This window comes from Nocardioides houyundeii, assembly GCF_002865585.1.
Taxonomy (GTDB): Bacteria; Actinomycetota; Actinomycetes; order Propionibacteriales; family Nocardioidaceae; genus Nocardioides; species Nocardioides houyundeii.
Window position 1 is genome coordinate 3,561,359 of record NZ_CP025581.1, and the last position, 57,671, is coordinate 3,619,029.

Annotated in this window: 45 protein-coding genes, 1 tRNA gene, 3 pseudogenes and 1 riboswitch (2 of these 50 running past the window's edge); of the genes and pseudogenes, 28 read left to right on the forward strand and 21 right to left on the reverse strand. The window is 72.7% G+C overall.

Annotated features, from left to right (window positions below; translation table 11 throughout):
* The 6 genes and pseudogenes from C0R66_RS17065 to C0R66_RS17090 form a co-directional block, all read left to right on the forward strand.
* Positions 1–6,555, forward strand: the 3' portion of a protein-coding gene (locus C0R66_RS17065) for a type I polyketide synthase (RefSeq protein ID WP_101525706.1). 1,188 nt of this gene lie to the left of the window's left edge; 6,555 of the gene's 7,743 nt are visible here — the last part of the coding sequence; its start codon lies off the left edge, out of view; the stop codon is at positions 6,553–6,555.
* Positions 6,548–9,007 (forward strand): annotated as a pseudogene (locus tag C0R66_RS19725) (beta-ketoacyl synthase N-terminal-like domain-containing protein); the annotation flags it as partial. The gene C0R66_RS17065 and the pseudogene C0R66_RS19725, both read left to right, overlap by 8 nt.
* A 1,007-nt stretch (positions 9,008–10,014) precedes the next feature.
* Positions 10,015–11,115 carry a 4'-phosphopantetheinyl transferase superfamily protein gene (locus tag C0R66_RS17075; protein ID WP_422385602.1) on the forward strand — a complete coding sequence of 367 codons (1,101 nt, stop codon included), beginning with the start codon at positions 10,015–10,017 and terminating at the stop codon, positions 11,113–11,115.
* Positions 11,108–11,404, forward strand: coding sequence for an acyl carrier protein (locus tag C0R66_RS18785; protein ID WP_158648097.1), 297 nt, complete (start codon positions 11,108–11,110; stop codon positions 11,402–11,404). The genes C0R66_RS17075 and C0R66_RS18785 overlap by 8 nt, the downstream gene beginning before the upstream one ends.
* A gap of 4 nt (positions 11,405–11,408) precedes the next feature.
* Positions 11,409–12,212, forward strand: coding sequence for an alpha/beta fold hydrolase (locus tag C0R66_RS17085; RefSeq protein ID WP_101525709.1), 804 nt, complete (start codon positions 11,409–11,411; stop codon positions 12,210–12,212).
* 2 nt (positions 12,213–12,214) lie between these two features.
* Positions 12,215–13,408, forward strand: coding sequence for a glycosyltransferase (locus tag C0R66_RS17090; protein ID WP_101525710.1), 1,194 nt, complete (start codon positions 12,215–12,217; stop codon positions 13,406–13,408).
* Between the two features lie 51 nt (positions 13,409–13,459).
* Here C0R66_RS17090 and C0R66_RS17095 read toward each other — a convergent pair whose 3' ends face one another.
* Positions 13,460–15,583 (reverse strand): elongation factor G-like protein EF-G2, encoded by a 2,124-nt coding sequence (locus C0R66_RS17095; protein ID WP_101525711.1) that lies wholly within the window; start codon positions 15,581–15,583, stop codon positions 13,460–13,462.
* A 79-nt stretch (positions 15,584–15,662) separates the two neighbouring features.
* On the opposite strand from C0R66_RS17095, the gene C0R66_RS17100 reads away from it, so the two are divergent.
* Entirely contained in the window at positions 15,663–16,598 is a 936-nt protein-coding gene (locus C0R66_RS17100; protein WP_101525712.1) for a 1,4-dihydroxy-2-naphthoyl-CoA synthase, read from the forward strand.
* 10 nt (positions 16,599–16,608) lie between these two features.
* On the opposite strand, the gene C0R66_RS17105 is transcribed toward C0R66_RS17100, so the two are convergent.
* Positions 16,609–17,661 carry an NAD(P)-dependent alcohol dehydrogenase gene (locus C0R66_RS17105; protein WP_101525713.1) on the reverse strand — a complete coding sequence of 351 codons (1,053 nt, stop codon included), beginning with the start codon at positions 17,659–17,661 and terminating at the stop codon, positions 16,609–16,611.
* Between the two features lie 93 nt (positions 17,662–17,754).
* On the opposite strand from C0R66_RS17105, the gene C0R66_RS17110 reads away from it, so the two are divergent.
* Both C0R66_RS17110 and C0R66_RS17115 read left to right on the forward strand, forming a co-directional pair.
* Positions 17,755–18,363: a TetR/AcrR family transcriptional regulator gene (locus C0R66_RS17110; protein ID WP_101525714.1), complete on the forward strand. Its 609-nt coding sequence runs from the start codon at positions 17,755–17,757 to the stop codon at positions 18,361–18,363.
* 46 nt (positions 18,364–18,409) lie between these two features.
* Positions 18,410–19,276, forward strand: a complete 867-nt coding sequence (locus tag C0R66_RS17115; RefSeq protein WP_101525715.1) for a M15 family metallopeptidase — start codon at positions 18,410–18,412, stop codon at positions 19,274–19,276.
* A 50-nt stretch (positions 19,277–19,326) separates the two neighbouring features.
* Here C0R66_RS17115 and C0R66_RS17120 read toward each other — a convergent pair whose 3' ends face one another.
* Positions 19,327–20,757 (reverse strand): DUF5979 domain-containing protein, encoded by a 1,431-nt coding sequence (locus C0R66_RS17120; RefSeq protein ID WP_422385618.1) that lies wholly within the window; start codon positions 20,755–20,757, stop codon positions 19,327–19,329.
* 117 nt (positions 20,758–20,874) lie between these two features.
* Positions 20,875–20,994, reverse strand: a pseudogene (locus tag C0R66_RS20340) (SdrD B-like domain-containing protein); the annotation flags it as partial.
* Between the two features lie 2,174 nt (positions 20,995–23,168).
* Here C0R66_RS20340 and C0R66_RS17125 point away from each other — a divergent pair.
* The 9 genes and pseudogenes from C0R66_RS17125 to C0R66_RS17165 all read left to right on the forward strand — a co-directional run bounded on the left by C0R66_RS17125 (position 23,169) and on the right by C0R66_RS17165 (position 32,313).
* Positions 23,169–24,479, forward strand: coding sequence for a right-handed parallel beta-helix repeat-containing protein (locus C0R66_RS17125; protein ID WP_101525717.1), 1,311 nt, complete (start codon positions 23,169–23,171; stop codon positions 24,477–24,479).
* Positions 24,479–25,213, forward strand: a complete 735-nt coding sequence (locus C0R66_RS17130) for a hypothetical protein (RefSeq protein ID WP_101525718.1) — start codon at positions 24,479–24,481, stop codon at positions 25,211–25,213. The genes C0R66_RS17125 and C0R66_RS17130 overlap by 1 nt, the downstream gene beginning before the upstream one ends.
* Positions 25,210–26,343 (forward strand): Dyp-type peroxidase, encoded by a 1,134-nt coding sequence (locus tag C0R66_RS17135; RefSeq protein ID WP_101525719.1) that lies wholly within the window; start codon positions 25,210–25,212, stop codon positions 26,341–26,343. The genes C0R66_RS17130 and C0R66_RS17135 overlap by 4 nt, the downstream gene beginning before the upstream one ends.
* A gap of 756 nt (positions 26,344–27,099) precedes the next feature.
* Positions 27,100–27,225, forward strand: a pseudogene (locus C0R66_RS20345) (histidine kinase dimerization/phosphoacceptor domain-containing protein); the annotation flags it as partial.
* 553 nt (positions 27,226–27,778) lie between these two features.
* On the forward strand, positions 27,779–28,444 hold the full coding sequence (locus tag C0R66_RS17145) for a response regulator (protein ID WP_101525720.1): 666 nt from the start codon (positions 27,779–27,781) through the stop codon (positions 28,442–28,444).
* A gap of 115 nt (positions 28,445–28,559) precedes the next feature.
* Positions 28,560–29,339, forward strand: a complete 780-nt coding sequence (locus C0R66_RS17150; RefSeq protein WP_101525721.1) for an ABC transporter ATP-binding protein — start codon at positions 28,560–28,562, stop codon at positions 29,337–29,339.
* A gap of 5 nt (positions 29,340–29,344) precedes the next feature.
* Complete coding sequence (locus tag C0R66_RS17155) at positions 29,345–31,231, forward strand: FtsX-like permease family protein (protein WP_101525722.1); 1,887 nt, start codon at positions 29,345–29,347, stop codon at positions 31,229–31,231.
* A gap of 28 nt (positions 31,232–31,259) precedes the next feature.
* The gene (locus C0R66_RS17160; RefSeq protein ID WP_101525723.1) at positions 31,260–31,781 is read left to right on the forward strand and encodes a DUF4333 domain-containing protein; all 522 of its coding nucleotides are present in this window, start codon (positions 31,260–31,262) and stop codon (positions 31,779–31,781) included.
* Position 31,782: 1 nt separating this feature from the next.
* Positions 31,783–32,313 carry a hypothetical protein gene (locus C0R66_RS17165; protein WP_101525724.1) on the forward strand — a complete coding sequence of 177 codons (531 nt, stop codon included), beginning with the start codon at positions 31,783–31,785 and terminating at the stop codon, positions 32,311–32,313.
* Positions 32,314–32,326: 13 nt separating this feature from the next.
* On the opposite strand, the gene C0R66_RS17170 is transcribed toward C0R66_RS17165, so the two are convergent.
* Genes C0R66_RS17170 through C0R66_RS17180 form a run of 3 tightly spaced genes read right to left on the reverse strand, consistent with a single transcriptional unit; the run spans position 32,327 to position 34,531 of the window.
* Entirely contained in the window at positions 32,327–32,842 is a 516-nt protein-coding gene (locus C0R66_RS17170; RefSeq protein WP_101525725.1) for a hypothetical protein, read from the reverse strand.
* Positions 32,843–32,876: 34 nt separating this feature from the next.
* On the reverse strand, positions 32,877–34,169 hold the full coding sequence (locus C0R66_RS17175; RefSeq protein WP_101525726.1) for a putative T7SS-secreted protein: 1,293 nt from the start codon (positions 34,167–34,169) through the stop codon (positions 32,877–32,879).
* Positions 34,166–34,531 (reverse strand): hypothetical protein, encoded by a 366-nt coding sequence (locus tag C0R66_RS17180; protein ID WP_101525727.1) that lies wholly within the window; start codon positions 34,529–34,531, stop codon positions 34,166–34,168. The genes C0R66_RS17175 and C0R66_RS17180 overlap by 4 nt, the downstream gene beginning before the upstream one ends.
* 142 nt (positions 34,532–34,673) lie before the next feature.
* On the opposite strand from C0R66_RS17180, the gene C0R66_RS17185 reads away from it, so the two are divergent.
* Positions 34,674–35,366: an NAD-dependent deacylase gene (locus C0R66_RS17185; protein ID WP_101525728.1), complete on the forward strand. Its 693-nt coding sequence runs from the start codon at positions 34,674–34,676 to the stop codon at positions 35,364–35,366.
* A 37-nt stretch (positions 35,367–35,403) separates the two neighbouring features.
* Here the strand turns inward: C0R66_RS17185 and C0R66_RS17190 are convergent, their stop codons facing one another.
* Positions 35,404–37,194 carry a sensor histidine kinase gene (locus C0R66_RS17190; protein ID WP_101525729.1) on the reverse strand — a complete coding sequence of 597 codons (1,791 nt, stop codon included), beginning with the start codon at positions 37,192–37,194 and terminating at the stop codon, positions 35,404–35,406.
* 115 nt (positions 37,195–37,309) lie between these two features.
* Here C0R66_RS17190 and C0R66_RS17195 point away from each other — a divergent pair, with 115 nt between their 5' ends.
* Positions 37,310–38,455: an acyl-CoA dehydrogenase family protein gene (locus tag C0R66_RS17195; protein ID WP_101525730.1), complete on the forward strand. Its 1,146-nt coding sequence runs from the start codon at positions 37,310–37,312 to the stop codon at positions 38,453–38,455.
* Positions 38,456–38,501: 46 nt separating this feature from the next.
* On the opposite strand, the gene C0R66_RS17200 is transcribed toward C0R66_RS17195, so the two are convergent.
* Positions 38,502–40,235, reverse strand: coding sequence for a sensor histidine kinase (locus C0R66_RS17200; protein WP_241901502.1), 1,734 nt, complete (start codon positions 40,233–40,235; stop codon positions 38,502–38,504).
* 226 nt (positions 40,236–40,461) lie between these two features.
* On the opposite strand from C0R66_RS17200, the gene C0R66_RS19740 reads away from it, so the two are divergent.
* Positions 40,462–41,193, forward strand: coding sequence for a VIT1/CCC1 transporter family protein (locus C0R66_RS19740; RefSeq protein ID WP_241901503.1), 732 nt, complete (start codon positions 40,462–40,464; stop codon positions 41,191–41,193).
* A 56-nt stretch (positions 41,194–41,249) separates the two neighbouring features.
* Positions 41,250–41,852, forward strand: a complete 603-nt coding sequence (thpR, locus tag C0R66_RS17210; protein WP_101525733.1) for an RNA 2',3'-cyclic phosphodiesterase — start codon at positions 41,250–41,252, stop codon at positions 41,850–41,852.
* 15 nt (positions 41,853–41,867) lie between these two features.
* Here thpR and pntB read toward each other — a convergent pair whose 3' ends face one another.
* The 6 genes from pntB to C0R66_RS17235 form a co-directional block, all read right to left on the reverse strand.
* A complete protein-coding gene (gene pntB, locus C0R66_RS17215; RefSeq protein ID WP_101525734.1) occupies positions 41,868–43,319 on the reverse strand; it encodes a Re/Si-specific NAD(P)(+) transhydrogenase subunit beta in 1,452 nt (483 codons plus the stop codon).
* Positions 43,320–43,323: 4 nt separating this feature from the next.
* Positions 43,324–44,853: a Re/Si-specific NAD(P)(+) transhydrogenase subunit alpha gene (locus C0R66_RS17220; RefSeq protein WP_101525735.1), complete on the reverse strand. Its 1,530-nt coding sequence runs from the start codon at positions 44,851–44,853 to the stop codon at positions 43,324–43,326.
* Positions 44,854–45,045: 192 nt separating this feature from the next.
* A complete protein-coding gene (locus C0R66_RS17225) occupies positions 45,046–47,358 on the reverse strand; it encodes an MMPL family transporter (RefSeq protein ID WP_101525736.1) in 2,313 nt (770 codons plus the stop codon).
* A 62-nt stretch (positions 47,359–47,420) separates the two neighbouring features.
* On the reverse strand, positions 47,421–47,555 hold the full coding sequence (locus C0R66_RS20025) for a hypothetical protein (protein WP_277869136.1): 135 nt from the start codon (positions 47,553–47,555) through the stop codon (positions 47,421–47,423).
* Positions 47,555–48,031: a TetR/AcrR family transcriptional regulator gene (locus tag C0R66_RS17230; RefSeq protein ID WP_158648100.1), complete on the reverse strand. Its 477-nt coding sequence runs from the start codon at positions 48,029–48,031 to the stop codon at positions 47,555–47,557. Before C0R66_RS17230 ends, C0R66_RS20025 begins: the two co-directional genes overlap by 1 nt.
* An 18-nt stretch (positions 48,032–48,049) precedes the next feature.
* Positions 48,050–49,324 carry an MFS transporter gene (locus tag C0R66_RS17235; RefSeq protein WP_101526342.1) on the reverse strand — a complete coding sequence of 425 codons (1,275 nt, stop codon included), beginning with the start codon at positions 49,322–49,324 and terminating at the stop codon, positions 48,050–48,052.
* 75 nt (positions 49,325–49,399) lie between these two features.
* Between C0R66_RS17235 and C0R66_RS17240 the strand changes: the two genes are divergently transcribed.
* Complete coding sequence (locus C0R66_RS17240) at positions 49,400–50,020, forward strand: helix-turn-helix domain-containing protein (protein WP_101525738.1); 621 nt, start codon at positions 49,400–49,402, stop codon at positions 50,018–50,020.
* Positions 50,021–50,065: 45 nt separating this feature from the next.
* Here the strand turns inward: C0R66_RS17240 and upp are convergent, their stop codons facing one another.
* Positions 50,066–50,707 carry a uracil phosphoribosyltransferase gene (gene upp, locus C0R66_RS17245; RefSeq protein WP_101525739.1) on the reverse strand — a complete coding sequence of 214 codons (642 nt, stop codon included), beginning with the start codon at positions 50,705–50,707 and terminating at the stop codon, positions 50,066–50,068.
* 116 nt (positions 50,708–50,823) lie between these two features.
* On the opposite strand from upp, the gene C0R66_RS17250 reads away from it, so the two are divergent.
* Together C0R66_RS17250 and C0R66_RS17255 are read left to right on the forward strand one after the other, a co-directional pair.
* Entirely contained in the window at positions 50,824–51,315 is a 492-nt protein-coding gene (locus C0R66_RS17250) for a tRNA adenosine deaminase-associated protein (protein ID WP_101525740.1), read from the forward strand.
* A 37-nt stretch (positions 51,316–51,352) separates the two neighbouring features.
* Positions 51,353–51,814 carry a nucleoside deaminase gene (locus C0R66_RS17255; RefSeq protein WP_101526343.1) on the forward strand — a complete coding sequence of 154 codons (462 nt, stop codon included), beginning with the start codon at positions 51,353–51,355 and terminating at the stop codon, positions 51,812–51,814.
* Here the strand turns inward: C0R66_RS17255 and C0R66_RS17260 are convergent.
* Both C0R66_RS17260 and C0R66_RS17265 read right to left on the reverse strand, forming a co-directional pair.
* Entirely contained in the window at positions 51,798–52,730 is a 933-nt protein-coding gene (locus tag C0R66_RS17260) for an SPFH domain-containing protein (RefSeq protein ID WP_101525741.1), read from the reverse strand. The two genes, C0R66_RS17255 and C0R66_RS17260, sit on opposite strands and share 17 nt — an antisense overlap.
* 92 nt (positions 52,731–52,822) lie before the next feature.
* Complete coding sequence (locus tag C0R66_RS17265; RefSeq protein ID WP_101525742.1) at positions 52,823–53,158, reverse strand: hypothetical protein; 336 nt, start codon at positions 53,156–53,158, stop codon at positions 52,823–52,825.
* Positions 53,159–53,225: 67 nt separating this feature from the next.
* Between C0R66_RS17265 and C0R66_RS17270 the strand changes: the two genes are divergently transcribed.
* Positions 53,226–53,315: transfer RNA gene (locus C0R66_RS17270), tRNA-Ser, on the forward strand.
* A gap of 35 nt (positions 53,316–53,350) precedes the next feature.
* Here C0R66_RS17270 and C0R66_RS17275 read toward each other — a convergent pair.
* Together C0R66_RS17275 and C0R66_RS17280 are read right to left on the reverse strand one after the other, a co-directional pair.
* On the reverse strand, positions 53,351–54,553 hold the full coding sequence (locus C0R66_RS17275; RefSeq protein ID WP_101526344.1) for an integrase core domain-containing protein: 1,203 nt from the start codon (positions 54,551–54,553) through the stop codon (positions 53,351–53,353).
* 182 nt (positions 54,554–54,735) lie between these two features.
* Positions 54,736–55,050, reverse strand: coding sequence for a DMT family transporter (locus tag C0R66_RS17280; RefSeq protein WP_101525743.1), 315 nt, complete (start codon positions 55,048–55,050; stop codon positions 54,736–54,738).
* Positions 55,051–55,061: 11 nt separating this feature from the next.
* Positions 55,062–55,125: riboswitch (guanidine-III (ykkC-III) riboswitch) on the reverse strand.
* Positions 55,126–55,192: 67 nt separating this feature from the next.
* On the opposite strand from C0R66_RS17280, the gene C0R66_RS18795 reads away from it, so the two are divergent.
* Both C0R66_RS18795 and C0R66_RS17285 read left to right on the forward strand, forming a co-directional pair.
* Positions 55,193–55,432: a hypothetical protein gene (locus C0R66_RS18795; protein WP_158648101.1), complete on the forward strand. Its 240-nt coding sequence runs from the start codon at positions 55,193–55,195 to the stop codon at positions 55,430–55,432.
* A complete protein-coding gene (locus C0R66_RS17285; RefSeq protein WP_101525744.1) occupies positions 55,429–55,653 on the forward strand; it encodes a hypothetical protein in 225 nt (74 codons plus the stop codon). The genes C0R66_RS18795 and C0R66_RS17285 overlap by 4 nt, the downstream gene beginning before the upstream one ends.
* Here the strand turns inward: C0R66_RS17285 and C0R66_RS17290 are convergent, their stop codons facing one another.
* Positions 55,654–57,671, reverse strand: partial view of a zinc ribbon domain-containing protein gene (locus C0R66_RS17290; protein ID WP_158648102.1) — the 3' portion only. 244 nt of this gene lie beyond the right edge of the window; only the last 2,018 of its 2,262 coding nucleotides appear in the window; the start codon falls outside the window, past its right edge — the gene reads right to left on this strand; the stop codon is at positions 55,654–55,656.

Below are 57,671 nucleotides of genomic sequence, written 5' to 3' on the forward strand. Positions count from 1 at the left end.
ATCGCGGGCGGCCGTCCGTCCCAGGCCGTCTCCCTGGAGGAGGCCGGCATCGCGACCTACCTGCACGTGCCCTCCCCCGGGCTGCTCGACCGCTTCCTCAAGGACGGCGCCCGCTCCTTCATCTTCGAGGGCCGCGAGTGCGGCGGCCACGTCGGTCCCCGCTCCAGCTTCGCCCTCTGGGACGCCCAGATCGAGCGGCTGCTCGAGGTCGAGGACGCGGCGAGCCTCAAGGTCATGCTCGCCGGCGGGATCCACGACGCTCGGTCGGCCGCGATGGCCGCCGCCGCGCTGGCCCCGCTCGCCGCCAAGGGTGCGCAGGTCGGCGTGCTCATGGGCACGGCGTACCTCTTCACCGCCGAGGCGGTCGCGGGCGGGGCCATCCAGCCCGCCTTCCAGGACGTCGCCCTCGAGTGCGACACCACGGTGCTGCTCGAGACCGCGCCCGGGCACGCCACCCGCTGCGTGGAGACCGACTTCGTCCGAGCCTTCGCCTCCCGCAAGGCCGAGCTCGAGGCCGCCGGCGTGGAGCCGGGCGCCCGCTGGGCCGAGCTGGAGCAGCTCAACCTGGGCCGGCTGCGGATCGCCTCCAAGGGGCTGGAGCGCGGCGCGGCCGGGCTGGGTCACGTGGCCGAGGACCGGCAGCGGGCCGAAGGCATGTACATGATCGGCGAGGTCGCCACCCTGCGCTCCGAGGTCACCACCGTCGCCGCCCTGCACGCCGAGGTCAGCGAGGGCAGTGCCGCGTGGGTGCGGGAGCACGCCGCGCCGGTGCTGGAGATCAACGAGCCCCAGGGCCACCCCCTCGACGTCGCGATCATCGGGATGGACTCGTTCTTCCCCGGCGCGGTGGGCGCCGAGGAGTTCTGGGCCCAGATCGTGGCCGCCACCGACCAGGTCACCGAGGTCTCAGCCGAGCGCTGGGACACCAAGCTCTACTACAGCGACGACGCGTTCGCGAAGGACGCCGGAGCCAAGACCCCGTCCAAGTGGGGCGGCTTCCTGCGCCGCATCGGGTTCAACCCGCTGGCCTACGGCATCCCGCCGGCCTCCCTGGCCGCCATCGAGCCGGTCCAGCTGCTCAGCCTCGAGGTCGCCTCGCGGGCGCTGACCGACGCCGGCTACGCCCGACGCCACTTCGACCGCGAGCGCGCCTCGGTGATCTTCGGCGCCGAGTCGGGCAACGAGCTCGGCGGCGCGTACGGCGCCCGGGCGTTCCTGCCGCAGCTCTTCGGCTCCGTGCCGGCCGAGCTCGACGAGTGGCTGCCCACCCTGACCGAGGACTCCTTCCCCGGCGTGCTGGCCAACGTGATCGCCGGCCGCATCGCAAACCGGCTCGACCTCGGCGGGGTCAACTACACCGTCGACGCCGCCTGCGCCAGCTCGCTCGCCGCCCTGGACGCGGCCTGCAAGGAGCTGGTGACCGGCCAGTCCGACCTGGTCCTGGCCGGCGGCGCCGACCTGCACAACGGCCTCAACGACTACCTGATGTTCTCCTCGGTGCACGCCCTGTCCCCGACCGGGCGCTGCCGGACCTTCGACGCCGGCGCCGACGGCATCGCGCTGGGCGAGGGCATCGCCTGCGTGGTGCTCAAGCGCCGCGTCGACGCCGAGCGCGACGGCGACCGGATCTACGCGGTGATCGACGCCGTGGCCGGGTCCAGCGACGGGCGGCACCTCGGCCTGACCGCCCCGCGCAAGGAGGGCCAGCAGCGGGCGGTGGTCCGGGCCCTGGCCCAGGCCGGCACCGACATCGGCGAGGTCGGGCTGGTGGAGGCGCACGGCACCGGCACCGTGGTCGGCGACCGCACCGAGATGGCCACCTTGACCGAGCTGTTCGCCGAGGCCGGAGTGGCACCGGGGTCGGTGGTGCTCGGTTCGGTGAAGTCCCAGATCGGCCACACCAAGTGCGCCGCGGGCCTGGCCGGCCTGATCAAGGTCGCCAAGGCGGTGCACCACGGGGTGCTGCCGCCCACGATCAACCTGGTCGACCCCAACCCCTACTACGACGCCGAGCGCAGCCCGTTCCGCTTCCACGACACCGCTCGTCCGTGGCCGGCGGAGAAGCGCCGCGCCGGGGTGAGCGCGTTCGGCTTCGGCGGGACCAACTTCCACGCCCTGGTCTCCTCCTACGACGGGGGCGACCGGCCGGCGTACGGGCTGACGCAGTGGGGGCACGAGCTGTTCCTGGTGCGCGGCACCAGCGCCGAGGACGCCGCGCGCACCTGCACCGAGCTCGCCGGCACGGTGGCCCAGATCCTGGAGTCGGACCCCGAGGGCCAGCGCCACCCGCTGCGCGACCTGGCGGCGACCGTCTCCCGCTCCGGCCGCGGTCCGGTGCGGGTCGCCCTGGTGGCCTCCTCGCTCGATGACCTCGCCACCGGACTGGGGCGCGTGGCCGGCGGCACCGACGCCCGCCACGGGGTCTTCGTCGCCGACCCCGAGGCCGGGTCGCAGGCGCCCAAGGTCGGGTTCCTCTACCCCGGCCAGGGCAGCCAGCGTCCGGGCATGCTCAACGACCTGTTCGTCACCTTCTCAGGCCTCGACGACCTGCTGCGCCTGGGCGAGCGCTGGACCGACACGATGTTCCCGCCCACCGCGTTCAGCCGCGAGGAGAAGGCCGCCCAGCAGGCGGCGATCACCGCCACCGACGTCGCCCAGCCGACACTGGGCATCGCGTCGCTGGCGATGACCCGGCTGCTGCGCCGCTTCGGGGTGGAGCCCGACGTGGCCGCGGGCCACAGCTACGGCGAGCTGGCCGCGCTGGCCGCCGCCGGGTCCTTCGACGACGCCACGCTGCTCGAGCTCAGCGCCGCCCGCGGCGGTGCGGTGCTCGGAGCCATCGAGCGCTCCGGGGGCGACCCCGGCACCATGGCCGCCATCGCGCTGCCGCTGGCCGAGGTGACCGAGCGGCTCGCCGCCTGGCCCACCCTGGTGGTCGCCAACCACAACGGACCCAAGCAGGTCGTGGTCTCCGGGCCCACCGAGGCCGTCCACGAGGCCGTCGCAGCCCTGGCCGCCGACGGCGTCCGCGCCACGGTCATCCCGGTGGCGTGCGCCTTCCACTCCCCGCTGGTGGCGGCTGCGGGCGAGATCCTCGGCGAGCGCCTGGCCGACCTGCCCGTCGCGGCCCCGCGGTTCCCGGTGTGGTCCAACACCACCGCCGAGCCCTACCCGGCCGACGACCCCGACGCCGTACGGCGGCTGCTCACCGAGCAGGTCACCGCTGGGGTCCGCTTCGTCGACCAGGTCGAGTCGATGTACGCCGCCGGCGTGCGGGTCTTCGTCGAAGCCGGTCCCGGGCGCGTGCTCAGCCAGCAGGTCGCCAAGATCCTGGGCGACCGGCCGCACCACGTGGTGGCCTGCGAGTCCGGCGGAGAGCCCGGCCTGCGCCGCTTCCTGGTCGCCCTGGCCGAGCTCGCCACCCTCGGCGTGCCCGTGGACCCCACCGGCCTGTTCGCCGGTCGGGCCACCCCGCTCGACCTGCACTCCCTGCCCGTCGCCGCGCCGGCGTGGACCGTGGACGGCGCGTTCGTCCGCCGTGCCGACGGCACCCCGCTCCCGAACAGCTACCAGCCGGCGAACACCATGCCGGCCCTCGACCTCGCGCCCCGGGGTCCCGAAGGAGACCCTGTGATCTACGCAGCGAGCAGCCCCGTCGTCCGGCCAGAGGCCGAGCCCGCGACCCCGGTGGCCCCCGAGGTCCGGGCGACCCCGGCGACCCCGGCGGTCCCGGCGGTCCCGGCGGCGAGCCAGGCGGTCCCGGTGTCCGCTCCGGTCCCGGTGTCCGCTCCTGCTCAGCCGACCCCGGTCCCGCAGGCGCCCGTGGCCGCGGCACCTGCTCCCCTCGCGCCGGTCCAGCACAGCGACGGTGCGACCAGCATCGTGCACGAGTACCTGCGCAGCGTGCGCCAGATCGTGGCCGCCGAGCGGGACGTCGTACTGCGCTACCTCGGCTCGACCGTCCCGGTCAGCGGCGCCTTCGACGAGACCGGCTATGCGGCCCCGGTCGCCGCCCCCGCGCTTCAGGTGGCTGCGGAAACCCCGCCTAGGCGGGGAAACATCGGGTTCGAGGGGGTTGCAGAGGCCACTAACCGTAGGGAACCCCGCCTAGGCGGGTATCCCGACACCGCCGCAGGTCCGGCGGCGCCGGCGCCCACGGCGGTCCCGGACCCCGCACCGGTCGCGGCGGCCCCGGCCCCCGCGGCCCCTGCTGCCCCGATCCCGGTCCCGGCTGCCCCCGTTCCGGCACCGGCTGCCCCCGCGCTCTCCGGCGCCGCCCTGATGCGGACGGTGCAGGGGGTTGTCAGCGACCGCACCGGCTACCCCGTGGAGATGCTGGAGCCCGACCTCGACCTCGAGGCAGACCTGAGCATCGACTCCATCAAGCGCATCGAGATCGTCGGCGAGCTCGCCGAGCGGATCGGCCTGGGCGGCCTGGACGAGTCCGGGCTGGACGAGGCGGCTGTCGAGGAGCTCTCCCGGCACAAGACGCTGCGCTCCATCGTGGAGTGGGTCGAGGCCCTGCAGTCCGCCCCCGCAGCCGCCGTACCCGCCGCTCCGGCCCCCACTCCGGCACCCGCCGCGGCACCGGTCGCCGTACCCGCGACGGCTGTCGCAGCGCCCGAGCCCCCGGCCACCCCGAGCCTCAGCGGGGCGGAGCTGCTGCGCGCCGTGCAGAGCGTGGTCAGCGACCGCACCGGCTACCCGATCGAGATGCTGGAGCCCGACCTCGACCTCGAGGCCGACCTGAGCATCGACTCCATCAAGCGCATCGAGATCGTCGGCGAGCTGGCCGAGCGGATCGGCCTGGCTGCCCTGTCCACCGGTGGTGCGGAGGAGCTCGACGAGAGCGTGGTCGAGGAGCTGGCCACCCACAAGACGCTGCGGGCAATCGTGGAGTGGATCGAGGGCGTGACCGCGGCGCCCGTCGCGGCGTCCCCGGCAGCGCCCGCCGCTCCGGCCCCGCCTGCGGCGCCGGCTGCGGTGCCGGCAGCGCCCGCCGCTCCGGCCCCGCCTGCGGCGCCGGCTGCGGTGAGCGAGCCGGAGGTTGACCTCCCGGCCGGCACCCAGCTCTTCGACGTCGCCATCGAGCCCCTCGGGCCGACGGTGGCGCTCGGTGACCTGCGCGGCGCCGAGGTGGCGCTGCTGGAGGGCCACGCCCAGCTCACCGGCCACGTCGAGGCCGCTCTGGCCGAGCGCGGTGCCCGGGTGCTGCGGCTGCCCGCCACGGCCGCGTCCTCGCACGCCGACGCGCTCTCCGGAGTGGACGCCCTGGTCGACCTGACCGCCACCGCCGGGGACCCCTCGGTGGACGCCCGCGGCGTCTTCGCCGCCGTACGACCCGCCCTGCTCGGCAAGGTACGCCGGGTGCTCGCGGTCACCGTGCCGCTGCACGCCGACGGCACCCCGACCGGGGTGCCGGGCCTGATGCGGGCGCTGGCCCGGGAGCGCACCGACGTGCTGCTGCGCTCGGTGGAGATCGAGAGCGCCGACCTGCGGCACGACCTGATCCACAACCTGGCACCGCTCGCGGTCACCCTGGTCGACGAGCTGCTCGACCTGGACGCCCCCGCGGCGGTCTCCTGGGCCGGCGGCCAGCGGACCAGCCGGGTGGTCCGGGCGCCGCGCGAGGTGCCTGCCGGCTACCCGAGCCTGGACCTGACCCCGGAGTCGGTCGTCGTGGTCACCGGAGGCGCCCGCGGCATCACCGCCCGGGTCGCCGAGGGCCTGGCCCGCACCGCCCCCTGCCGGGTGGTGCTGGTGGGGCGCTCGCCGTTCCCGACCGAGGACGAGGACCCGCGCACCGCGGCCGCCCAGGACACCGTGTCCCTGCGCCGGGCGCTGCTGGAGATCGGCGAGCTCCGCACACCCGCCGAGATCGAGGCCGCCTGTGCCCGGATCGAGGCGGCCCGCGAGATGCGCGCCACCATGGCCACGCTCAAGAGCGTGGCCGCGGAGGTCGACTACGTCCCGATGGACGTCCGCTCACCCGCGTTCGGGGCGCTGCTCGACGCGCTGCACGCCCAGTTCGGCCGGATCGACGCCGTCATCCACGGTGCCGGCGTGCTGGACGACCGGCTGGTCGTCGACAAGACCGCCGAGGGCTTCGACCGGGTCTACGGCACCAAGGTCGACGGGGCGCGCGCCATCCTGGAGCGCCAGCACCTGGGGATGCGCTTCGTGGTGCTGTTCGGCTCCGTCAGCGGGGTCTTCGGCAACAAGGGCCAGTGCGACTACGCCTCGGCCAACGACGCCCTGGACACCCTGGCCCGGACCCACGACGGCGTCCACGGCTGCCGCGTGGTGAGCCTGGACTGGGGCCCGTGGGCCGGCGGCGGGATGGTCTCGGCCGAGCTGGAGCGGGAGTACGCCCGACGCGGCATCGGCCTGGTCGACCCGACCGACGGGGTGCGAGCGCTGCTGCACGAGGTGGCAGGAGGCCACGGCGGCTCGCAGGTGGTGGTGATGCGCGGCAACCCCGAGGCGTTCGCCCCGCCGGTGGACCACTCCTCGCTGGGTGAAGAGCTGCTCCAGGACTCGCGCAGCCGTGACTGAGCTGTCCCAACGCCCCGACGGCACCGACGACGGCATCGCCATCGTCGGCGTCGCCGGCATCTTCCCCGGTGCGGCCGAGGCGTCGACGTACTGGTCCAACGTGCTGGGCGGGGTGGACTCGATCACCGACGCGCCGGCCTCGCGGTGGGACCCGGTCTTCTTCGACGCCGACGCCAAGAGCGCGGACCGCTTCTACACCCGGCGCGGCGGCTTCGTCGACGACGTGGCCACCTTCGACCCGTTGGCCTTTGGCATCATGCCGGTGGCGATGGAGGCAGCGGAGCCCGACCAGCTGCTGGCGCTCTCGGCCGCCGCGGCCTGCCTGGCCGACGCCGGAGACGTGCACGAGCGGCTGGACCCCACCCGGGTCGCGGTGCTGCTCGGGCGCGGCGGGTACGTCGGCGACGGTGTCGCCCGCCTGGACCAGCGGGTCCGGACCGCGCAGCAGCTGGTGGAGGTGCTGCGCACCCTGGTGCCCGGCATCGAGGAGGAGCGGCTGGCGCAGGTGAAGGCGGAGTTCCAGGACTCCCTCGGCCCGGAGCGGCCCGAGAGCTCCATCGGGCTGGTGCCCAACCTCGCGGCCTCCCGGATCGCCAACCGCTTCGACTTCCAGGGTCCGGCGTACACCGTGGACGCCGCCTGCGCGAGCTCGCTGATCGCGGTGGACCAGGCCGTGGACCTGCTGCGCTCCGGGCGCTCGGACCTGGTGCTGGCCGGCGGTGTGCACCACTGCCACGACCTGACCCTGTGGAGCGTCTTCTCCCAGCTCCGCGCCCTGTCCCCCAGCGGCGGCATCCGGCCCTTCAGCGGCGCCGCCGACGGCATCCTGATCGGGGAGGGCACCGGGCTGCTGGCGCTGCGCCGACTGGCCGACGCCGAGCGCGACGGCGACCGGGTCTACGCGGTGATCCGCGGCACCGGGGTCTCCAGCGACGGCCGCGCCTCGTCCCTGATGAGCCCCCGCCCCGAGGGCCAGGTGCTCGCCGTCGAGGCGGCGTGGCGCGCCAGCGGGCTCGACCCGGCCGACGTGGGCCTGATCGAGGCCCACGGCACCGCGACCCCGCTGGGCGACCGCACCGAGCTGGAGACCCTGCGCGCCGTCTTCGGCGCCGCCGACTCCCGGCCGCGGGCCGGACTCGGGTCGGTGAAGTCGATGATCGGGCACGCCATGCCCGCGGCCGGTGCCGCCGGACTGATCAAGGCCGCGCTGGCCGTGCACCACGGCGTACTGCCCCCCACGCTGCACGCCCAGGAGCCGCACGAGGCACTGGCGGACACCCGGTTCCGGCTGATCGCGGGGGCCGAGCCCTGGGAGTCCCCCGGCCCCCGGCTGGCCGGGGTCAACGCGTTCGGCTTCGGCGGCATCAACGCCCACGTGGTGCTCGGCGAGACGCCAGGTGCCCGCAGCAGCGGCGAGCCGGCGTACGTCGGGGCGCGGGCTGTGCCGCCGGCGACCGAGGAGGTGCTGCTGCTCGCGGGCCGCGACGCCGCCGACCTGCTCGCCCGGCTCGACGGCTGGACGCCGGGCGACTTCGCGGTGCCCACCGGCGGCCCCGCCCGGCTCGCCATCGTCGCCCCCGACGAGCGGCGCCTCACCCTGGCCCGCAAGGTGCTCGAGCGGGGTACGCCGTTCCGGGGCCGCAACGACGTCTGGTTCGACCCCACCGGCCTGCTGACCGACGGCGGCAAGGTGGGCTTCCTCTTCCCCGGCGTGGAGCCGGAGTTCGACCCCAAGGTCGACGACGTCGTCGCCCAGCTCGGCCTGGAGTGGGAAGGGCTCTCCGGCGGCAGCGGCCTGCAGGAGCAGGGGCGCGGCATCGTCGCCGTCGGTCGCCTGCTCTCCGACGCGCTGGGGATCCTCGGGATCCGCCCCGACCTGATGGCCGGGCACAGCCTGGGCGAGTGGACCGGCCAGATCGTGTCCGGAATGATCCCCGCCGAGCACATCGACGACTTCCTGGGCAACCTGCGTCCCGACTCCATCTCCGTCTCCGACGTGGTCTTCCTGGCCCTGGGCTGCGGCGCCGAGGTCGCCGCCGAGCTGGTGTCCGGGCTGGACGACGCCCACGTCTCCCACGACAACTGCCCGCACCAGTCGGTGGTCTGCGCCCCCGCGGGGGTGATCGAGCAGGTGACCGCCCGGGCCCGGGCCCGCAAGGTGCTCGCCCAGGAGCTGCCCTTCCGCTCCGGCTTCCACTCCCCGCTCTTCGCGCCGCTGATCGACTCGATGCGCGAGCAGTTCGGCAGCCTCCCCCTGGTGCCCGCCCGGGTGCCGCTGTGGTCGGCCACCTCGCTGGCTCCCTACCCCGACGACGCCGCCGCCATCGGCGAGCTTGCGCTGCGCCACCTGGTGGAGCCGGTGCGCTTCCGCCAGCTCGCGCACACGTTGTACGACGCCGGGGTGCGGGCCTTCATCCAGGTCGGCACCGGCAGCCTGACCGGGTTCCTCGACGACTCGCTGCGCGAGCAGGACGTGCTGACGGTCTCGGCCAACAGCGCCAAGCAGAGCGGGGTCGGCCAGCTGCGCCGGGTCGCGGCCGCACTGTGGAGCGCCGGGGCGAGCGTGGACTTCGCGCCGCTGGGTCACGCCCTCGCGAGCCGCCGGGGCTCCGCTGCGCCTGCCACGGCTGGCTCTCCGGCCTCCGCTCCGGCGAGCAAGGGCGCCCGGCCCCTGCCGATGGGCTCCCCGCTGGTGCGGCGGCTGACCCCGCTCGACCTGCCGGCCGCCGGCGCGCCGTCCCCAGCCGTCGTACCGACGGGGGCGGAGCCGCTCCTCACCGAGTTCCAGGCCGCTGTGCGGGAGGCGGCGGCTGCCGCCCAGCAGGTGCTCGAGGCGGCTGCGGAATCCCCGCCTAGGCGGGTATCCCCTCGGTTCGAGGGGGTTGCAAAGGCCACTAACCGTCGGGAACCCCGCCTAGGCGGGGTTTCCGACAACCCGGCCGCGCAGGTCCCGGCCCCCCGCACCGCCCCCGGGGCCACCAGCCGGCAGAGCGTGCTGCGCCTCTCGGTCGCGGACCAGCCGTGGTGGGGCGACCACGCGTTCTACAAGCAGCCGCCGGGCTGGGACTGCCTGGAGGACGAGTTCCCGCTGGTCCCGATGACCGCGATCCTGCAGATGGCCTCCGACGAGGCCGAGGCGCTGGTGCCCGGCACGGTGACGACTGTGATCGAGTCGGTGCGGGCGTTCAAGTGGCTCGCGGTGGAGCCGGCGGTGGAGGTGACCGTGCGCGCCGCGATCGATGCCGCCGCGACCGCCGCCGCTCCCCCCGGTACGACAGTGGTGCGCTGCAGCGTGGACGGCCACGCCCGCGCCGTGGTCCACCTCGCCCCCGGCACCCCGACGCGCCGGCGCCGGCGGCCAGGCCGGTCAACGGGAGCCTGCAGATCCCGGTGCCGGTGGATCGCATCTACGCCGAGGGGCACCTGTTCCACGGACCCGAGTACCAGGGGCTGCGGTCGGTGGACGTCTTCGGCACCGACGGGGTCAGCGGCTGGTTGGAGAGCCAGCGCGCGCCGGGCGCCCTGCTGGACAACGCCGGTCAGCTGTTCGGCTACTGGATGGCGACCGCGGTCGACAAGGACCGCCTGGTGCTGCCCACCTCGATCGACCGGATCTCGTTCTTCTCCCCGCACCCGGTGCCGGGCACCCCGGTGCACTGCGTGGTCAACTGCACCGAGCTGACCGACAAGACGGTCCGGGCCGACCTCGAGCTCACCGTGGACGGCGTGCTGTGGTGCCGCATCGACGGGTGGGAGGACCGCCGCTTCCAGAGCGACGACCGGCTCTTCCTGCTGCTGCGCACGCCGAGCGAGCGGCTGCTGGCCGAGCCCCAGCCGGGCGGCTGGGTGCTGGTGCGCGAGGGCTGGCCGGACTCGGCATCGCGCGACGTGGTGATGCGCCGCTTCCTCGGCGCCGCCGAGCGCGCCGAGTACCAGGGCCGCAACCCCCGCGCCCAGCGCACCTGGCTGCTGGGCCGGATCGCGGTCAAGGACGCCGTACGCCGGTTGCTCACCGACCGTGGCGCGGGGCCGATGTTCCCGGTCGAGGTGGCGGTCGCCAACCTCGAGAGCGGCCAGCCGGTGGTGCGTACGCCGGCCGCGGACGACGTGCGGGTGTCCATCGCCCACAGCCAGGGGCTGGGCGTGGCGATGGCCGACGTGGGACGAGACGTCGGGATCGACGTGGAGCTGGTCGCGCCCCGCTCCTCGATCTTCGAGTCGGCCTCGCTGAGCAGCAGCGAGCACGCGCTGTTCGAGCGGCTGGTCCGCTCCGAGGACCGCGACCGCGAGCTGACCCGCTGGTGGGCCGCCAAGGAGGCCGCCGCGAAGTGCCGCGGCACCGGCCTCCAGGGCCGCCCCCGTGACTTCGAGGTGGTCCAGGTCGTTGGCGAACACCTGCAGGTCGGCGACCAGTGGGTCGCCACCACCTCGCTGCACCATCCACCCCAGATGTCACCCGCGAGCTCCGCCCCGGAGCCGCACGCACCGCAGGAGTACGTCGTTGCCTGGACTGTCGCACAACCTGTCGCACAACCCGACGGAGGACCCCACCATGACTGAGACCGCGCAGATCACGCCCGAGAGCGTGCTCGCCGAGCTGGAGCGGATCCTGACCGTGGTGGTCGGCGACGACCTGCTGCTCGACGGGCCGCTGACCCCGGAGACCTCCTTCGACGCCGACCTGCAGCTGGAGAGCATCGAGTTCGTGGCGCTGGCCGACCAGCTGCTCGCCACCTACGGCGAGAAGGTCGACTTCGTCTCCTGGATGGCCGGCATGCAGCTCGACGAGATCGTGGGCCTGAGCGTCGGTCAGGTCATCGACTTCGTCGTCACCTCGGTCCGGAGCTGACGCCATGCCCCAGGTGGAGGCCAACGGTCTGTCGTTCCACGTGCAGGTGATCCGCCACGACGACGGCACCGAGTCGGGTGCGCACCGGCCCCCGGTGGTGATGCTGCACGGGCTGGTCATCGACAACCTGTCGAGCTGGTTCTACACGATCGCGCACCCCCTGGCGCTGAGCTCCGACGTGCACCTGTTCGACCTGCGCGGCCACGGCCGCAGCGAGATGCCGCCGACCGGCTACTCGGTGGCCTGCAACGTCGACGACCTGGTGGCGCTGCTGGACCTGTGGGGCATCGACGAGCCGGTGCACCTGTTCGGCAACAGCTTCGGCGGGGTGGTCGCGCTGGCCTTCGCGCACCGGCACCCCGAGCGGGTGGCCAGCCTGTTCCTCATCGAGGCGCACTTCGCGGTCGAGGGCTGGGCCGAGCACATGGCCGGCAGCCTGGCGCTGGCCGCGTTCGGCCTCGACGAGGACGCCGTCCAGGAGTGGATGGCGACCAACCCCGACCGCAAGCTCACCCGGGTGGCGCGGCGCAGCGAGAGGTTCCTGATGGAGACCTCGCTGATCGACGACCTCAAGGCCGAGCAGCCGATCGGCTTCCTGCCCCAGATCGGGTGCCCGGTGCATGCGATGTACGGCAGTGAGTCCGACATCCTGCACCTGGCCCGGGAGCTGGAGACCCAGCTGCCGGACTGTCGCCTGGAGATCGTGGAGGGCACCACCCACTCCCTGCTCACCGAGCGCAGCGAGCTGGTCCGCGAGCGCGCCCTGGAGTGGATCGGGGCCTTCACCACAGCGCCGGTAGGGGCCTGAGGGTGACGCGCTTCCTGTTCGTGGTGCCGCCCTTCACCGGGCACGTCAACCCGACCATCCCGGTGGCCACCGCCCTGATGACCCGCGGTCACGACGTGGCCTGGACCGGACTGCCGGGCCTGGTCGACCCGCTGCTGCCGGCCGGCTCGACGTTCTTCCCGGCCACCTCGACCGACGTCGCCGAGTACGTCGCGGGCGCCGGCGAGCGGCGCCCCGACCTGCGGGGCGCGGCGGCGTTCAAGTTCCTCCAGGAGGAGGTGCTGCTGCCACTGGCCGAGGCGATGATCGACGGGGTCGACGCGGCGGTGGACGCGTTCGGCGCCGACGTGCTGGTGGTGGACCAGCAGGCGCTCGCCGGGGCCGTGGTGGCCCGGCGCCGGGGACTGCCGTGGGCCACCTCGGCGACCACGTCCGCCGAGCTGGTCGACCCGCTGTCCGCGCTGCCCCTGGTCGCCGAGCAGATGCACGCCCGGCGGGTGGAGCTGCAGCTGGCGCACGGCGTACCGGAGGAGGTGGCGACCTCCGGCGACCTCCGGGTCTCCGAGCACCTGGTGCTGGCCTACACCACCCAGACGCTGGTCGGTCCGCCGACGATCAGTACGCCGGTCTGCTTCGTCGGCCCCGCCACCCTGGGACGGCCCGAGGCCGACGACTTCCCCTGGGAGCTGCTGCGCCCCGAGCTGCCCACGGTGCTGGTCTCGCTCGGCACCCTGAACGCCGACGCCGGTGGCCGCTTCTGGCGGGTGGCCGCCGAGGCGTGCCGCGACCAGCCGTGGCAGGCGGTCTTCGTGGCACCGGCCGAGCTGGTGCCGGACCCGCCGCCCAACGTGCTGGTGCGGACCCGGGTGCCGCAGCTGTCGTTGCTGCGCCGGGTGGACGCCGTGGTCTCCCACGCCGGGCACAACACGGTCTGCGAGTCCCTGGCCGCGGGTCTGCCGCTGGTGCTGGCGCCGATCCGCGACGACCAGCCGGTGGTGGCCGAGCAGGTGGTGGCCGCCGGTGCGGGGGTGCGGGTGCGGTTCGCCCGGGTGCGCCCCGACGAGCTGAGGTCGGCGATCCAGCTGGTGCTCACCGACCCCGACCTGGGGGCGGCGGCCGGACGCATCGCAGCGTCGTTCGCGGCTGCCGGCGGGGGCCGGGCCGCAGCCGAGGCTCTGGTCGTGCTCGCGTCGCGCCGGGCCGCCGTACGCCCGTGACGGGAAGCCGGAGCACCGATCGGGCCCGGCAGATGGTGCTCTCGGTTCCCGTCAGCGCGGACGGCGGGGCACCTTGGCCGCCAGCTCCTCGGGCATCGGCTCGTAGTGGGCGAACTCCCGGCTGAAGGTGCCGACCCCGTGGGTGGCGGCACGCAGGTCGACGGCGTAGCGGACCAGCTCGGTCTGCGGCACCACGGCGTGCACCAGGGTCCGGGCCGACCCGACCTGGTCGGTGCCGAGCAGGCGGCCCCGGCGGGCGGACAGGTCGCTCATGGTCTCCCCCACCAGGGCGTCCTGGACCAGCACCGAGACCTTGTCGTAGGGCTCGAGCAGCACCACGCCCACGCTCTCCGCGGCCTCCTTCAGCGCCAGGGCGCCGGCAGCCTGGAAGGCCATGTCCGAGCTGTCCACGCTGTGCGCCTTGCCATCGGTCAGGGTGGCCCGCAGGTCGACCAAGGGGTAGCCCAGCCGCACCCCCAGCTCCATCTGGGCCCGCACCCCCTTCTCCACCGAGGCCACGAAGTGGCGCGGCACCGCGCCGCCGACGACCCGGTCGGCGAACTCGAACCCGGCGCCACCGGGCAGCGGCTCGACCTCGACGTCGCAGACGGCGTACTGGCCGTGGCCGCCGGACTGCTTCACGTGCCGGCCGTGCCCCTTGGCCGCCCCGGTCAGCCGCTCGCGCAACGGCACGACCAGGTCGCTGACCGCCACCTCGACCCCGTGTGACCTCAGCCGCTCCAGCGCCAGCTCGGCGTGGGCCTCACCCAGCACCCACAGCACCACCTGGTGGGTCTCGGCGTTGCGCTCCACCCGCAGGCTGGGGTCCTCGGCGGCGAGCCGGGCCAGCGCACCGGACAGCTTCTCCTCGTCCGAGCGGGTGGCGGCCTGGATCGCCACCGGCAGCTGGGGGTCCGGCGCCGTCCAGGGCTTCAGGACCCGGGGCTCCTCGGGGGTGCTCAGGGTGTCCCCGGTCTCCGCGGTGGTCAGCCGGCTCACGCACCCGATGTCGCCGGCCACGAGCTCGGGGGCCGGCACCAGGGCAGCCCCGAAGGGATGGGACAGCGCGCCCGTCCGCTCGTCGGCGTCGTGGTCCTCATGGCCGCTGGCGTCGCCGAAGAAGGAGGAGGCGTGCCCGGAGACGTGCAGGCTCTGGTCGGGACGGAGCGTGCCGGAGAAGACCCGCACCATGCTGAGTCGCCCCACGTAGGGGTCGCTGGTGGTCCCGATCACCTGGGCGACCAGGGGACCGGACGGGTCGGCGGTCAGCGGCGGGGCCGTCTTCCCTGCGGGCGTGAACACCTCCGGAGAGGGGTGCGTGGCGGGTGCCGGGAACCCGGCGACCACGAGGTCCAGCAGCTCGGTGAGTCCGACGCCGGTGGCCGCGCAGACCGGCACCACCGGGTGGAACAGTCCGTGCCGCATCGCCTCGGCGACGTCGGCGACCAGGGCCTCCTCGCCGACCTCGCCCCCCTCGAGGTAGTCGTCCATCAGCTGCTCGTCCTCGGCCTCCTCGACGATCGCCTCGACGAGGCGGGCGTGCGCGGCCCGGGCCTCCTCGAACGAGGCCTCGTGGGCGAGCAGGTGGGTCAGCCCGGTGACCTCGGCGTGCTCGGTGGTCAGCGCGAAGAGCGGCAGCACCCGGTCGCCGAGCTCCTCGCTCACGGCCGCGACCACGAGGTCGAGGTCGGCGCGCGCGTGGTCGAGCTTGGTCACCACGACCGCCGAGGGCACCGCCGCCTCGACACCCTCGCGCATCATCTGACGCGTGGCCTCGTCCAGCGAGCCGTCGGTGGCCGCGTTCGCCGGCACCACCAGGAGCGCCGCGTCGGCGGCCCGGAGGCCGGCCCGCACCTCCCCGGCGAAGTCGGCGTACCCGGGGGTGTCGATGAGGTTGATCTTGGTGCCCCCGTGCACCACCGGTACGACGGACAGCGCGGCCGAGCGCTGGTGCACCCGCTCGAACTCCTCGAAGTCCGACAGGGTGGTGCCGTCCTCCACCCGGCCGGCGCGGGTGACGGCGCCGGTGTGCAGGGCCAGGGCCTCCACCAGGGAGGTCTTTCCGCCGGCGGTCGGTCCCACCAGGACGACGTTGCGGACCCGGTCGGGCTCGGCCACGCAGAGGTCGTGCTGGGTGGCCCGATGAGTGGCTCGCTGGCCGGTCCTGTCCGCCATGGAGCCAGCAAACTCCCCTCGCGGGTGAGGCACAAGACCCCCGGCGTTCGCGGTGCCGAGCACGGGTAGCCTCACGCCCATGAGTGCGATCGATGGCGTCTCCGAGATCTTCGACCCGAGCGACTGGGACCCGGTCCCCGGCTTCGAGGACCTGACCGACCTGACCTACCACCGGGCCAAGGCCCACGGCACGGTCCGGATCGCCTTCGACCGCCCCGACGTGCTCAACGCGTTCCGTCCGCACACGGTCGACGAACTGCTGCGCACCCTGGAGCACGCCCGCACCTCCGGCGACGTGGGCTGCGTGCTGCTGACCGGCAACGGCCCCAGCGACAAGAACGGCAAGTGGGCCTTCTGCACCGGCGGCGACCAGCGGATCCGCGGCAAGGCCGGCTACCAGTACGAGACCGACGGGCACGTCGAGGCCGGCGCCCCGCCCAACCCGATCGACAAGGCCAAGCTGGCCCGCCTGCACATCCTGGAGTGCCAGCGGCTGATCCGCTTCATGCCCAAGATCGTGATCTGCGTGGTCCCGGGCTGGGCCGCCGGCGGCGGGCACTCCCTGCACGTGGTCGCCGACCTCACCCTGGCCAGCGCGGAGCACGCGCGCTTCAAGCAGACCGACGCCGACGTGGGCTCCTTCGACGGCGGCTTCGGGTCGGCGTACCTGGCCCGCCAGGTGGGGCAGAAGTTCGCCCGCGAGATCTTCTTCCTCGCCGACGAGTACGACGCGCAGGAGATGCACCAGATGGGCGCGGTCAACCGGGTCGTGCCGCACGCCGACCTGGAGAAGGTGGCGCTGGAGTGGGGCCGCAAGATCAACGGCAAGTCCCCGACCTCGCAGCGGATGCTGAAGTACTCGTTCAACATGATCGACGACGGCCTCGTCGGGCAGCAGCTCTTCGCGGGAGAGACCACGCGGCTGGCCTACATGACCGACGAGGCGCAGGAGGGTCGCGACCAGTTCCTGGAGAAGCGGGAGCCGGACTGGTCGCCGTTCCCCTGGTACTACTGAGTCCGCGCGTTCACGCGTCTCCTCCGTCCAGGTCGGACATGTCGAGCACGAAACGGTAGCGAACGTCGTTGCGCCGGAGCCGGTCGAGAGCCGTGTTCACCTGCGACGACGGCAGCACCTCGATGTCGGCAGCGACGCCGTTGTCCGCGCAGAACTGGAGCATCTCGGCTGTCGCTCGACGGCCTCCGCTGCCCGCGGAGCTGAGCCTCTTGCGACCGATGAGCAGGTCGGTGGTCTCGAGCGTGACGGGACCGAGGTAGCCGACGACGCTGAGGGTGCCGTCCATCGCCACCAGCTTGAGGTACGGGGCCAGGTCGTGGGCGGCTGAGATGGTGTCGATGACCACGTCGAAGGTGTCGCGTGCCGCAGCCATCTGCTCGCCGTCGGTGGAGTCGATCAGGTCGTCAGCGCCGAGCCGGTGCGCGTCGTCGCGCTTGTCCGGGGTGCGGCTGATGACGGTCGTCGCGGCGCCGAGCGCTACGGCCAGCTTGACGGCGAGGTGGCCCAGGCCGCCGAGCCCAGCGATGGCGACGCGGCTGCCGGGACCGACGCCGAGGGCGCGCAGGGGCTCCCAGACCGTGACACCGGCGCACATCAGCGGGGCGGCCGCAGCCGGGTCGAGGCCAGCGGGGAGGCGGTAGGCGAAGGCTTCCCGCACGACGTACTCGCGGGAGTACCCGCCCAGGGTGATCGACCCGTCCTGCCGGTCGGTACCGCCGTAGGTCAGCGTCGGGAAGGAGTAGCAGAAGTTCTCCTGCCCGGCGGTGCACATGGCGCACTCGCCGCAGGAGTCGACGATGTTGCCCACCGCGACCCGATCGCCGACCGAGAAGGCGGTGACCTCCGGCCCGGTTGCGGTCACCACGCCGGTGAACTCATGCCCGGGCACCAGAGGCGCCTTCGCCTCAGGGTCGTCGAGCTGCAGGGCGTGGAGGTCGCTGTGGCACACCCCGCAGAAGTCGACCTGCACCGCAAGGTCATCGGGGCGGAGCTCCCGTCGCTCCAGCGTCGTTCGTCGCAGCTCCGCCGAGCCGGCCGCGTGCCAACCAAGGGACGTTCTCATACCTACTCCTTAAACAGACTGTTCGGTCTGCTTCATGCTGGCACACCTCTCGCGGCAGAGCAAACCAACCGTTCTGTTTGATAGACTGGTGGCATGCCGGAGCAGCCCCAGACCTCCAGAGGCGCGGCGACCTACCAGCGCATCCTCGAGGCCGCCACGGAAGAGTTCGCGCAGCACGGCATCGCCGGGGCGCGCATCGAACGCATCGTGACGGCAGCGCGCAGCAACAAGGCGCAGCTCTACGCCTACTTCGGGGACAAGGACCGACTGTTCGACGCCATCTTCCTCAGCTCGCTGGAGCGCATCACCAACGTCGTGCCTCTCGACGCCGACGACCTCGCGGAGTGGGCCGTTCGTCTCTACGACGAGTACCTGCGCCGACCCGACCTCATCCGGCTGGCCACGTGGGCGCGGCTCGAGCGACGGCCCACCGGGCACCTCGTCGAGACCCACCAGCAGTACGACGACCGCAAGCTCGCGGCCATCGCGGCCGCCCAAGCCGCCGGACGGGTCCGGGCAGGCGACCCGTTCGACATCATGGCCCTGGTCATCGCGATGTCCATGGCCTGGTCACCGGTCAGCAATGTGTATGCGGCCAGCAACCAGGAACCCGACGACGTGCATGACCAACGCCGTGCCCTGCTCCGCGACTTCGTCCGAAGCGCCACCGGAGCCGGCACGGGTGACGCGCCCCTCCCATGACTGCTGCACCCACCGACCAGTTCACGGACAGGACGGATCCTCGCCCATGACGCTCCGCTTCGCCGTGACCGCCTGCAGGACCACTGTGCTCGTCCTGACCACCGTCCTGGCGACCGTCCTGACGACGGGGTGCAGCCCGTCCACCTCGCCGCCGAGCACCCCGTACAGCGCACCGACCACTGCGGCCGCCCGCCCGAGCACCCCGGGCCGTACGCCCCCGCCGTGGCTGGGCACCCGCGTCCTGCCGACGGACGACCCCGCAGCGATCGCCGCCCTGCGCACCCCCCGGCGGCTGCGCGAGCGCGCCTTCACGCTGCCCGACACCCTGGACCCGCTCCCGGGGCGGGGCTTCCGGGCGGTCGTCGAGTCGCCTGCTCCGAGCCAGGTGATCGGCCGCTCCACCTGGAACCCCGCGTGCCCGGTCGCGGCCGAGGACCTCGCCTGGATCCGGCTGACCTTCCGCGGCTTCGACGGCGCCCGGCACACCGGTGAGCTGCTGGTCAACGCTGCCGTGGCCGACGACCTGGTCAGCGTCTTCCGCGACCTGTGGCGGGCGCGCTTCCCGATGGAGCAGCTGGCGATCACCACCCGCGCGGAGAGGGACGCTGACCCGACCGGGGACGGCAACGGCACGGGGGCGTTCAACTGCCGGCCCGTGACCGGCGGGAGCTCCTACAGCGAGCACGCCTACGGCCTGGCCATCGACCTCAACCCGTTCCAGAACCCGTACGCCAAGGGCGCGGTGGTGCTGCCCGAGCTGGCTCGCAGCTACCTGGACCGCGGCCGGCGCCGACCCGGAGTGATCACCGCCCACGGCCCGGTGGTCCGGGCCTTCGACCGCATCGGCTGGGGCTGGGGCGGGAACTGGCGCACGCTGAAGGACTACCAGCACTTCTCCGCCAACGACCGCTGACCGCGGGGCTGAGCGGTCCTCGACCCAGGTATCTCAGCCGAGGCAGCCGCTCACCCCTTGCCCTTGTTCTTGCCCTTGACCTGGCGGGCGATCACGACGATGTACTTCGTGTAGTGGAAGCGCCCGTTGCGGTAGACCACCCGGTCCGTGCAGCTGATCAGGACCAGACGGTGAGGCCCTGCCGTCGAGAAGTAGCGCTGCGGGACCTTGTTGCGGCGGTCGAAGGTCTTCTTGGCCGTGACCACGTAGGTGTACCGCTCGCCGCCGCGCACCACCTGGATCCGCTCCCCGCGCTTGGCGGAGTTCAGTCGCCACATGGCGCCCGGGCGATCGTGCCGGTCGGAGACGTGCCCGCCGACCACCGCGGTGCCGATCTTGTCCCCGAAGCCGGCGGACTTCTTCAGCCGCGCGACCTCGTGGACGTTGCCCGGCAGCGTCATCTGTCCCTTGCGGATGCTCCCGGTGCGCACCACGGCCGGCTTGCGCAGACCCGGGATGGTGATCGTGGTGGGCGCACGACGGGCGCTCTGCTGCTGGGGCTTCAGCGTGCCGGAGAAGCCGCCGGAGATGATCGGCGCGACGTAGCGGGGCTTGGCGACCACGGTCGTCTCAGCCACCTGTCCGCACTTGTGCGTGGCCGACTCGTTGTTGGCATCGGCCCGGATGGCGACGCGCCAGGTGTAGACGCCGGGAGCGCGGACCCGGACCTTCGGCGTACGGTTCCAGCCGTTCTCGACGCGGAAGGTCTTCGTCCGGACCCGGTTGCCCGGCGTGCAGGTGATCGCGGCCCGGGACGAGAACGGTCCGTACAGACCGGCAGTGACGGTGCCGCCCTCGTCGGCGAGTCCGCGCACCCGGATACGGTCGAAGAACGGCTTCCCCGGGACCACCCGGCGACGCGAGGTGACGGTGCGCACCTCAGGGGTGCTCTTCTCCTTCACCTCGTTGGTGATCCGGTTCGACACGGTGAAGAGGATCGAACGTCCCCCGTTCACGGTGATGAGCTGGGTCCGCGACGGCTGGTAGGTCGCATCGAGCTGGTCTCCCCCACGCTCCGAGATCGTGATCCGGGTGCCGACGGGGAGACGTTGCGGCACCGCCGGTGCCGTCTGACCCGGTGCCACCGCGAACGTCGCCGGGTTCACGCTTGCCAGAGAGTTGTCGCCGCGGAAGTCCGTTGCGGCGGTGACGTCGAAGGTGAACGTCCGACCCGGCGGCGGCGTGTCGCCCCGCGTCAGCTTGCTGATCTGGAACGTTCCGGTGGCGATGAAACCGGCGTCGATGGTGTGGTTGTTGCGGCCCGGCGAGCCGACGTTCACCGGAGCCTGGCCGTTGGCCGGGTTCGGGTTCGAGTCGCGCTGCAGCGCTGCCGTGGCCTGGGAGGTGAAGGCCAGGTCCGCCCAGGTGATCCCGGCGAAGCCCGGGTTGTCCGCGTTCGGCCCGGTGAAGGTGACCGGGCCGGTGCCGCGCCCGAACACCACGACGTACGGCAGCGTGTCGCCCTGGGTGGCCGCCGGGTTGAAGCCGGCGATCTCGTCACTGCGGAAGTAGTACTCGCCACGGGCGTTGGTCGTGGTCGAGGCCAGGGCCGCACCGGCGGGCGCCCCGTCCGGTCCGCGGGCGAACAGCGTGACCGGGGCTCCCTGGATCGCCGGCTCGTCCGGGTCCTGACGACCGTTGAGGTCCGCGTCCAGCCAGACCCGGTTGCCGATCTCCACGGGCGGCTCACGGGTGAGCAGCGAGACGGCGCCCAGCCCTCCGCCCTTCTGGAAGAAGGGGGCGGTCGGGGGGACCCGAACCCGATGGCCCGTCCCGGAAGGGGGTCGGGGGTTTGGTTGTAGCCGCGCAGGGTCTGGCCGTCGTCCACCGAGAACCAGCTCAGCCCGGAGACGCGGATGGCGCCGAGCGGATCCATGGCGGTCGAGGCGACCTCCTGGAGCCCGGGGTAGGCAGCGACGCCACCCAGGGTGTTGTCCCAGTGGTTGACGCCCCGGCCGATGTCCTGCCGGTCGTTGTAGAACTCTCCCCCGCCAGGCCCCTCGTCGTTGCCCGGGTTGGCACCGGTCCGGGCGCCGACGACGGCGTTGTCCTCGAGCGTCCCATCGGGCGTCGCGATCAGGATGTCGCCACCCGAGACGGTCTCGAAGAAGCGGTCATCGGTGGTGCAGGGCGCGGCGCACCCGGGCGGCGGCTCGGACGCCCACTGCCGGTTGCCGCCCTGGACGCTGCTGCGGTCGACGAACCCGAGCGTCAGGTAGCCCTGGGCATCGAACGTGATGCTGCCGAGGATCGGCTGGGGATAGTTGTGGGTCCAGCCGTAGGAGGTGTTGAAGCCCACCGAGCCGTTGTCGCCGTCCCAGTACCAGCTGTCGGTCCAGGAGTTCCAGCGCCGAACCTGGTCGGGGATCGCGGTGGTAGGCGGAATCGGGTTGCCCCAGCCGGCGAGGTTGTTCCCCTTCTCGAAGTCGAGCGGGGCGGTGAGCGTGTTCGTCCACGCAGAGCCACCGGTCGCCGCGGTCGCCTCCGGCTGCGAGACGACGTACATGTTGCCCGTCGCGGGGACGCCCGGGTTCGCGCCGTCACCGTTGGTGTCGACGTAGCCGACGTAGACCCGGTCGCGGTTCACCGTCACGGCCCAGGGCCGCTGGTCGGCCGTCAGGCCCAGCGGGATCCGGGTGGCCGTCGTCGGGGTGGCGCCGTTCGTGATGTCGACGGCGTAGAGGTCCCGGTCGAAGAGGTTGACGAAGTACAGCGTCGTCCCGTCCTCGTTGATCGCGATGCCGCCGATACCGACCTTGCCGGCGTTGACGAACGCGTTCGCGTCCCGGACGAGTGCGTCGGGGTCCCCGAGACCGCGGTCGGCGCTGCTCGGCACCGTCCCCACGTCCACCCCGAGGGTGGTGACGTCCAGCCAGGGCGTCACCGAACCGGTGGCAGGGTCGTTGAGGGCGCCGCTGCCCGGGGCGAGGACGTCGGTGATCCGGTAGATGCCCCCGAGCCCGAGCGGACCGAGCTCGGAGATCCGCTTGTAGGACGCCGCAGCGTAGGCGGCATTCTGGGACCGGGCGAAGGCCACGCCCCAGACTGAGCCCACCTCGCCGTACGTCGCCAGGTCCACGCGGCCCGGGTAGTTCCCGGACGCCGGGTCGTTGGGCGGCACCACCCACGGGTTCGCCACGACGGCGGGCTGAGCGGCGGCCTCGGGCACGCTCCGCAGCCCGGCGTACTGGATGCCCGTCATGATCGGCGCGTTGTTGGCGGCGTAGTCCTCCGGCTCGAGCACGCCGAAGTCGACGCCCTCGGCGCCAGCGGCCGCGAACTGGACGCTCGTGCCGTTGTCGGGCCCGGCGAAGGAGGACTGGTAGTCCCCCGGAAGCTGTTCTGCCGTGCCACCGTTGGCGTCGGGGAACTCGATGCGCAGGGGTGTCCCGTCCGCGACGGACGAGGTGTTGATCGAGTAGCTGCCGTCGGCCGCGGTGGTGGCGGTGCCGACCACCCCGCCGCGCGGTCCGTACGCCGTCACCGTCAGTCCGCCGAAGCCGACGTCGGTCTGGACGCCGGTGGCCGGGTCGCCCGCGTCGCGGGTGCCGTCCCCGTCGAAGTCCTGGTAGACCACCCCCGAGACCGAGCCCGGGGCCGCGTACGACGGTGGCGCGGCGACGATCCCGACGACCACGACGCTCAACGCTGTCGCGCCCAGCATCAGGCTGAGACCCAGGTGGGAAAGCTTCTGGCACAGCCTCATGACGCCTCCGGTTGAACTCCGAGGGACGCCTCCTGACTGAAGAGCGCCCCGTAGTTCTTCCACCTCTATCACAGGGGTGACACGATTCACAGGGTCCTTAGTTTGGCCTTAAAACTGCCTTGTGGTAGTGGGCCTATACTCGGCGCCATGCCTATCGGGAGGGCCGCCGCGGCGGTCTTGGCGGTCGTGGCCTGCCTCGTCGCGGGCTGCTCGGACGACCCCGCCTCGCCGGAGGCCGACCCCTCGCTCGTGCGGGTCCCGCAGGACGCCGACTCCATCCAGGACGCCGTCGACCGGGTCGCGGCAGGTGGCCTGGTGCTCGTGGACGAGGGGGTCTACCGCGAGAGCGTCGTGGTCTCGACCGCCGACGTGACGCTACGAGGGGTGGACCGAGGAGGGACCGTCGTCAACGGCGAGGGCGAGCGCCCCTACGGTGTCGTCGGGATCGCCGACGGCCTCCGCGTGCAGAACCTCACGGTGCGCGACCACACCTTCTACGGGGTGCTGATCACCGGCGTCCACGACGGGGACGTGCCGAGCGCGAACAACGGAGACGACTACGCGGAGTTCGACCCCGACCGCTTCCCCCCGGTGCAGCGCTTCGCGATCGACCACGTCACCGCTCACAACAACGGGCTCTACGGCATCTACGCCTTCGACGCCCAGCACGGGGTGATCGCCGACTCCTACGCCTCCGGCTCGGCCGACAGCGGGATCTACGTCGGCCAGTGCCACGCGTGCGACATCCTGGTGACCGGAAACGTGGCCGAGCGCAACGCGGTCGGGTTCGAGAACGCCAACGCCTCCGGGCCGCTCGTGGTGACCGGAAACCGGTTCACCGGCAACCGCGTCGCCATGACGCTGCTCTCGAACTACCAGGAGGCGTTCCGCCCGCAGCGGGGCAACCAGGTCGTCGGCAACGTCATCGGAGACAGCGGCGCCGGAGACTCCCCCGCCCAGGCGGACGGCGGCTTCGGCACCGGCCTGGGCATCGCGGGCGGCGTCGGGAACGAGATCGCCCGCAACCGGATCGTCGGCAACCCCCGGGCGGGCGTCCTCCTGACGAACACCGAGGACCTGCCGGCGTCCGGCAACACCTTCACCGGCAACGTCTTCGCCGGAAACGGCACCGACATCGCGAACATCTCCGCGGTCCGTGCCCCGGCGACGGCGAACTGCGTGACCGGTCGGGTCACCACGGTGCCGGCGGCGCTCGCTCCGGCGCTGGGGTGCGGCACCGCCACGTCACAGCCCGCGGCGGCGCCGGGTGTCATCGCGCGGCGCGCGCGGGCTCCGCGGGGCATGAGCTTCCTCGACGTCACACACCCCGGTGAGCAGCCCGGTCTGCCCTCGGTCACGGGCGGGCTGGAACGGCTCCCCGACCGGGTGGTCATGCCGGACACCGCGCGGATCGGCGTACCCCCGGCGTCCCTGCTGTCCGGTCGAGGTGGGTCGTGATGCGCGCCCGCCGCTGGCTGGTCGTCCTGGCGCTCCTGGTGCTCGGCGCCGCCGGCTGCCGCGATGGTGCCGAGTCCACCGGCGACGCTTCGCGGGCCCCTGAGCCGAGACCGGTGACCGCCGGGGAGGCGCAGGTGCTGGCCACGACGATGTTCCGCAACTACGACGCGGGCAGCCGCTCGCTCCGGACCACGGTGCCGGTGGGCGAGCAGCGGGTCCGTCTCCAGGGGTGGGTCGACTACCGGACCCACACCGGCTACGCCCTGGCCACGGGGGCCGACTTCGCGCCGCAGCTGGTGCGGTGGAACCTCCGTCAGGTCGGGCTCACCCCGGCCCCCGCGGGCACCACAGACGCTCCGCTGCCGATGCCGAAGGTGGGCTGGCAGACCCGTCCGGTGGACACCGAGCGTTCGGTCCTCGACGCGGTGCTGGTCGTGATCGCCGGTCTCGCCCAGGACCGGCCGGAGAATCCGCTCCTCCTGGCCCAGAACGGCGCGCTGTGGCTCGGTGGGGACGAGCTGAACGGCGACGAGGTGACCGGGTACGCCGCCCCGCCGTCCGACGAGCAGGCGGAAGGGCCGGTCAACTCCGACGACTCGGGCCTCCGACTGTGGGTCGACGACACCGGGCTCGCCCACCGCGCCCAGGTCCGCACCGGCGACGACTGGGCGCAGGTGGACCTCGGTGACGCCGACGGGGTCTCGCTCCCCCGGCTGCCGGCGGTGCAGCGGTGAGTCCGGACCGGCGGCAGGTCCTCACCTCGGCGGCGGTGGTCACCGGCGGCGCTCTCGCCGCCTCGGCGATCGGACGGGCCGTGGACTGGGGCCGCTCGTCCGCGCCCCCCGGCCCGCGGTCCACCGAAGACACCCAGGACTCCACCCAGGACTCCACCCAGGACGACGGGCACCAGTCCGGGGTCCATCGCCCCGCCGACCCCCAGGCGTACGCGCTCCTGACGGTGCTCGACCTCGAGACGACGACCCGCGCGGAGCTCGGGGCGATGCTCCGCCGCCTCGGCGAGGGCATCGGCGCCGCCGTGCCGGCTGGGTCCGGCGACCTGACCGCGACCGTCGGCGTCGGTCCCCGGGTGGTGCGCGCCGCCGGGGGCTCGCTGCCGGGGAGCACGCCACTGCCGGGCTTCGCCGGGGACGACCGCATCCCCTCCTCGTACGTCGGCGGCGACCTCCTGCTCGCCGTGCACGGACCGGACGCAGCCGCCGTCGAGCGGGTCACCAACCGCCTCGTGTCCGCCACCCGCGGACGGGTGCGGTGGGCCCAGGCGGGCTCCCGCTCCAGCGCCGGGCACGGCCGTGCCCGCAACCCGCTGGGGTTCCTCGACGGAGTGGTGGTCCCCCGCACCGACGCCGAGCTGGCCGACGACGTCTGGATCCCCGAGGGGCCGGCCGCCGGCGGCACCATCTGCGTGGTGCGACGCCTGCGGCTGGACGTCGACGGGTTCCAGGCGTTGCCGGTGCGCCGCCAGGAGCGGGTCATCGGCCGCCGGCACTCCGACGGCGCCCCGCTGTCCGGAGGAGGCCCCTTGGACCAGGTCGACCTGTCGGCGAAGACGCCCGACGGGGAGTACGTCGTACCGCTGCACTCCCACGCCCGGGCGGCCCACCCGTCGTTCACCGGCAGCGGCCTGATGCTGCGGCGCAGCTACGGCTACCAGAACAGCGCGGAGGACCGCGGGCTGCTCTTCATCAGCTTCCAGCGCGAGCTCGCCACCTTCGTCCGCACCCAGCAGCGGCTCGACGAGGTCGACGAGCTGATGGGCTTCTCCAGCCCGACGGCCTCGGCCGCCTTCCTGGTCCTGCCGGGCTTCGACGACACGCGCCCCCTGGGCGCCACGCTCTTCGGCTGAGCGGAGCCCTGGCGACCGCCGGTCTGGCAGAACGCCGCCACGTGGCGCCGGGCAGCCTCAGGTCCGGGCATGATGTTCCCCGTGTGGGAGGCAGATCAGTCGCGAGCCGATGCCGGGCGGCTCCTGGTCGCCGGGCCGAGGCCGGTGACTCCGCACGTCCGCCCCAGCACCGTCGACCTGATGGTCGCCGGAGCCTGCGGCGCCCTCACGCTCGCCGGGCTGGCCGCCGCCCCCGCGCTCGCGTCCGTAGACCCCTCCACCGAGCTGGCGCTCCCCGCGCTGGGCGGCACCGGCTGGTGGCTGGGCGCCGTGACGCTGCTGGTCCAGGCCGCCGTCCTGCTGCTGCGCCGTACGGCGCCCCGGGCGGTGCTGCTGCTGGCCGCGGCGGCGGTGCCGGTGGCCGCCGCCTGCGGGCTGGGTGACGCGACGGGGCTGGCCACCCTGGCGGTCCTGGTCGCGGTCCTCACCCTGGGGCTGGCGCAGCCGGCCTCCCGCTCCTGGCCGGCCCTGCTGGGCGCCGGCGTGCTGGTCGCCGGCGGCATCACGACGAGCGCCCTGGACGCCGGCGAGCCCACCGGGGCCGCGCTCGGTGGCGGGCTGCTGCAGGGGCTCGGCACCATCGGCCTCCCCCTCGTGCTCGCGGTCGTCCTCACCGCCAGGCGCGAGACCCGGCTGGCCCGGGAGAGCCAGGCAGCCGCGGTCGCCCGGGAGCAGGACGCGCTGCTGGCCGCCGCCGTCGCCCGCGAGCGGACCGCCATGGCGCGGGAGCTGCACGACATCGCCGCGCACCATCTCTCGGGCATCGCGGTGATGACGGCCGCCATCGGGACCCAGATCGACTCCGACCCCGCAGCGGCCAAGGAAGGGGTAGCCCAGGTACGCCGGCAGAGCAAGGCGGTGCTCCAGGACCTGCGCCGCCTGGTGGGGCTGCTGCGCGAGCAGGACCCCTCCGGCGACGGGGCGCGGGTGCGGCCGGAGTCCCTGGCCGGCGTCGCCGCCCTGGTCGAGGACGCTGCGGCGGCCGGCCGCGAGGTGGGCCTGACCGTGCTGCCCGGAGCCGGTCCGCTCGGCGCCGGCGTCGGCCCGCTGGCCCAGCTCGCCGGCTACCGGATGGCGCAGGAGGCCCTGGCCAACGCGGCCCACCACGCTCCGGGTGCGGAGGTGGAGGTGGTCCTCGACGACCGCGACCCCACCATGGCCCGGCTCACCGTGCGCAACGGCCCGCCGCCGGCGCTGCCGGCCCCCGGGCTCCGCAGCGGCTTCGGGCTGCTGGGCATGCGCGAGCGGGCCGAGCTCACCGGGGCGCAGCTGGAGCACGGCCCCACTCCCGAGGGGGCTGGCAGGTGGTGCTGGGGATGCCGCGCGAGGGTGAGCTCGGGGCTGACCGTCCCGAACTGGACCGGGCCCCCCGGAGCAACCCCGAGAGGGAGGACCGATGATCCGAGTCGTCGTCGCCGACGACCAGCCGCTGGTGCGAGCCGGGCTCGGCACCCTGCTCGGCGCCGAGCCGGACATCACCGTCGTGGCGCTGGCCGCGGACGGCCGCGAGGCGGTCGAGGCCGCGCGCCGCCTGCGGCCCGACGTGGTCTGCATGGACGTCCGGATGCCCCACCAGGACGGCATCAGCGCCACCCGCGAGCTCTGCGGTCCCGGGGTCGAGGACCCGATACCGGTGCTGGTGCTCACCACCTTCGACATCGACGAGCACCTGTTCGGGGCGCTGGAGGCCGGCGCGTCGGGCTTCCTGCTCAAGGACGCCGAGCCCGAGGTGCTGGTCGCCGCGGTGCGCACCGTGGCCCGGGGCAACGGCACCCTGGACGACGCGCTCACCAAGCGGGTGCTCCGCGAGGTGGTGACCCGGCGCGAGACCCGGCCGGTGACCGCCGGGCGCGCCTCGGAGCTGCTCACCGCCCGGGAGCTGGACATCCTGCTGCTGCTGGCCCAGGGCATGTCCAACGACGAGATCGCCGCCGAGCTGTTCCTGGAGACCTCGACGGTGAAGTCGCACCTGGCCCGGATGATGCCGAAGATCGGCGTCCGCTCACGGCTCCAGGCCGCCGTCTGGGCCTACCAGAACAAGGTCGTGGCCATCCCCGACTGAGCGGCTTGCATCGAAGGATGCAACCTCCTTGGGTCATCCTTGCGGCGCTCGTGGCGCACCCCCGGTCGCTCCTAGCGTGGCTGACGTCCCAGCCGAGCCGCCCGAGGAGCCCGCCATGACCAGCCCCAGCACCCAGCCCGCCACCGCGCCGCCCCCGGCCGCGGCCACCGCCGGAGTCGCCGTACGCCTGGAGGAGGTGCACAAGCAGTACGGCGGCACGCCCGCGCCGGTGCCCGCGCTGCGCGGGATCTCCCTGACGCTGCCCACCGGATCCTTCACCGCCGTGATGGGCCCCTCGGGCTCGGGCAAGTCGACGCTGCTGAACTGTGCCGCCGGCCTCGACGTGCCCACCAGCGGCCGGGTCTGGGTGGGCGGTGCGGAGATCAGCACCCTGAGCCCCGACGCCCTGACCCGGTTCCGCCGTGAGCACGTGGGCTTCGTCTTCCAGGACTACAACCTGATCGCGCACCTCAGCGTCGCCGACAACGTGCGGCTGCCCGTCGTGCTGGCCGGCCGCGAGCCCGACCTCGCCTGGCAGGAGGAGCTGCTCGCCGAGATCGGCCTGACCGGCATGGAGGACCGCCGGCCCGGCGAGCTGTCCGGCGGGCAGGCCCAGCGGGTCGCCATCGCGCGGGCCCTGTTCTCCCGGCCCACCGTGGTCTTCGCCGACGAGCCGACCGGAGCCCTGGACTCGCGCACCGGCACCGCGGTGCTCACCCTCCTGCGCAAGACCGCGAGCCGGCTGCGCCAGACGGTGGTGGTGGTGACCCACGACGCCCGGGTGGCCGCCGCGTCCGAGCAGGTGCTGCTGCTGGCCGACGGCCGGCTGGTGGACCGGCTCGACGAGCCGACCGCCGAGCAGGTCACCGCCCGCATGCTCACCCTGGGCCGGTGAGGGCCATGTGGTCGCTGGCTCGTTCCGGCACGCGGGCCCACCTGGCCGCGATGACCGGCACCTTCGTCGTCCTGGCGCTCGCCGGAGCGCTCGTCGCCGGCACCGGCGTGCTGTTCGAGTCCGGTCTGCGCACCTCCGGCGACGCGGGGGAAGGCGGCCTGCTGGTCGCGCTGGCCAGCTCGTTCGCCGGGACCACCCTGGTCCTGGTGGTGCTCGTCGTCGCCGCCACCGTCTCCCTGGCGCTGCGCCAGCGCCAGCGCGACTTCGCGCTGCTGCGCGCGGTGGGCGCCACCCGGGCGCAGGTGCGCCGCCTGGTCGGTCTCGAGGTCGTCCTGGTGACTCTCGTCGCGGTGCCGACCGGAGCGATCCCCGGACTGTTCGCCGTACGCCGGCTGACCCCGCTGCTGCTGGAGGCACAGATGGTGCCGGCCGGGTTCACCATGGCCCGTTCGCCGCTGCCGGTGCTCGTCGCTGTGGCCTTCCTTCTCCCGGTCGCCCACCTCGCCGCCCGCCTGGCGAGCCGGGAGACGCTGCGCACCCCGCCGACCACGGCCGTGCGGCAGAGCGTGGTCGAGCCGGCCGGCATCGGCCCGGTACGCCGGATCTCGGCACTGGCGCTGGCGGTCTGCGGCCTGGTGGCGGCGTTCAGCCCGCTGGTGGTGCCGGGCACCATCGGCAGCGCCGCCGCAGCCACCTCGGCGTTCCTGCTGGTCGCCGCCGCAGCCCTGGCCGGACCGCTGCTGGTGGCATGGGTGCTCGGTGCCACCCACCGGGTGCCGGGCGGCCCCGCCACCACGCTGGCGCTGGCCAACACCCGCGGCTTCTCCCGCCGGCTGACGACCGCGGTGGTGCCGTTGGCACTGGTGCTCGCCGTCGGCACCGTGCAGACCACCGTCGACGACACGGTCGCCGAGGCCGCCACCCGGCAGCTGGCCGACGGCCTGCGCGCGGACCTGGTCGTCACCTCGCCGGGACTCGACGCCGCCGGGCTGGCCGAGCTGGCCGCCGTACCGGGGGTGGAGAGCGCGACCGCACTCGGCTCGGTGACCGCGCGGGTGCGCGTCGACGACGAGCTCGGCGGCATCGAGGCGCTCTCCTGGGAGGCCGCCCAGCTGCGGACGCTGCCGGCCGGAGGCGCGGGACGGGTCCTCGACCTCGACGTCGTCGAGGGCGACCTCGCCGCGCTGGACCGGCCCGACACGGTCGCGATCAGCCGGGATGCCTCCCTGGACACCGGCAAGGGCGTCGGCGAGACGCTCCTGATCCGCTGGCCCTCGGGGGTCGAGGCCCCCGCCGAGGTGGTGGCGGTCCACGACCGGGGCCTGGGCTTCGGCGGCTACCTGACCGGTCGGGCGACACCGGCCGCGCACGGGGCGGACGCCGCCCCGGACACCGTGCTGCTGACCACCAGCGGCCCGGGCGCCGAGCAGGCCGTGGCCGGGCTGGGGCTCACGGTGCGCGACGAGGCCGGCTACGTCGCGGCGGCGAGCGCCGGGGACGACGCCGGTCGTGCCCTCTCCACGGCGATGCTGCTCGCCCTGCTCCTGTTCGTGGGCATCGCGGCCGCCAACACCCTGGTGCTCACCACGGCCGGGCGACGCTCCGAGCTGACGCTGCTGCGGCGCACCGGCGCCACCAACGCCCAGCTGGTGGGGATGGCCGGGGTGGAGGCCCTGGTGGCGGGAGTCGCGGCCTGGGTCATCGCGGTGGCCGCGGTCGTCCCCTCCGTGCTCGGGGTGAGCTTCGGGCTGCTCGGTCCCAGCGTGCCGCCGATCGACCTGGTGACCCTCGGTGGCCTCACCCTGGTCGTGCTCCTCGTCCCGCTGCTGACGGTGGTCCCGGTCGTCGTCTCGGCCAACCGTCGGGCGGGCGCCGAGATGATCCGCGGATGAGCTCACCCGGTCTGATTGACTGCTCCCCATGCGAACCCACGGCTCCGGTCTCCGCCTCGGCTCCTCCCTCGGGACAGCCCTGCTCCTCGGCCTCCTCACCGCCTGCAGCAGCAGCGCCTCGGCGGTCGACGCCGACACGTTGGAGAAGCACGTGCAGGACAACGTCACCGGGGACGCCGGCGTCGAGCTCAGCGTCGACTGCCCCGAGGACCTCGAGGCCGAGGTCGACGCGACGGCCAGCTGCACGGTCGACGACGGCGAGGGACAGACCGGGGTCCGGTTCACCACCACCGAGGTGGACGGCGACGAGGTCTCCTACGAGACCGTGCCCTTCCTCGCGGCCGAGACCCTGGAGACCGCGCTGGCCGGCCAGCTGACGGAGCAGGGCTTCGAGGTGACCGACCTGACCTGCCCCGGCGAGCTCGACGGGGTCAAGGACGAGACCACCGAGTGCACCGCCACCTCCCAGGGCCAGGAGGGCTCCATCGGGGTGACCGTCACCGAGATCGACGGCCTGCGCATCGGCTTCTCCTGGAAGGCGCTGAGCTGAGATGAGCACCCCCGTCACCGACGAGTTCGTACGACGGGTCCGGGACGCCACCGAGGGCACGCCGTACGTCGTGACCCGCACCAGCAGTGGCTTCGACCTGTCCCTGGACGTGGCCGACGCGCAGTGGTTCGGCCTGTTCAACCGGGCCGGCCTGCGCAAGGTGTTCGTGCACCACGTCAAGGTCACCCCGGACACCTTCAGCATCACCGACGACTCCACCGAGATCCGCTGGGAGGCCGGGCACCCCAAGATCGCGGGGTCGGCCTCGCGCAGCATGGGCCGCAGCATCGAGTTCGGCCACGAGAAGATCTGGGCGATCCGCGACGACGGCACCGTGGGCCGGGTCGTGGACTACAAGTTCGACTCCGAGGAGGGGCGGGACCTGATCACGCTCATCGGCAAGGACCTGGGCCTGGCCTCCAAGGCGGGCGGCGCGGAGAAGATCGGCCTCTACGCCGCCCTCAGCGTCCCGGTGCTGATCGTGCTGGGGCTGCTGCTGGTGCTGGTGCTCTGGCTCACCGGTCAGATCTGACCCGTCGAGCAGGTCAGCTCGACTCGGGCGAGGAGTGCGAGCCGTCGGGCGCGACCGGCTTGACCGTGCTCATGAACGCCTGGAACTCACGCCCCACCACGTCGAACTGCTCCGCGGCGCAGGTGACGGTGTAGATCACCACCACCCGTCGGCTGGGATCCTTGACGTCGACCAGACCGGAGAGCACCTGTCCCTGGCGCAGCTCCCAACCGCGGCCGTCGATGGTGGCGGTGACGCCGAGCAGCTGCAGGATCGCCGGGGCCTCCTCGGAGCCGATCTCCTTGCGGTCCAGGAGCTCCACCTCGTCCGCCTGGGCGCGGGCCAGCTCGACGGACTCGTCGGCGATGGTCTCCAGGGTGATGTAGTCCAGGCGCCAGTCCCCGCTGATGCTCAGGATCGGCACGTAGTCCCCGGGGGCGTCGCGACGCACCGCCATGAAGGCGGCGTTGTCCACGCCCCACTCCTCGGGGCGCACCGGCTCCCAGCCCTCGGGGAGGCGGAACTCGACGGGGACGGGCAGCTTGCTCACAGGGTGGGCCTCTCTGGTGCGGGGTGGACGGTCATCACGGGAACCAGCCGCCGATGTGCTCGACGACGTCCTTGCCGGTCTCATAGATCTTGGGGAAGTCGAGCGTCACCTCGCCGCTGACCTTGCCGCCCACTCCCCAGGCGACGCCGCCGCTGCCGCCGATGGTGAACCGGCCGGAGTCGTAGCCGACGTTGACGTCGCCCCCGATCCCGGCACCGGCCCAGCCCTCGACCCCGACCTTGCCTCCGACGCCGCCCACGTCGAGCTCGCCGTCCACCCCGGCGCGGGCGCCGGCGAACAGCTCCCCGCTGGCGTGCGCGCCGTTGCGGCCGAACAGCGCCTTGCCCTCCGCCGAGGCAGCCACCTCGGCGTTGCCGGACACCTTGGCCTCCGCGGCGCCGTACTCGCCGCCGAACTCACCGTCCACACCGACCGCGGTGACCTTGCCGCTCAGGTCGACGCGCAGACCGTCGGAGTCGATGCCGGCCCCCGCCTTGCCCTCGGCAGCGAGGAACTTGAACGTGCCGTCGGCGTTCATCTTGGCGTCGCCCCAGTAGTCCTCCCAGCTGCCCTTGGAGCGGAAGAACCACGCGGCGCCGCCGGCCTCGCCGAAGTTGAGCGAGAAGTCGTCCCAGTTGCGTCCCGGAGCGCCCTCGCGCGGGTCGCTGCCGAACGCCTCGGACAGCGGGCCCCAGTTGAACGAGGGTCCCTTGGCCTCGCCCTCGGCGCCGAACCAGCCACTCTCGGACTCGGTGCGGGAGCCGTCCTCCTTGCCCAGCTTGGTGGTGGCGCTCTGGCCCGCCTGGTCCAGCTCGCTGCGCGCGGTCTCGAGCAGCTCCTCGGCCTCCTTGCGCAGCGCCGCCCCGGGGTCGCCGGGACCGGCGCCGGGGTGCGGCGGCATCTCGTCCAGGGGGCGCCCCTCGGCCACCGCGGCGTTCCAGGTCTGCCGGGTCTTCTCCCACGAGTCGTACGCCTCGATGCGCTTGGTCTCGCCCTGCTCCCACTTGGCGAGCGCTTCGGCGGCCTTGCCCTGGGCGGTCTCGAGCTGGCCGGCGTAGGTCTCCAGTGCCTTGGCGGAGGTGTCCAGGAGCTTGAGGTAGAGCTTCCAGCGCTCCCGCTCCTCCTCGTGGGAGGACTCGTAGGAGGTGGCGGCGAGGCCGGTCCAGCCGGGGACCCGCGCGGCGCTGAAGCTGTCGAAGGCCCCGTCGGTCTTGGTGTGCAGCCCGGTGAGGGTGGTGACGACGGCGCGCACGGCGCTGACGTCACCGGGCACCAGCTCGCGGTGGTCGGAGGTCTCGCCCAGCTCCTTGGAGGCGGGGGCCGTCACGGGGCCACCGCTCGCGGGCCGCTCGCGGGGGCGCCGGAGGGACCGGGCAGCTCCAGGCCGGGTCGGCCGAACAGGTCCTTGCTCGGGTCGAACCTGGTGACGACCCCCTGCTCGCCTGCCTCCAGGTCGTCCGCGGTCTCGCCCAGGTCGCCGGCCATCGTGGTGGCCGCGCTGCTGAGCTGGGTGTTGGCGTCGCGGCAGTAGTCGAGGATGGTGCCGGTCCACTGCGCGAGCTCGACGTGGCCGAACGTCGCGCCGTCCACCCCTTCGCCACTCACGTACAGGCAGGCCAGGGGCTCCGCGGCGGAGTGCAGCTTCTTCGCGGCGCCGCGCAGCTCCTCGGGCACGACCTCGAGTGTCATCGCTTCTCCGTCCGACGTGGCAGTTGCACGTCTCTCCTATCCCCCGCCAGCACCTGTTGAAACCCCGGCAGCGGCCGGCCCGGCCACTGGGGAAGATCTATCACGCCCCGGGCGTCGTGCCGGCGTCGGAGATACTGGCGGCATGAAGGTCGTGATCCTGACCGGTGCCGGCATCTCCGCGGAGAGCGGGGTGCCCACCTTCCGCGACGCCGACGGCCTCTGGGAGGGCCACGACGTGATGCAGGTGGCCACCCCCGAGGGCTTCGAGGCGGATCCGGCGCTGGTGCAGCGCTTCTACGACCTGCGGCGCGCCCACCTGTCCCGGGTGGAGCCGAACGCGGCGCACCTGGCGCTGGGCCGGTTGGCCGAGCACCTGGGCGACGACCTGGTCGTGGTCACCCAGAACGTCGACGACCTGCACGAGCGCGGCGGCGTGGAGCACGTGCTGCACATGCACGGCGAGCTCAACTCGGCGCTGTGCCGGGCCTGCCTGGCCCGCTTCCCGTGGTACGACGACCTCGCGCCAGAGCCGCCCTGCCCGCGGTGCGGCGCCCACCTGCTGCGGCCCGACGTGGTCTGGTTCGGCGAGATGCCGCTGCACATGGACGAGACCCTGGAGGCGCTGGAGCAGGCCGACGTCTTCGCGGCCATCGGCACCTCTGGGATGGTGCAGCCGGCGGCGAGCTTCGTGCACTTCGCCCGCGCCAACGGCGCTCACACCATCGAGCTGAACCTGGAGCCCACCCCGGGCACCGAGGACTTCGAGGAGTCCCGGCTGGGCCGGGCCGGCGACCTGGTGCCGCAGTGGGTCTCGGAGCTGGTCGCCGTCGCCTGACCGGCACCCACGCCGGCACCGGCACCGGCACCGGCGATCAGCCGGCCGGCAGCCAGACCCGGAACGTGGTGCCCTCCCCGAGGGCGGACTCCACCTCGATGCGGCCGCCGTGGCCCACGACGATGCGCCGCACGATCGCCAGCCCGAGCCCGGTGCCGGGCCGGGTCAGGGCGCGGGTGTTGGTGGAGCGGAAGAACTCGGTGAACAGCCGTTCCTGGTCCTCCTCGGAGATCCCCAGGCCCTCGTCGGAGACCCAGAACAGCACCTCCTCGTCGAGGCGCTCCGCTCCCACCCGGACCGTGGACCTGGCGTCGGAGTACTTCACCGCGTTGCCCACCAGGTTGTCCACCACGCGCCTCAGGTCGTCGGGGTCGCCGAGCACGGTGACCTTGTCGGCGACCCCGGCGAGCTCCAGCGCCACGTCCGCCTGCGCGCTGACCACCGAGGTGAGCTCGGCGCTCTCCCGGACCAGGGCGGCCAGGTCGACCGGAACCCGGTCCGGCCCCTGGTCCGGCCCGCCCAGGCGACTGAGCGTGAGCAGGTGGTCGGCCAGGGTCTCCAGGCGTGCGGCACCCTTGCCCATGGCCGCCAGCGAGGCCCGGACCTCCGGCGGCGCCGAGGGCCAGGCCTCCAGCATCTCCAGGTGGCCCACGATCACCCCGATGGGGTTCTTCAGCTCGTGCAGCACTGTCTCGATCAGCTCGGTCCGGTAGCTGTCGAGACGGCGCAGCTCGACGTTGAGCTGCTGTTCCTTCTCGAAGGCGCGCGCGTCGAGCACCGCCTGGCCCAGGTCGTGGCCCACCTCGAGGGCGGCCGCGCTCTCGCTGTCGGTCCAGCGCACCTCATCGTCGCCCCGGACGATCACCAGGGCGCCCAGCAGCCGGCCCGAGCCGGTGACCGGCACGACGATGATGCTGCGCACCCCCTGCTCCTGGGCGGCTCCGGCGAGCACCGCCGCGTGGCGCACCTCGAGCCGCTCGCCGCCCCACACCTCCTCGCGCTCGGCGATGACCACATGGCCCTCGGTCCAGGCGAGGCGGGCGGCGGCCGCGATCGCCGCGTCCAGATCCTCGCTGCCGTGGCCCGCGGCGTGGCCGCGCTCCTCCCGCTCGGCGGGACCGAAGACGTGGATGTGCAGGTCCACGGCCCGGAACGCGCTCTTCAGCTCGCCCTGGGCCACCTCGAGCAGCTGCTCGAGCCCGTCGTGGTTGCTGGCCGAGCGGATCACCTTGCGCGCGGCACCGCCGAGCCTGAACCGCTGGGAGAAGGACTCGCGCTCCACCGTGGTGACCACGGCGCGGAACGCGAGCTGGAGCTCGTCCGAGAGCGCCAGCAGTCCCTCGGGCCGCAACCGCATTCCCGAGAACGGCTCATCGAGGTAGAGCACCGCACGCAGCTCTCCGTCACCGTCTCGCAGCCGGGCCGCGAGGACGTCCTCGGCACGCCAGGCGTCCCGGTCGTCGGCGGCGGCCTGGAGCCGGGGCACGTACCCGTGCCTGCGGATCCGGGCCAGCGCCTCCTGCGTCAGCCACTCCGCGGCCACGAAGGTGAAGGCCCCGAAGTCCGCCCCGCAGTTGAAGACCGGGGTCATCGCCCCCACCGGCGACCCGCGTCCGAGCAGGCGCTCGCGGCCGGGCCTGGTGCCGTGGATGGCCACGAACTCCAGCATCGCGTCGCTGCGGAGCACCTCGATGGCGCAGACCGCGAAGCCGGCGCGCGTGGCGACGTCCTCGGCGATCTGCTGCAGGGCGTCGCGGTCCGAGGGGTCTCCCCACGAGGTCGCGCGCGGAGGCAGGAACGCACCGTCCTGCGCCTCGACCGTCCCCATGACCCCTGCTCTCTTCCCCGTGCGTCAAGCGATGACACCACGGCCCCGCGCGCCCTGGGAAGCCGTCGCCGAGATCTTTGCCAAGCGCTCTGGACCGGGTATTACTCTTCGGTACATGACGCGCGAGATCTATGACGAGGACCACGAAGCATTCCGGGCATCCGTGAAGGAGTTCCTCGACCGCCAGGTCGTGCCCCGCATGGAGGAGTACGCCGGCAACCACGGGCTGGACCGTGAGTTCTGGCTGGAGGCGGGCAAGCAGGGCTTCCTCGGCCTCGAGGTCCCCGAGCAGTACGGAGGCTCCGAGGCCGGCGACTACCGGTTCAACGCGGTGCTCACCGAGGAGCTGGCCAAGGTCAACATGACCCTGCCCTCCTGCGTCGGGATCCACGCCGACATCGTGGCGCCGTACCTGGTGCACCTGACCAACGAGGAGCAGAAGGAGCGGTGGCTGCCGCGCTTCTGCAGCGGCGAGCTGCTCACCGCCATCGGCATGACCGAGCCCGGCGGCGGCTCGGACCTGGCCAACCTCAAGACCACGGCCGTCCGCGACGGCGACGACTGGATCATCAACGGCTCCAAGACCTTCATCACCAACGGCGGCAGCGCGAACCTCGTGGTGGTCGCGGCGCGCACCAGCCCCGAGAAGAAGGCCAAGGGCATCTCGCTCTTCGGCGTCGACACCTCGCTGCCGGGCTTCTCGGTGGGCCGGGTGCTGGACAAGGTCGGCCAGGACGAGTCCGACACCGCCGAGCTCTCCTTCGAGGACGTCCGGGTCAGCAACGCCGACCTGATCGGGCCCCTGGACACCGGCTTCATCTCGATGATGCAGTTCCTCCCCCAGGAGCGCCTCGGCTCGGCCGTGACCAACCTGGCCCACGCGGCACAGATCCTCGCTGAGACCATCCAGTACGCGAAGGACCGCAAGGCCTTCGGCCAGCCGATCGGCAGCTTCCAGCACAACCAGTTCCTGCTGGCCGAGCTGGTCACCCAGGTCGAGGTCACCCAGGCGTTCGTCGACCAGTGCGTCATCAAGCACACCAAGGGCCAGCTGACCCCGGTCGACGCGGCCAAGGCGAAGTGGTGGACCTCGCAGGTGCAGAACGAGGTGCTCGACCACTGCGTGCAGCTGCACGGCGGCTACGGGTACATGAACGAGTACCGCGTGGCCCGTGCCTGGCGCGACGCCCGGGTCTCCAAGATCTGGGCCGGCTCCAACGAGATCATGAAGATGCTGATCGGGCGCGACCTGGGTCTCTGACTCCCACTCGGGGTCGCTGCGACCCGTGGCGCGCCGGGTCGCCCGGCTACCCGGCGGTGGACGACAGCGAGACGCTGCGCCCCGTCGGGTGGTCGCTCTCTCCCGGTGAGGGCTCGGTGGACGCGGGCAGGGAGAACCGGAAGGTGGCCCCGGAGCCGTCGCTCTCGGCCCAGATGCGTCCACCGTGCCGCTCCACGATGCGGCGGCTGATGGGGAGGCCCAAGCCGGTGCCGCCCAGCTGCCGGCTGTCGTCCATGTCGACCTGGTGGAACCGATCGAAGATCGCCTCCAGCTCGGTGGCCGGGATGCCGCGGCCCCGGTCCCGCACCTCGACCAGCACCGTGTCGTCCTCCCGGGCCACGGTGACCTCGACGGCGGTGCCGGGCGGGGAGAACTTCAGGGCGTTGCTGAGCAGGTTGACCAGCACCTGCACCACCCGGTCGGCGTCGCACCAGGCCCGCTCCTGCGTGGCCCGGCAGCGCAGCTCGACCTGCTGGCGCACGGCCAGCGAGGCCAGCGAGTCGGCCGCGTCCGCGACCAGGTCCGCCAGCCGGTGGGAGGCGGGCGCGAAGCTGAAGGTGCCGCTCTCCAGGCGCTCGAGGTCGATGATGTCGTCGACCAGGCGGGAGAGCCGCTCGCTGCCGCGACTGGCCACGGCGAGCATCGGGCGGGCGCTCGGGGGCAGCTCGCCGGCGTCGCCGTCGTGCAGCATCTCCAGGGAGCCGCGGATGGCGGCCAGCGGGGTGCGCAGCTCGTGGCTGACCGCGGTCACGAACTCGTGCTTCATCGCGTCGAGCCTTCGGTAGGCCAGGGTCAGCTCCTCCAGCTCCCAGGTGCGCTCCGCGACCCGGTCCTCCAGCTGCCCGCGCAGCCGCCAGCCGTCCCGAGTCTGGGCGACCTGCCGGATGCCGATAGCGACGATCGTGATCACTCCGAAGATCGTGGACGCGGTGTCGCGGGGCGCCAGCACGGTGCCCGCGACCAGCGCCCCGAGCGCGGCCAGGTCCGGCAGCAGCGGGGAGACGACGCCGGACAGGTGCCGGCGCAGCTGACGCCGGGGGGTGGGCGAGGTCGCGGCGAACGCGGCCGCGACGGCGATCGCCAACGGCGCCAGGGTGTAGGCGAGATCGACGAGGGTCCAGTCCTTCGCGCCCCCGCTCACCGTCATCAGGGCGTAGCCGTTGTCGGCGGCGGCGAAGACCGCGAACGCCAGGCCGATCAGCACGATGTCTGGTCGGCTCGGGCCGGCGCTGCGCAGCAGCAGCAGCAGGGCGATGGACGAGGCCAGCCCGGAGCCCAGCGGGTAGGCAGCGAGCATGATCGCCTCGTTGAGGCTGATCGCCGAGGCGAAGACCGGGCGCAGCACCAGGGCGTGGGTGACGTAGACGACCGCCAGCCCGAGCACCATCGCGTCCAGCACCATGGAGCGCCACATCCCGCGCTCGGTGTGCAGCACCGGGTAGACCAGCAGCCCGATCGTCCCGGGGACGAACGCGAGGAGGGAGATCGTGTTCGCCACCTGGAGCGCGGTCGACCCCTCGGCGGCTCCGGGAGCACTGGTCAGGCCGTCGGCCACGCCGTACATCATCAGGTAGACGGCGATGAGGGTCCACGCCGCTCGCATCCGTCCCTGGTTGCGCCGGGCCGCGTCGAGGCTGAACACCGCGGTCAGGCCGGCCGTCAGGGCGCCGAGGGACCCGCCCCCGCCCGGGCCGAGGGGCTGCCAGCCACTCACGGTGCCCGCACCGGCGAGGACCGCGACGAGGACGAGCAGGTTCAACCGCAGGACAAGAGGGCGCGACAGCGCCGAGAGTCCCCCAAGCCTCATCACACACACGCTTTCCGGCCCACGGCGCACGGCCTCGTCCCCCACCGGCCGACGTCTTGACCGGCACTCATGGAAACACCTGGTGCCAGGCGGCGCTGGACTTTCGCGCAACATCGCGCGGGAAGTCCCGGGTCGCCGGACCATTGCCAGAACTCCACCGCCTCCGGAGGATGGACGGGTGAGGACCAACCCCGAGGGCGACGCGATCGGCCGGCACGACCACGAGCCCCACGACCGGGGCTCGGCCGCCCGGCTCAACTGGCTGCGGGCCGGCGTGCTGGGCGCCAACGACGGCATCGTCTCCACCGCCGGCCTGGTGGCCGGCGTGGCCGGCGCGACCGACGACACCTCGGCCATCGTGGTCGCCGGGATCGCGGGCGTCATCGCGGGCGCGCTCAGCATGGCGGCCGGCGAGTACGTCTCGGTCAGCACCCAGCGCGACTCCGAGCGGTCCTCGCTGCTCCGGGAGAAGCAGGAGCTGATCGACGACCCGGTCTCGGAGCTGGCCGAGCTGACCGGGCTGCTGCGGGAGAAGGGGATCAGTGAGCCGCTGGCCCGACAGGTGGCCGAGGAGCTGACCCAGCACGACGCCCTGGCCGCGCACGCCGACGTGGAGCTGGGGCTCGACCCCGATGCGCTCACCAACCCCTGGCACGCGGCGTGGGCCTCGATGATCGCCTTCGTCCTGGGCGCCCTCCTGCCGCTGCTGGTCATCGCCTTCTCCCCGACCGGGACCCGGGTCGCGATCACCGGGCTGGCGGTCGCCACCGCCCTGGCCGTCACCGGGTTCATCAGCGCCCGGCTGGGCGGCAGCCCGGCCGGCCGTGCGGTGCTGCGCACCGTGACCGGGGGTCTGCTGGCGATGGTGGTCACCCACCTGGTCGGCAACGTGGTCGGCCCCCAGGTCTGACTCCAGGTCTGACTGCAGGTCGGCGCCCCGTCGCCGACGCACGGCACACTGGTGCCATGCGCTGCTTCGTGGCCGTCGTACCCCCGGCCGACGCCCTGGAGGACCTCGACGCGTTCCTGGACGTACGACGTGCCTCAGGTGACTTCCGGTGGACCCCCGAGGACCAGATCCACCTCACGCTGGCCTTCTGCGAGGAGGTGGCCGATCGCCACCTCGACGAGCTGCTCGAGCGCCTGGAGCGCGCGGCCGCGCGGCGCACCCCCTTCGCCACCCGGATCGCCGGCGGCGGCGCCTTTCCGAACGTCAGCGACGCCCGGGTGCTGTGGGCCGGGCTGGAGCTCGACGACGACGCCCGGACCGAGGCGGGGCGGCTCGCCGACGGCTGCCGGGCCGCGGCGAGCCGCACCGGCGTCGCCGTGGCGGGTCAGCGGTTCCGGCCGCACCTGACCGTGGCCCGGGTACGTCGTCCCACCGAGATGACTCCCTGGGTGCGACTGCTGGACGCGTACGCAGGCCCGCCCTGGACGGCCGACTCGATCTCCCTGGTGCAGTCCCACCTCGGGGAGGGCCCGCGCAAGCGGCCTCGCTACCAGGTGCTCGCCGAGCTGCCCCTGGGGCCGTCCGACGCAGGAGCCGCCCACCCGGACGGATCCGGGTGAGCGGCTCGGGAGCGATCAGCGGGGCAGGGACCGCAGGATGTCCTCGACGCGCTCCTTGGCGTCGCCGAAGAGCATCCGGGTGTTCTCCTTGAAGAACAGCGGGTTCTGCACCCCGGCGTAGCCGGTGGCCATGGAGCGCTTGAAGACGATGACGTCGCGGGCGTGCCAGACCTCGAGCACGGGCATCCCCGCGATGGGCGACCCCGGCTCCTCGATGGCGGCGGGGTTCACGGTGTCGTTGGCCCCGATCACCAGGACCACGTCGGTCTCGGCGAAGTCGTCGTTGACCTCGTCCATCTCCAGCACGATGTCGTAGGGCACCCGGGCCTCGGCGAGCAGCACGTTCATGTGGCCGGGCAGCCGACCGGCGACCGGGTGGATGCCGAAGCGCACGTCGACGCCCTTGTCCCGCAGTGCCGCGGTGAGCTCGGCGACCGGGTACTGCGCCTGCGCCACGGCCATGCCGTAGCCGGGGGTGATCACCACCGACTTGGCGTTGGCGAGCAGGTCGGCGGTCTCGTCGGGCTTGATCTCGCGGTGCTCGCCGTAGTCCCGGTCCTCGCCGACCGATCCGCCGTCGGAGCCGAAGCCGCCGGCGATCACGGAGATGAACGAGCGGTTCATCGCCTTGCACATGATGTAGCTCAGGATCGCACCGGAGGAGCCGACCAGGGAGCCGGTGATGATCAGCAGGTCGTTGGAGAGCATGAAGCCCGCGGCCGCGGCGGCCCAGCCGGAGTAGGAGTTCAGCATCGAGACGACCACCGGCATGTCGCCGCCGCCGATCGCCGCGACCAGGTGGAAGCCCAGCAGCAGCGCCAGCAGGGTCATCAGGACCAGCGGGATGACGCCGACCTCGATGTCGTCGGTGAGCATCGAGGAGTCGGACATGAACCACACCAGCAGCGCGGCCGAGAGCGCCAGGATGCCGGCGTTGAGCAGGTGCCGGCCCGGCAGCGTCAGCGGCGAGGACTTCATCTTCGCGCTGAGCTTGAGGTTGGCCACGATCGACCCGGTCAGGGTCACCGCGCCGATGAAGACCCCGACGAACACCTCGACGGCGTGCACCCGGTCGTGCGACCCCTCGGTGAAGAACGAGTTGAAGCCCACCAGCACCGCGGCGAGGCCGACGAAGCTGTGCAGCAGCGCGATCAGCTCGGGCATGCCGGTCATCTCGACCGTGCGCGCCCGCCAGGCGCCGATGGCGCCACCGATCACCATCGGCACCACGATCAGCACCAGGGTCACGGGCAGCGACCGGAAGTCGGGGAGCTCGGTCTGGCGCATCGCCAGCAGCACGGTGGCGACCAGGGCGATGCCCATGCCCACCATGCCCGCGAGGTTGCCGCGCTTGGCGGTCTCGTGCTTGCTCAGCCCGGCGAGCGCGGCGATGAACAGCACCCCGGCGATGATGTAGAGGCCCTGGACCAGGCCCACGAGCTCGCTCGAGCGCAGGAAGTCAGTCATGTCCTCAGTCCTTCCGGAACATCTCGAGCATGCGGAGCGTCACCAGGAAGCCACCGAAGATGTTGATGCTGGCCACCAGGACCGCGAGCACGGCCAGCACCGACACCAGGGCGTTGGTGGAGCCGACCTGCAGGATGCCGCCGACCAGGATGATCCCGGAGATCGCGTTGGTCTCGCTCATCAGCGGGGTGTGCAGGGCGTGCGCGACGTTGGAGATGACGTAGTAGCCCACCACCACCGCGAGCGCGAACACCGTGAAGTGGCTCAGGAACTCCGGTGGCGACACCGTGGCGAGCGCGGCGAACAGCACCGCGGCGAGGGCGGCGCCGAAGACCTTGCGACGCGGGTCGGCCGGCTTCTTGGGCTCGACCGGCTCCGCCGCCGCGGCGGCGGGCGCGGCGGGGGCCGCGGAGACCTGGACCGGCGGCGGCGGCCACATGGTCTCGCCGTCGAACACGACGGTGATGCCGCGCTGGACCACGTCGTCCATGTCCAGCACCATCTGACCGTCCTTCTCGGGCGTCAGCAGCTTGAACAGGTTGACCACGTTGGTGCCGAACAGCTGGCTGGTCTGCGCCGCCAGGCGCCCCGCCAGGTCGGTGTAGCCCAGGATGGTGACCAGGTTGTCGGTCACCACCTTGTCCCCGGTCTGGGTGAGCGCGCAGTTGCCGCCGTTGGCCGCGGCCATGTCGACGATGACCGAGCCGGGCTGCATCGCGGCCACGGTCTCGGCGGTGATCAGCTTGGGCGCGGGGCGACCGGGGATCAGCGCGGTGGTGATGACGATGTCGGCGTTGCGCGCCTCCTCGTCGTACATCAGGGCGGTGGCGGCCTCCTGCTCGGCCGTCATCTCCTTCGCGTAGCCGTCGGAGGACACCTCGGACTCCATGTCGACCGTGACGAACTGTCCACCCATCGACTCGACCTGCTCGGCGACCTCGGGGCGCACGTCGAAGGCACGCACGATCGCGCCCATCGAGCCGGCGGCACCGATCGCGGCGAGCCCGGCGACGCCGGCACCCACCACGAAGACCCGGGCCGGCGGCACCTTGCCGGCGGCGGTCACCTGGCCGGTGAACTGGCGGCCGAAGACGTGGGCGGCCTCGATCACCGCGCGGTAGCCGGCCACGTTGGCCATCGAGGAGAGCACGTCCATCGACTGGGCGCGCGAGATGCGGGGCACGGCGTCCATCGCCAGCGCGGTCACTCCGGCCGCGGCGAGCTTGTCCACCAGCTCGGGGCTGCGGGCCGGGGCCATCAGCGAGACCACGGTGGCGCCGCGGCGCAGCCGGGCGATCTCGGCGTCCGTGGGGGCGTTGACCTTGACCACGACGTCACTGGACCAGACCTCGTCGGCGTCGCCGACCCGGATCCCGGCCTCGGCGTAGGACTCGTCGCGCAGGTCGGCGGCCTGACCGGCACCCGACTCCACGACCACGTCGTACCCGAGCTTGGTCAGCTGCTCGGCCGTCTTCGCTGTGGCCGCGACGAGAGTCTCGCCGGGCCGGGCCTCGCGGGGGATCCCGATGCGCACGACTACCTCCTCCAAGGTGTGTGCCGTGACCGTACATCGGCCCAACGCCCCACGCCGACGTGGTCTCATGCGCCGAGGCGGGCGCGCCGAGCCTGGTCAGGCACGACGAGGCCCCAGCCGTCCGGCACCTGTGGTGCCGGGGACCGGGGCCTCGTTGTTCGTGCGGAGTGCTTGGTGCCGAGTGCGGTTGCCTCAGACGGTGTCGTCCACGAGGACCTGCTGGTCGGCGTCGTTGCGCATGTGCGGCCGGTCCAGCTTCTCGCCCTCGACGTCGACGTTGGGCAGCACCCGGTCGAGCCACTTCGGGATCCACCAGGCCTTCTCGCCCAGCAGGAACAGCAGTGCCGGGATCAGCACCAGCCGGACGATGAAGGCGTCGAAGATGATCGCCGCGGCGAGCGCGAAGCCCATCGACTTGATGATCGGCTCGGTCTGCAGGATGAACGCCGCGAAGACGGCGATCATGATGGCCGCGGCCGCGGTGACCACCCGGGCGCTGTTGCGGAAGCCGTCCACCACCGCCTCGCGGGTCGACATGCCGTGCACGTGCGCCTCACGCATCCGGGTCACCAGGAACACCTGGTAGTCCATGGCGAGGCCGAACACCATGCCGATCAGGATGATCGGCATGAAGGAGACGATGGGCTGTCCCTCGATGATGCCGAAGAGGCCCTTCTGGAACACCAGCACCGTGGCGCCGAGGGTGGCCAGCACCGAGAGCAGGAAGCCCAGGGTGGCCGTCAGCGGCACCAGGATCGAGCGGAAGACCAGGACGAGCAGCACGAACGCGAGTCCGATGACCACTGCGAGGTAGACCGGCAGGGCGTCGCTGAGCCGTTCGGAGACGTCGGAGGTGATCGCGGTCAGGCCGGTGACGCCGGTGGTGGCGCCGGTCTGCTCGTCGATCTGGTCCTGGGACTCACGCAGGTCGGCGAGCAGGTCCTCGGTGGCCTCGTCGTCGGGTCCGGTCGTCGGGGTGACCATGACCTGGGCGCCGGTGCCGTCCTCGTTGGTGAGCACCACCTGGGCGTTGCTGACGCCGTCCTTCTGCGCCGCCCACTCGGCCACGGCACCGAAGGCCTGGCCGCGCTCGTCCTCGGGGAGGTCGCGGGCGTCCACGACGACCAGCAGCGGGCCGTCGCGGCCGGGGCCGAAGTTCTCGGCGACCAGGTCGGTGGCCTGACGCTGGGTGGTGGAGGCGGGCTTGGTGCCGTCGGTCGGGAAGGCCAGGTGCATGTCCTTGATGGGGAACGCGAGCGCACCCAGCACCACCACGACGAGCAGCGCGAACGCGGCCGGCGCCTTGCCGATCAGCCGGGCCCAGCGCACGCCGTTGTTCGCCAGGCGGCCGTCGGCGTCGCGCTTGGGGGCGTGCTTGATGACCTGGCCACCGAAGGCCTTGGACTTGAGCACGCCGAGGACGGCGGGGAGCAGGGTGAGCGCGGCGAGGACCGCGATCGCAACACCGGAGGCGGCCGCGAAGCCCATCGAGGTGAGGAACGGGATCTTGACCACGATCAGCGCCGCCAGCGCGATGACGACGGTGAGCCCGGCGAAGACCACCGCGGAGCCGGCGGTGCCGACCGAGACGCCCATCGCCTCCTCGCGGTCGTCGGTGTGGTGCAGCTCGCTGCGGTAGCGAGCCAGGATGAACAGGGTGTAGTCGATGCCGACGGCGAGGCCGATCATCGTGGCCAGCATCGGCGTGGTGCTGCCGATGTCGGTGAAGGCGGTCATGGCGATGACGCCGACGTTGGTCAGCAGCACCGCGACTAGGGCGATCAGGATCGGCATGCCGGCCGCGACCAGGGAGCCGAAGGTCACCAGCAGCACCACCAGGGCCACGGCGATGCCGATGGCCTCCGAGGTCACGCCCAGCTCGGTGATGCTGCTCATCCCGGAGCCGTTGGCCTCCATGCGCAGGCCGCTGGAGTCCTCGACGTCTGCCATCAGGTCCTCGAGGGCGTCGATCGAGCTGGCCTCGACCTCGGTGGGCGCCTCGACGTCCCAGTCGAAGGAGACGACACCGACCCGGCCGTCCTCGGACAGCGGGGAGAGCACGGCGGCGTTCTCCCGGGCCTGCTCGACGGGCTGTCCGCTCTCCTTGGCGGCGTCGACGAACATCTTCTCCTGGCCGGCGGCGGCCTCGACCGGGCCGACGACCTTCAGGTCGTCCGAGACCTGCGGCAGGTCCGGGATGCCGGCGACCAGCTCGTCGATGGCGCCGGCGTACTTCTTCTGGTCCAGTCGCTCACCCTCGGGGGCGACGACCACGATGTTGACGGTGGCCTCGGAGAACGCGTCGACGCTGTCGGGGAACAGCTCCTCCTGCATGTCCGCGGCCTTCTCCGAGGGGATCCCGGGGATGGTGAGGGCATCGCTCATCGGCTTGGACGAGGTGGCGGCGAATCCGGCGACGGCGACGAACGCCACGAGCCAGGCCGCGAGGAAGAACGGCCAACGGCGGAATGCCGTCTTGCCGAGTCGGTAGAGCAGGGTGGCCATGCGAGTTCTCCTGTGCCAGTGGTGGGTCTGGGCGGTAGCCCTGGGTAAGTGCGGGAGTGCCGTCAGGCGAGCAGTGCGCGTGCCGAGTCGATGGCGGCGTCGAAGAGGTCGGCGAAGGACTCCTCGGAGTCGCTCGGTGCGGCCTCCGAGCCCTCGTCGGCGAACGAGTGCAGGCAGGTGTCGAACATGGCCACCATCAGGCGGACCAGCAGCCGGGCCCGGCGTACGCCGAGCTCGGGCCCTCGCGCTCGAGGATGTGCTCCACCAGGGCCGCGGTGACCTGCTCGAAGCGGTTGAGCACCTCGACCAGGAGCCGAGGGCTGCGCGAGATCACCTCACGGTGCAGGTGCAGCTCCTGGGGGTCGTACTGCTCGCTGTCGAGCATGGCCCGGGCCAGCACCCGGCAGTCCTCGATCAGCACGCCGGTCGGTCCCTGCGCCCGGAAGACGTCCAGCGCAGGCTGGGGCAGGTCCGGGATCGGCCCGAGCACGGCGTCGATCTTGGCGGGGTAGTAGTTGAACAGAGTGCGCCGAGAGACGTCGACGGCCTCGGCGAGCTCGTCCATGGTCCACCCGTCGTAGCCGGCCGACAGCGTCAGCTGGTTGGCCGCGCGCATGATGCGCCGGCTGGTGGCGACTCGTTTCGCCGCACGGGTGGTTGCACTCTGGGACACGAAGTGCATTCTTGCACTCTATTGCGCAGAGTGCAGAACCTTCGCCGTGCCTGCTCCGTCACACTCCGCCCCCAGCACCGGCCAGTCCCTGGGCCGCGGGACCGACCGGACCGAGCGGCTCAGGGTCGGGATCAGCGCCGTCAGCGCGGCACCGACCGCCAGCACCAGGGTCGCGGTGCCCCCGCCGTACGTCTCGATCAGCCAGCCGCCCAGCAGCGGGGCCAACGGGATGGTGGTGAAGGAGAGGAACTGCGACGACGACGCGATGCGCCCCTGGAGGGCCTCGGGGGTGATCGCCACCCGGTACGACTGGCTCGCGGCATTGCCCGCCGGGTTGAGCAGCAGACCGAGGCAGAGCATCGTGCCGATCAGCCAGGGCGAGGACCAGAAGACCAGCGGCAGCAGGAGCGGGACCCAGATCCAGGCGCTCGCCATCGTGAGGTGGCCGGTGCGGACCCGGTCGATGACGAACGGGGCCACGATCGCGCCCAGGACGCCGCCGACGCCGGAGAGCGCCTCGACCAGCCCGATCGTGGTCGAGGGCACGCCGGCCTCCACCATCCGGATCACCGCCACGAAGATGACCGCGTTGACCACCAGGTTGAACAAGGCCGAGAAGGCGGCGGTCGCCCGGAAGTACGGCCGGGACAGGAGGTGGCCCAAGCCCTCGGTGAGCTCCCGCAACGGCGTGCCGCGGTGCCGCTCGACCGGGGAGAGGTCGGCCCGGATCCGGGAGAGGGTGACCAGGGAGAACGCGAACGTCGCCGCGTCCACCAGGAACGGCAGCGGCCGGGCGACGGCGTACAGCAGACCACCGAGCGGTCCGCCCAGCAGCGAGGCGAGGTGGTGCCGGGCCTGGCTCTGACTGATCGCCGTCGGCAGCTCCTCCCTGCTGACCACGCTGCGCACCGCCGACATCTCGGTGGGCATGTAGAAGCCCGCCACGGCGCCCGCCCCCAGGGCGACCAGGATCAGGTGAGTCACGGTCATCGCCCCCAGCAGGCCCGCGACCGCGATCGAGGCCATCAGGACCAGGCCGACGACGCTCGAGACCATCAGCACCAGACGACGGTCCACCTGGTCGGCGATCACCCCCGCCGGGAGCAGGGAGAGCGCGATACCCAGCGTGTAGGCGGCCACCGGGAGGGCGGCCAGCAGGGCCGACCCGGTCAGCGCGTGGCCGATCAGGGGGAGCACGAAGAGGGTGGCGCCCGTGCCGAGCTGGCTGACCGCCTCCCCCACCCAGAGCAGGGTGAAGTCGCGGTTGCGGGCGAGGCTGCGATAGCTGGACACGTCGCTCACCCTAGATGTGCACCATGTGTTGCGCAAGCAATGTTGCGCAAGTTGTGGTGCAGGTAGGCTGCCCCCATGGTCAACGTGCACGATCCGAAGATGCTGCGGGCGATCGCCCACCCCCTGCGCAACCGGATCCTGGGCGAGCTCTCGGCGCAGGGCCCGCTGCGGGCGGCCGACCTGTCCGCCGAGCTGGACATCCCGGCCAACCAGGCCTCGTTCCACCTGCGCCAGCTGGCCAAGTACGGCCTGGTCACCGAGGCCGTCGGGGAGGGTCGCGACCGGCGCGACCGGGTGTGGCGCCTGGTGGAGGAGGAAGGACTCAACCTCGACATCGCCGCGGTGGAGCAGCAGCCCGGAGGGGCGGCAGCCGCCGCGGTGTTCAGGTCGCAGGCCGCGGCGTGGGCGCACGTCCTGGTGGACGCCGCGCACTTCGGCACCCGGGCGCCGGGCGTCCACCGAGCGATCGCCGAGCACGCGCTGAGACTCACCGACGACGAGGCCCGGGAGCTCTCCACCGAGCTCAACGACGTGGTCCAGGAGTGGGCCCGCCGCACCCGCGGCCGGGACCCGTCGCGGCGGACCTACCTGCTGCTGTCGCTCCTGCAGCCCCATCCCGGCACGCCGCCGGAGGACGGCGCGGAGGGGGACTCCGACAACGCCGACGGGGACCCCGACAGCCTCACCAGCGACTGAGGCAGCGACTGAGGCAGTGACTGAGGCCGTGAGATTGCTGGAGTCTCAGCCCGCGATGCCGTAGAGCCGGTCGCCGGCGTCGCCGAGGCCCGGCACGATGTAGCCGCGCTCGTCCAGCCGCTCGTCCACCGCCGCGGTCACCACGGTGATCGGCACGGTCAGGTCGGCCAGCGCCTCCTCCAGCCGGGTGCACCCCTCGGGCGCGACCAGCAGGCAGATCGCGGTGATGTGGTCGGCACCCCGGTCGGTGAGGAACCGGATCGCGGCGGCCAGCGTGCCACCGGTGGCGAGCATCGGGTCCAGCACGTAGCACTGGCGACCCGACAGGTCGTCGGGCAGCCGCTCGGCGTACGTCGCGGCCTCCAGCGTCTCCTCGTTGCGCACCATCCCGAGGAAGCCCACCTCGGCGGTGGGCAGCAGCCGCATCATCCCGTCGAGCATGCCGAGGCCGGCGCGCAGGATCGGCACCACCAGCGGCTTGGGGGTGGTGAGCTTGACCCCGGTGGTGACGGAGACCGGCGTGCTGATCTCCACCGGGTTGACCCGGACGTCCCGGGTGGCCTCGTAGGCCAGCAGGGTGACCAGCTCGTCGGTCAGGCGCCGGAAGGTCGGGGAGTCGGTCGAGGAGTCGCGGAGCGTGGTGAGCTTGTGGGCCACCAGCGGGTGGTCGACGACCTGGGTGCGCATAGCCGGGATCCTAGTCGACCCGGGACTCCGCTCCCGTGCTGGCGCCGGGCGCTTGGCCGGCGCCCACATCCGTGCGACTGTTGGACATTCCTGGCACCGACGTCGAAGGGTCGACCATGACGGGCGAAGCACTGGGCGAGGGCATCGACTTCGCGCTGGCCGCCTATCGCGAGGACGGGGTCTGGCAGCTGCAGGAGATCGCCGCCACCGCCCTCTCCTCAGTGGAGACCCTGGCCCACGGGCTGCGCCGCCTGCCCGCCGACAACGGCGTGCTGGGCATGGTCGCGATCGACGAGGACTTCTTCGTGCTGGTGCGGGTCACCGGGTCCCGGGTGGGGGTGCTGCTCTCCGACGTCACCGCGGCCACCGAGTGGGAGCTCGCCCAGTCGGCAGTGGACTTCCTGGGGCTCCCGCCGCCCGAGGACGACGACGACCAGGTGCCCGCCGGCGACCTCGGCCTGATCGGGGACCTGGGGTTGGCGGCGAGGGAGATGGGGGTCCTGCTCGACGACGTCGACCTCTACCCCGACGAGATGCTCTCCGACATCGCCGGCCGTCTCGGCTTCGGCCCTGAGTTCGACGACGTCGTCGGACTCAGGTCGGTCTGAGGTCGCCGCGGTGCTGGCACACCGGTGGGAGGAGGCGATGCGGTGCGCGCTGACCCAAGCCGAGATCGCCAAAATTGATGGTGACGTGCCCGTCGGCGCCGTCGTACTTTCCCCCGATGGTGTCGTGATCGGCACCGGACGCAACATTCGTGAGGCTGAGTCCGACCCGACCGGACACGCCGAGGTTGTGGCCCTCCGGGCAGCCGCTCGTTCCCGAGGCGAGTGGCGCCTGGAGGGCTGCTCTCTGGTGGTCACCCTGGAGCCGTGCACGATGTGCGCCGGAGCCGCCGTGCTCTCCCGGGTGCAGCGCATCGTCTTCGGCGCGTACGACGACAAGGCCGGCGCCGTCGGCAGCCTGTGGGACGTCGTACGGGACCGCAGGCTCAACCACCGACCCGAGGTGGTGCCCGGGGTGCTGGCCGCGGAGTCCACCCTGTTGCTGGATGAGTTCTTCCGCGCCCAGCGCGAGCCCGGGGGCGGCCTCAGCGGTTCTGGATGATCCCGCTGGTGGTCGGCTGGTAGGGGTTGAGCCCCTTGTCGATCGCGTACTGGCGCAGGTAGCCGTCCCGGCCGAGCACGTTGATCCGCTCCTGGATCTTGGCGGCCTCGGCCTTCTCGACCGCGACCTGGGCCTCGGCGGCCTTCTGCTTGGCCGCAGCCTCCGCCTCGGAGGCGCGGGCGCGGGCGACGGCTTCCTGCTGGGCGATCAGCGCGTCCTTGATCGCCTGCGGCGGCTCGGGCTTCTGCAGGGTGATCGCGAAGTTCTCGAAGAAGTCGACCTCGCCGTCGGTCTGCCGGTTGACCAGGTCGGGCAGCGCGGCGACCACGTCCGCCTCCCACTGGGCCTTCACGTTGGGGTCGGTGTAGAGGTCGGTGTAGGTGTACTTCTGACCGGCCCGGTCGATCGCGGTGTCCAGGGGGCGGGCGATGTAGACGCTGAGCATCCGGTTCCAGCCCGGCGAGCGCTCGTCACCATCCATGTAGGCGACGTACCGGTTGCCGATGAGGTCGTGGAAGCCGCGCAGCGCGTCGCAGTCGGTGTTGAGCATCAGGTTGGCGACGCCCTCGACGGTCATCTCGATGCCGTCCTTGGTGACGAAGGTGATCGGGGCGCCGTCGGAGTCACCGTTGTCGAAGACGAAGTTGGTCTGCGACGAGGGGTAGGAGTAGTGACGGTCGCCGGGCCCGTCCCACTGCCGGCGGGACGGCTCCACGCAGTCCTTGAACCGCTTCGGCGTGAACGCACCGTCGGAGTAGTGCAGCGCGACCTGGTCGGGCGCGGTGGACACGCTGGTGGGGCGGACGAAGGCCAGGGTGATCAGCAGCGCCACGACCACCAGGCCCAGGAGCACCAGGACGCGCGAGGCGCGACCCCCTCTGCCCGACGGGGTGCTCGGGTCGTTCTGCTTCGCCATGCCTGCTCGCTTCGGGTCGGGGTGCGGGCGCACATCATCACCCGCGGGCCCGGCTCTCGTGCGCAATGTCCGCCTACGGCGGCGCAAACAGGTCAGGTCAGCTCGTTGCGGCGCACGGCGTCGATCACGATCACGGCCAGGTCCGGCTCGCTCGCCCGGTGCTGGCGTGCCAGGCCGAGCACGTCGTCCAGCGCCCGCTCCAGCTCCGCGACCGGCGCCTCGCTGCCCAGACCCCGGGTGCGCTCGATCACCGCGCCGGCCAGGGCGGGCGAGATCTCGTCGTGCAGGTAGGCCAGGTCGGTCACCTCGCGCACCCGCGCCTGGACCGCCGCCCGCCGGGCGGACTCCCGCGCCTGCGCCTGGAGGCGCACGTAGACCAGCACGAGCAGGCACAACACCAGGACCAGGGGCAGCAGCAGCCGGAACATGGTCGCAGCCTAGGCCCCGGCCCAGGCGATTTTCCTGCCGCCGCAGGACTCCGGTACCCTCTCCCGCGGTGGCGTGTCCGAGCGGCCGAAGGTGCAACACTCGAAATGTTGTGTGGGGTCAAACCCACCGTGGGTTCAAATCCCACCGCCACCGCCATGTGATCTCGCAAGAGATAGGAAAGATCCGAACCCTCAGTGGGGGTTCGGATCTTTCGCGTTTCGGGGTTGGTAGTCCTTGCTGGTGTCGATGGTGAGCTCGCGTAGGAGTTCGCCGGTGATGGCGTTGATGACGCGGACGTCGAGGTCCTGGACGAGCAGGATGACGTGGGTTCGGTTGTGGGTTCGGCCGACGCCGATGTGTCTGAGTTGGCCGGCCACGCGCAGGGTGACGGTGCCGGACTTGTCGACGCGGTCGTGCCGGATCCGGTCGTGGGTCTGTGCGTCGCGGCTGGGGCCTGGGACGGCTTTGGGCATGGTGTCGTAGAGCGCTGCTGGGGTGGCGCGGTGGGGCAGGGATCGGTGCGGCCGGTGCTGGTTGTATTCGGCGGCGAATCGGTCGAGCAGGGTCTGGAGCTGGTCGATGGTGGCGGGTTGGTCGGGTTGGGCGCGGAGCCACTTCTTCATGGTCTGCTGGAACCGCTCGACCTTGCCGCAGGTGGTGGGATGGTTGGGCCGGGAGTTCTTCTGGACCACGTGCCAGTCGCGTAGTTGCTGCTCGAAGCCGTTGCGGCCGCCTTGGCGGCCGTGGCCGGCCAGGCGGACGGTGTAGACCATCCCGTTGTCGGTCAGGGTGGATCCGGGTATGCCGTGCTGACCTGCGGCTTTGCGGAACGTGTTGAGGACGATCGGGGTGGTGATCGCCCGGTGCGCGGACACGTGGAGGGCGTAGCGGGTGCAGTCGTCGAGCCAAGTGATGATCTCGATGCCCTTGGGGAAGGTCGTGGTGTCGGTCAACGGGTAGTGGGTGAAGTCGGACTGCCAGGTCTCGTTGGGCATGGCGGCCTGGAACCGGATGTAGGAGGCCTTCGGTTTCTTCTTGGGTTCGGGGGTGACGAGGCCGGCACGGGTCAGGTAGCGGCTGATCGTGGCCACGGACACGGTTGTGTGGTGGTGCTGGGTCAGGTGCCAGGCGATGGTGTCGGGTCCGGCGTCGTGGCCGGCTGTGGTGAGCTTGTCGCGTAGCTCGAGGATCAGGTCCGCGGTCTGGGTGGGGATCGCGGTCGGGTTGGTGTGCGGGCGCCGGGAGCGGGGTTCGAAGGCGGCATCGCTCTCGGTTCGGTAGCGGGCCATGAGTTTGCTGACCCAGCTGGGTGAGACGTCGTAGCTGCGGGCGACGTCGGCTTGTGGGCGTCCCTCGAGGACGACCGCGGTGATGATCAGTCTGGCTTTCGACACCACCGGAGGGTCTCGGTCCGGTGTTTCCTATGTCTTGAGAGATGTGTTTCCTATGTCCTGAACCAGCACACCACCGCCACCGCCAACCTGTGTCTCGGTCGAGACCAGCGTGATCAGGCCGGGCCCCCAGGGGTCCGGCCTGACGTCGTTCCGGCGGGTCCGCTCGGCCGAGGACCGACGCCTCAGTGCGCCAGCTTGAGGCCGACCACGCAGCCCACCAGCCCAAGCAGCAGCAGCACCTTGCCCACGCTCACCGCCTCGTCGCCGGTCGCCATCGAGTAGGCCACGGTCAGGGATGCGCCGACCCCCACCCACACGGCGTACGCCGTGCCGATCGGCAGGGTGCGCATGGCATAGGCCAGGCCTCCCATGCTGACCACGATCGCCAGGGCGAAGACCACCGACGGGACCAGGCGGGTGAACCCTTCGGACTTGCCCAGGGCGACCGCCCAGACCGCCTCGAAGACGCCGGAGATGATGAGGACGATCCATGCCATGACGAGCTCCAGACGGCCGTCTTGTCGCGTTCCGGGTACGGCTCCCTCGTCCGGTGGGCCGTCTCGACCCACTACCGATGATAGGTGGGCCAGTCCGCAAGATCCGCCCGGGCGTCGGCCATCTGCCGCGATACTCCTCGCCATGGGGAGAGCCGTCGACATCACCGCGCCGGGCGGGCGGATCGAGCACCGGCGCCCCCGCCTCGGCGACCTGCACTGGGACGGGGGCGTGTGGCGCCGCTGGAGCGGCCGGCGGTGGGCCCGAGCCGTGGCCTCCCCGGCACCGGTCCGCCTGCTCGACCCGCGGCCGCTCGACGCCGATCCACCCCTTGCCCCGAGCAGCAGCGGCGGCTCCTGGACCGCACGGTCGAGGGCGAGGTGAACGAGAGCGGCGCCTCGGTGGTGCTCGACGGCTCCCGGGGCGTGGTGCTCGGCTACCGCCGGAGGCCGTCGGTGCTGCCCCACCTCCTGCTCACTCTGGTGACCGGCGGCCTGTGGCTCGTCGTGTGGCTGGCGCTGCTGGCCCTGGTCCGGGAGGACCGCTACCGGTTCGAGGTCGACGCCTGGGGCAACGTGTGGTGCGTGCCGCTGCGCGCTGCCTGATCAGCGCAGGCTGGCGTACCAGGCCTGGGTACGGCGACCCGCCAGCAGCGCCCGCTCCCACAGCACCCCTGCGGTGAGCAGCACCGCTCCGCCGCCGACCAGGATGATCCAGCCCGGGACGTAGGCGAGTCCCTGACCGCCCTGGTTGATGGCCACCACGAGGAGCACCAGGGCCCCGACGGTCACCGGCGCCTGCCAGCGGCGCAGCAGCCCGAGCACCAGCACCACGATCGCCACCACGGTGAGACCGGCCAGGCGCAGCGCGCCGCCATTCTCCAGTGTCACCGCCAGGGTGGGCAGCAGCGCGACGCTGAGCGCCGGTCCCATGGTCAGCATGGTGCGCGCCTGCCGGTTCCGGAGATGCTGGACGAGGCCGATGACCGCCAGCAGCACCACGAGCGGCGCGGTGTAGAGCTCGACCACCCCCACCCCCTGGTCGGCCAGCAGCCGACTGGTCCCCGCGGTGACCAGCACCGAGCCGAGGTAGGCGAACCCGAGACGGCCCCGCGAGCCCGAGTAGACCAGCGTGAGCACCCCGACCCCCACCCAGGCGGCGACCTCCAGCAGCACCGGCTCCTCGATCGAGGCGAGGATCCCGTAGCCGCCGTAGAGCAGCGCGAAGGTGACGGCGCTGTGGTCCAGCACCCTGTTGCCCGGGGAGTCGGCCAGCGTCCGGGCGTAGCCGGCGAGCGCGAAGCTCGCGGCGCAGCCCACCAGGCCCATCGCCACCGCGACCGCCTCGTCGGCGTCGCGGACGGCCGTGAACGCCGTGGCCGCGACCGCCAGCTGGGCGAGCACCGCGAACGGCGCCGAGCGCTCCTTGGTCGCCGGCACGAGTGCGGCGACGGCCCAGGCGGCACCCGGCACCACCGGCAGCCACCAGGAGTCGGGCGCCAGCCGGGGGAAGCCCGCGAACAGCTCCAGGCCGTCGGCGTACCACCCGTCGACCTCGGCGAGCACGAGCAGGAAGAGCACCGGCAGGGCCACCCACGCGAGCAGGATGGCGGCGCCGAGCCACGCCGGCCGCGTGTCCGCTCCGGTGAACGGCGCCCGGGTCACCGGGAGCCCGGTCAGGCAGAGCGCGACCAGCCCCGCTGCGAGCAGCACCGCGAGCACCACCACGACGGCCCGGGGTACGTCGACCACCGGGATGCCGAGGGCCGGCACCAGGGCCCACACGCCGACGGCGGGCAGCCAGGCCCACCCCGGGTGCTCCCGCGCCGCTTCCGGCGCCAGGGGCCGAGCCAGGCGGGGGGCGACGAGGGCCAGCACCGGGAGCACCAGGAGCACGGCGCACACGGCGTACCGCTGGATGGTGGCCGTGGCGGGGTCGTAGCCGACGACGATGCCGGCGCCCAGGTGCACCACGACGGCACCGAGCGCCGAGACGGCCAGCGGCACCGCCGCCCACCGGTCCAGGCGGTACGCCGCCCCGGCGGCCGCGGCGCTGAGCACCGCCAGGAGCGCCGCGAGGCCGCACAGCACGACCGGCTCGGCACCGAGCGCGCTGACCGTGCACCAGCCGGCGACCGCGAGCAGCGTGGCCGCGGCCGGGCCGTACACCAGCACCGGCGGAGCGGGGCGCTCCGCCACCGCCCGCGGCACCAGGCGGTCGAAGCCCACCAGGACCGCAGCGCCGAGCAGCGCCGCCAGTGACCAGTAGCCGTCGACGGGGACGTCGCCCAGTCCGGCCAGCCCCAGATGGTGGGCGGCCCACAGGTCGAGGACCACCAGGCCGGTGGCGATCCCGGCGGCGGTCCGAGCCGCGGAGGTGAGCTGGCGGCGCGTGGCCAGCACGGCGGCGGCTGCGGCGGCTCCGGTCAGGCCCACCATGATCGTGGCCTGCCCGGCCACGCCCACCACCAGCCAGATCACGAGCAGGAAGAACGAGACTCCCGAGAGCAGCAGCAGCGCGCCGAGCCCGAGCAGGATCTGCTGCCCGCCGAGCCGGGTGCCGGCACGCCGCCTGGACCCCGCGGCGTACGGCGGGGAGGCGGGGTACGGCGGCTGGGGGCCGG

Coding starts and splice junctions, on each gene's coding strand:
- C0R66_RS18785 (WP_158648097.1), top strand. CDS start 11,108: ATGACTGAGACCGCGCAGATCACGCCCGAGAGCGTGCTCGCCGAGCTG.
- C0R66_RS17085 (WP_101525709.1), top strand. CDS start 11,409: ATGCCCCAGGTGGAGGCCAACGGTCTGTCGTTCCACGTGCAGGTGATC.
- C0R66_RS17095 (WP_101525711.1), bottom strand. CDS start 15,583: ATGGCGGACAGGACCGGCCAGCGAGCCACTCATCGGGCCACCCAGCAC.
- C0R66_RS17100 (WP_101525712.1), top strand. CDS start 15,663: ATGAGTGCGATCGATGGCGTCTCCGAGATCTTCGACCCGAGCGACTGG.
- C0R66_RS17105 (WP_101525713.1), bottom strand. CDS start 17,661: ATGAGAACGTCCCTTGGTTGGCACGCGGCCGGCTCGGCGGAGCTGCGA.
- C0R66_RS17110 (WP_101525714.1), top strand. CDS start 17,755: ATGCCGGAGCAGCCCCAGACCTCCAGAGGCGCGGCGACCTACCAGCGC.
- C0R66_RS17115 (WP_101525715.1), top strand. CDS start 18,410: ATGACGCTCCGCTTCGCCGTGACCGCCTGCAGGACCACTGTGCTCGTC.
- C0R66_RS17125 (WP_101525717.1), top strand. CDS start 23,169: ATGCCTATCGGGAGGGCCGCCGCGGCGGTCTTGGCGGTCGTGGCCTGC.
- C0R66_RS17130 (WP_101525718.1), top strand. CDS start 24,479: ATGCGCGCCCGCCGCTGGCTGGTCGTCCTGGCGCTCCTGGTGCTCGGC.
- C0R66_RS17145 (WP_101525720.1), top strand. CDS start 27,779: ATGATCCGAGTCGTCGTCGCCGACGACCAGCCGCTGGTGCGAGCCGGG.
- C0R66_RS17150 (WP_101525721.1), top strand. CDS start 28,560: ATGACCAGCCCCAGCACCCAGCCCGCCACCGCGCCGCCCCCGGCCGCG.
- C0R66_RS17155 (WP_101525722.1), top strand. CDS start 29,345: ATGTGGTCGCTGGCTCGTTCCGGCACGCGGGCCCACCTGGCCGCGATG.
- C0R66_RS17160 (WP_101525723.1), top strand. CDS start 31,260: ATGCGAACCCACGGCTCCGGTCTCCGCCTCGGCTCCTCCCTCGGGACA.
- C0R66_RS17165 (WP_101525724.1), top strand. CDS start 31,783: ATGAGCACCCCCGTCACCGACGAGTTCGTACGACGGGTCCGGGACGCC.
- C0R66_RS17180 (WP_101525727.1), bottom strand. CDS start 34,531: ATGACACTCGAGGTCGTGCCCGAGGAGCTGCGCGGCGCCGCGAAGAAG.
- C0R66_RS17185 (WP_101525728.1), top strand. CDS start 34,674: ATGAAGGTCGTGATCCTGACCGGTGCCGGCATCTCCGCGGAGAGCGGG.
- C0R66_RS17190 (WP_101525729.1), bottom strand. CDS start 37,194: ATGGGGACGGTCGAGGCGCAGGACGGTGCGTTCCTGCCTCCGCGCGCG.
- C0R66_RS17195 (WP_101525730.1), top strand. CDS start 37,310: ATGACGCGCGAGATCTATGACGAGGACCACGAAGCATTCCGGGCATCC.
- thpR (WP_101525733.1), top strand. CDS start 41,250: ATGCGCTGCTTCGTGGCCGTCGTACCCCCGGCCGACGCCCTGGAGGAC.
- pntB (WP_101525734.1), bottom strand. CDS start 43,319: ATGACTGACTTCCTGCGCTCGAGCGAGCTCGTGGGCCTGGTCCAGGGC.
- C0R66_RS17225 (WP_101525736.1), bottom strand. CDS start 47,358: ATGGCCACCCTGCTCTACCGACTCGGCAAGACGGCATTCCGCCGTTGG.
- C0R66_RS20025 (WP_277869136.1), bottom strand. CDS start 47,555: ATGGTGGCCATGTTCGACACCTGCCTGCACTCGTTCGCCGACGAGGGC.
- C0R66_RS17240 (WP_101525738.1), top strand. CDS start 49,400: ATGGTCAACGTGCACGATCCGAAGATGCTGCGGGCGATCGCCCACCCC.
- upp (WP_101525739.1), bottom strand. CDS start 50,707: ATGCGCACCCAGGTCGTCGACCACCCGCTGGTGGCCCACAAGCTCACC.
- C0R66_RS17250 (WP_101525740.1), top strand. CDS start 50,824: ATGACGGGCGAAGCACTGGGCGAGGGCATCGACTTCGCGCTGGCCGCC.
- C0R66_RS17255 (WP_101526343.1), top strand. CDS start 51,353: ATGCGGTGCGCGCTGACCCAAGCCGAGATCGCCAAAATTGATGGTGAC.
- C0R66_RS17260 (WP_101525741.1), bottom strand. CDS start 52,730: ATGGCGAAGCAGAACGACCCGAGCACCCCGTCGGGCAGAGGGGGTCGC.
- C0R66_RS17265 (WP_101525742.1), bottom strand. CDS start 53,158: ATGTTCCGGCTGCTGCTGCCCCTGGTCCTGGTGTTGTGCCTGCTCGTG.
- C0R66_RS17280 (WP_101525743.1), bottom strand. CDS start 55,050: ATGGCATGGATCGTCCTCATCATCTCCGGCGTCTTCGAGGCGGTCTGG.
- C0R66_RS18795 (WP_158648101.1), top strand. CDS start 55,193: ATGGGGAGAGCCGTCGACATCACCGCGCCGGGCGGGCGGATCGAGCAC.